The sequence below is a fragment of the Vreelandella sedimenti genome, assembly GCF_013416325.1.
Classification (GTDB): domain Bacteria; phylum Pseudomonadota; class Gammaproteobacteria; order Pseudomonadales; family Halomonadaceae; genus Vreelandella; species Vreelandella sedimenti.
This window is the reverse complement of the sequence record NZ_JACCGK010000026.1, coordinates 1-49,338: the sequence shown is the minus strand read 5'-3', so window position 1 is coordinate 49,338 and position 49,338 is coordinate 1. Positions and strand designations below refer to the sequence as shown.

The following is a 49,338-nucleotide window of genomic DNA, read 5'->3' as shown; positions in this document are numbered from 1 at the left end:
GCCGGCTGCATCTGGAACTCAGCGACGAAGAACTGGCCTCGCGCCTGGCCGAAAGTGACCCCACTGCCGCCTCAACGCTGATCGCCAGCCAGGGCGGCTACCGCCAGCTGTATATTGAGCGGGTGCTTCAAGCCGACGAAGGCTGCGACTTCGACTTCCTGGTCGGCTGCCGCGGGTCTGATGTACCGCGGCACTCGCATTGATCGCTTTCCCGGCGCTAGCGAATCGCAACCCGCCCCAATCTGGTTAAGCTTCGCGGGCGGTTTGGCTATCTAACAGCGTCTGGGCATCGGTAGCGTTTAGCGCCATGGTGATGCCTCCCATGCAGGTCATGTCGCGATCCCAGGCGCAGTGTTCGATGCGGGTAGTGCCCATCAGTTCGGCCACTAGGGCATCGTCAATGGCGGTGTGCATGGCGGCTTGCATGGCGTCAAAGCCACGCACGCCGGAGCCGGTAATCAGCACGAGATCGGGGTTAAAGAGCGCCAGCACATTGGCAATGCCGAAACCCAACGCCCGCCCAGCCTCGGCGTAAATACGCTGGGCTGTCGGGTCGCCTTTTAATGCCAACTGTGTCAGCGCCTGCATCTGCTGCTCTGAGGGGTGTGCGCTGTCGCCGGAGGGTAACGCTAAATGATCGGCGGCGGCGCGATAGAGCGCGTAATCGCTAGTGTAAGCTTCAATACAGCCCCGTCGCCCGCAGGCGCACAGGGCGCCATCGGGTTGGTATTTGCTGTGCCCAAACTCCGCCGCTGAGCCATTGGCACCCAGAAAGGGCACGCCGTTAATCAATACTGACATGCCGATACCGTAGCCCAGCATAATGACCACCAAGTTGGGGCAGTCTGCATAGGCGGGCTGTGCCGCTAGAACGCTGGCGATGCAGTTGGCATCGTTTTCCAGCAGTACGCTGCAGTGAAAACGCTCCGCTAATCGCGTCGATATCGGTGCATTACGAAAGCTTAAAGCGGGGGACCAGATAATCGTACCGCTTTGCGACGAGACTACCCCCTGCACTGCCAAACAGATCCCCGCCAAGCGTTGAAATCCCTTTAGCTGTTGCGCGCAAACAGTGCTGATCTTCTCTTCCAGCAGCGCTTCCAGGTCGTCGGCGCTCAGCGTCAGGGTGGGCACCGCGTGGTGCTCGCTATGGCGTACCTGGCCCGAAAAATCCCCCACTACCAACTGGATCTCATTGATCGATAGCTTGATGCACACCACGCAGGCGGCATTAGGGTCGAGTTCAATCAAGGTTTTTGGTCGGCCACGCCCGGTGGGGCGGGGTGTTTCGGGTGGCCGTTCCGTGATCAACCCCTGCTGGAGTAGTTCGGCGCTGATTGAGGTGACGGTGGCAGAGCTAATGCCATTGAGTGCGCCTAGGTCGATGCGTGCCACCGATCCTTGGTCACGCAGAGTGCGTATCACCGCCAGGGTGTTGTCGAGGCGGCTAGTATCAGTCGACGGAAGGGCCATAGGGTCGCCGTTATAGTTCGTGTTGAAAAAAAGCAGTGCTGCACATTGCTGAGCGCTCTCATCGTGGGGTGTGAGCGCAATTGTCAAAATACGACCTAAGTTGCATATGCAAATATTTATTTTAGCACCTAAAGTAAATCAAGCATCAACCTAAATCAATCGATGTTGATAAGCCCCCAACACAATAACAACAGACTTCATCAGGTGGCCTCATGCTGTTATCAGCGCGCAAACTCTGCCGCTCGTTTGGCGAAAACCAAGTGTTATTCGACGTTGATCTCGACCTGCAGGTGGGTGAAGTGCACGCCCTGCTGGGTGAGAACGGCGCCGGTAAATCGACCCTGGTAAAAATCCTGGCCGGTTACCTTCGACCCACTTCGGGCGAGGTGGTGGTGGACGGCAGCCAACGGCACTACCGCTCCAGCGGTGAGGCGGAGGCCGACGGCGTGGTGATGATTCACCAGGAGTTGGCACTGGCGGAACAGCTCAGCGTGGAGGAGAACATCTTCCTGGGCCGCGAACTGCGCCGCGGCATGTTTCTGGATCGGCGTGCCATGCGGCAACAGAGCCGGGAGGCGCTGGCGGAGCTTGAAACCGACGTTGACCCACGCGCCCGCGTGAAAGACCTGAGTACCTCCGATCAGCAGATGGTGGAGATCGCCAAGGCGATCACCCGCGACGTGCGCGTGCTGGTTATGGACGAGCCCACCGCCACACTGACGGAAAACGAAGTATCGGTGCTGTTCGCACTCATCGACCGTTTGCGCCAGCGTGGCGTGGCGATTCTGTATATCTCCCACAAACTGCGTGAAATTGAGCAGATTGCCGACCGCGTGACGGTATTGCGCGACGGCCATTTGGTCGACAGCGGCCCCATGGCTGGACGCAGCAAGGAGGAGTTGGCCCGGTTGATGGTGGGGCGTGAGATCACTGAAATGTACCCACCGCGTACGCACCTCCCCTCCGATGCGCCGGTGGTACTGGAAGCGCGGGATATGGTGGTGCCCGGCGTCGTTAAACAGGCCAGCTTTACCCTGCGCCAGGGGGAAGTGTTGGGGTTTGGTGGCATCGTGGGCGCTGGCCGAACCGCGCTGATTGAAGCCGTACTGGGTCTGCGCAGTAAAAGCGCCGGTCAGGTGCTACGCAATGGTCAACCGGTGGTATTGCGACACCTGCGCGATGCGGTGCACCAACGAATTGCTTATCTCACCGAGGATCGCAAGGGCAAAGGCTTGGTGCTCAATATGGATCTGCGCTCCAACGTTACGTTGCTCAATTTACGCGCTCACTGCCATCCGCTTATTGACCGCCGCCGTGAAGAGCAGGCCTTTCAACAGGCCATCCAGCGCTTTGATATCCGCCTGCGGACGGCAGCGCGCACCGCTGCCGAACTCTCCGGCGGTAACCAGCAGAAGCTGCTGCTCGCCAAGGTGATGTCCATTGCCCCTGAAGTCGTGATTATCAACGAACCGACCCGGGGCATCGATGTGGGAACCAAGCACCAGATCTATCACTTTATCCATGAATTAACCGAGGCGGGCTGCTCGGTGATATTGATCTCTTCAGAAATGGGCGAGCTGATCGGCCTTTCCCACCGGGTGGCGGTAATGTGCGCCGGGGTACTCACCGGGGTGCTTGAAGGCGAGCAAATAAACGAACATGAAATCATGCAGTACGCATCCGGCATTAAGGGAGCAGAGGTCGATGAGCAGTGTCATGGCTAATAACAAAACGACTAATAAAGCAGCTAACCAAATGATCAAGCAAAAAGGCTTCGCCATAGACCTGAAAACCTGGGGGCCCTTTGTAGCACTGGTGGTTCTGGCGCTACTGGGCGTGCTGATTAATCCGGCTTTTTTGGGGCTGGATAATCTCTCGAACATGCTCACCCGCAGTGCCTTTATCGGCATTATTGCCATCGGCGCCACCTTCGTGATTACCGCCGGCGGGTTGGATCTTTCGGTAGGGGCAATGGCGGCCTTTATTGCCGGGGTTATGATTATTTTGATGAACAGCCTCGTCGAGCAGTTTGGCGCAGGGTTGACGACCGTGCTGTTCGGCGTGGGTGCCTCGCTGCTGCTGGGGCTGTGCGCTGGCTTTATCAACGGCATGGTGACTACCAAAGGCAAAATTGAGGCGTTTATTGTCACTCTCGGCACCATGGGGATTTACCGCTCACTGGTCACGTACCTCGCCGATGGCGGCACCCTCACCCTGGACTGGGCAGTGCGTGATATCTATCGGCCGATGTATTACGGCAGCTTCCTGGGCATCACCATTCCGGTCTGGGTGTTTCTATTTGTCGCCATTGTTGGCTACATCCTGCTCAACTACACCCGCTTCGGGCGCTACTGCTTTGCCATCGGCTCCAATGAAAAAGTGGCCGAATACAGCGCTATTCACGTCGATCGCATCAAAACCATGACCTACATGCTGCAGGGTGTGTGCGTGGCCTTGGCGACAATTATCTATGTGCCCCGGCTGGGCTCTGCATCGGGTGCCACCGGGGTACTCTGGGAGCTGGAGGCGATTGCCGCGGTGATCATCGGCGGCACCATGCTCAAGGGCGGGCATGGGCGTATCTGGGGCACGGTGGTGGGCGCCATCATGCTTACCATGATTGGCAATATTCTCAACTTGACCGATGCCATTTCCAACTATCTCAACGGGACGGTGCAGGGGATCATCATCATTGTGGCGGTCTACCTGCAGCGTGCCTCGTGGAGAAAAGCAGCGCCTTAAGGCACTGAAACGAATGTAAAAACCAGAAAAACGTTCGCAACATCAACCCTTAGCAGCTCGCAACGCAGCAAGTAAAAACAGCAAAACAATTACAAACACGAAAGGAGCATCACTATGCGAACCATCAAGACAGCAGTGAAGGCCTGCGTCACTACTGCAGCACTCACTTCAGCAATAGGGCTCTCCGGCGCCGCGGTTGCCCAGGAGTACACCATCGGTGTCTCCATTCCCGCCGCCACCCATGGTTGGACGGGGGGCGTTAACTACCATGCCGAAGAGGCCAAAAAACGCCTCGAGGAGCTCTATCCTGACATTGAGATCACCATCTCCACAGCGGGCACGGCGGGAGAGCAGGCCAATGATCTAGAAGACTTGGTGTCGCTGCGCAACATCGACGCGCTGGTGGTGCTGCCGTTTGAGTCTGGGCCACTGACCGATCCGGTGCGCCGGGTTAAAGAGTCTGGGGTGTTCGTCACCGTGGTAGATCGAGGCCTGACGGAAGAGGGGATCCAGGATCTCTATGTAGCGGGGAATAACCATGAACTAGGCCGCGTGTCCGGCGAGTACATCCGCGAGCGCCTTGATGATCAGGGCGACATTGTGGTGCTGCGCGGTATTCCCACGGTGATCGACGATGAGCGGGTGCAGGGCTTCCAGGAAGCGATCGAAGGCTCCGAGGTCAACATCCTCGATATGCAGCATGCCAACTGGAACCGTGATGATGGCTTTGAAGTGATGCAGGACTACCTATCGCGCTTCGACAATATCGACGCCGTCTGGGCCCAGGATGACGATATCGCGCTAGGGGTAATTGAAGCAGTGCGCCAGGCGGATCGTGAAGACGAGCTGTTTATCGTCGGCGGGGCGGGCATGAAGGACATTATTAAACGGGTGATGGATGGTGATGAGCTGGTGCCAGTGGACGTGTTGTATCCACCTGCCATGATCGCCACTGCCATGGACCTGACCGTACAACACTTTGTCTCCAATGGCCCGGTGTTGGGTGAGTACATTCTAGGCTCGCCGCTGATTACCCAGGAGAATGCCGAGCAGTACTACTTCCCCGATTCGCCGTTCTGACCGCGTATTGATTGCGTAGTGATTAATAGGCGCGGGTAAAAGCACCACTCCTTCCCGCGCCTACCCAAGCACTTAATCCAAACGATATTGAGAGAGTCCTATGAAAACAATCAAAGGGCCAGCGCTCTTTCTCGCCCAGTTCGCCGGTGACGAAGCCCCCTTTAATAGCCTCGACAGCATTGCTGCCTGGGCGGCGGGGCTTGGGTATCAAGGCGTGCAGATTCCCAGCTGGGATGCACGCATGATCGATCTCAAACGTGCTGCCGAGAGCCGCACCTACTGCGATGAGATCAAAGGCACACTGGCCGAGCACGGCTTAGCGCTTACCGAGCTCTCCACTCATCTTCAGGGCCAGTTGGTCGCCGTACATCCTGTTTACGACGAGATGTTCGATGGTTTTGCGGTACCCGAGGTTCGCGGTAATCCCAAGGCACGCCAGGCCTGGGCCGTTGAGCAGCTCAAGCTGGCCGCCAAGGCATCGCAAAACCTGGGACTCACCGACCACGGCACCTTTTCCGGGTCGTTGGCGTGGCCGTTCATCTATCCCTGGCCCCAGCGTCCGGCGGGTTTGGTCGAAACCGCTTTTGACGAACTGGCGAATCGCTGGCGCCCGATTCTGGATGCGTTTGATGAGGCGGGCGTGAACCTCTGCTACGAGATTCATCCCGGCGAAGACCTGCACGACGGCATCACCTTTGAGATGTTTCTTGAGCGGGTCGGCAACCACCCGCGCTGCCATATCCTTTATGACCCTAGCCACCTAATTCTGCAGCAGCTCGACTACCGCGGCTTTCTGGACGTCTATCGCGACCACATTCAGATGTTTCACGTTAAGGACGCCGAGTTTAATCCCAGCCCCAAGCAGGGCGTTTACTCAGGCTATCAGTCGTGGACGGAGCGCGCGGGGCGCTTTCGCTCCCTGGGCGATGGCCAAATCGACTTCAAGTCGATCTTTTCCTGGATGGCGGCCAACGACTACCACGGTTGGGCGGTACTGGAGTGGGAGTGCTGCCTGAAACACCCGGAAGTCGGCGCCCGGGAAGGTGCGACCTTTATCCGCGATCACATTATTGAGGTCACCGAGCGGGCCTTTGATGACTTCGCTGACGGCGGCTCCGACCAAGCCGCCAATCGCCGCATCCTCGGTCTTTAATAACGAGCCTCAATTAATTCAACCCCATTAATTCAACGACAGCGGAAGGGCAATACGACATGAGCAATCAACACGACACGCCGCGTCGGCTGCGCCTGGGCATGGTCGGCGGTGGCCAGGGAGCGTTTATCGGCGGGGTGCACCGCATCGCCGCGCGGTTGGATGACCATTTCGAACTGGTTGCCGGGGCCTTTGCCTCTGACCCTGATCGCAGCCGGGCCGCCGCCGCGGAGCTGCACGTTGACGCCGAACGCGCTTACCCCGACTACCAGACCCTGGCCGAAGCGGAGCGCAAGCGCTCGGATGGTATCGATGTGGTCGCCATTGTGACCCCCAACCATGTGCACTTCGACGTGGCGCGCACTTTTTTAGAAGCGGGTTTTCACGTCATCTGCGACAAGCCGATGACGATCACCCTGGAAGAGGCGCAAACCCTCGCCGAGCTGGTGGAACGGACGGGACTGTTCTTCGGCTTAACCCATAACTACTCCGGCTACTCGCTGGTTCGCCAGGCGCGCGAGATGGTAGCTAACGGTGAGCTGGGTGATCTTCGCGTCGTCCAAGTGGAGTACCCGCAAGATTGGCTCTCCACCCGCCTGGAAGAGTGCGGCGTCAAGCAAGCCGAGTGGCGCACCGACCCCAAACGCAGCGGTCCGGCGGGCTGTTTGGGCGATATCGGCACTCACGCGTATCACCTGGCGCGCTATGTGACCGGCCTGCAACTGGAATCACTCACCGCCGATATGCACACCTTTGTCGAAGGGCGAGCGTTGGATGACAACGTACATATGCTGCTGCGCTTCAAGGGCGGTGCACGGGGCATGCTGTGGTCTAGCCAAGTTGCGCCGGGCAACGAAAACGGCCTGCAGCTACGCGTGTATGGCAGCAAGGGTGGCCTTGCCTGGCGCCAGGAAACGCCCAATCAGCTAGTGCATTCGCCACTGGGAGAGCCGCCACGGATATTGACCCGCAACGGCCCTGGCCTAGGCGAAGCCGCCATGGCGGCTGCACGCATTCCACCGGGGCATCCGGAAGGCTATCTCGAAGCCTTTGCCCAGCTCTATCGAGATTTCGCCGTGCAAATTCACGCCCATCAGCGGGGTGAACGCGCTGAGGCGCTGGCGATGCAAACACCGGGGGTAGCCGACGGTGTCGATGGCCTGACGTTTATTACCCGCGCGCTGGCCTCGTCCGCTGCCGGTGGGCAGTGGGTGGATATTTAAAACGCGGTTAAAGCACGCCTAAAAGAGAGAGGTGGGAAACAATATGAATCAGCACTCAGCGCGCTATACAAGCCTTGAACAGCGTGTGGTCTTTATTACCGGCGGCGGCAGCGGCATTGGCGCCTCGCTTACCCGAGCCTTTCACCTTCAGGGCGCGCGGGTGGTGTTTGTCGATATTAACGATGAGGCCAGCGAGGCGCTGGTCGAAGAGCTCCGCGCCGAGACCGGCAAAGCGCCGCGCTATCACCACTGTGATATCCGTGATGTGGCAAGCCTTCAGCAAGTGATAGCGGAGACCGGCCAAAACGTCGGGCCTATCCATACTCTGGTGAACAATGCCGCGAGCGATGATCGTCACGCCTGGCAGGATGTGGATGTTGCTTATTGGGATGAACGTATGTCGCTTAACCTGCGGCCGATGTTCTTTGCTGCCCAGGCAGCGGCAGAACAGATGATGCAAGCGGGAGGTGGCTCGATTATTAACTTTGGCTCGGTCAGCGTGCAAATGGCGTTAGGCGGTTTGCCCGCTTATGTGACTGCCAAAGCGGCCGTGCACGGTTTGACCCGCAGCCTGGCCCGGGAGCTGGGCGAGCACAATATTCGCGTTAATACGCTGGTGCCCGGCTCGGTGATGACCGAGCGGCAGCTCGAAAAGTGGATTAGCCCCGGCGACGAAGTCGCCATTCAACAACGCCAGTGCCTAAAAATGCGCCTTGAACCCCAGCATATCGCCCCCGCGGTGCTGTTTTTAGCCAGTGCCGAAAGCCAGGCCATCACCGCCCAGGAATTGGCGGTGGACGCGGGCTGGGCTTGAGGGACGGCTCAACAGCAAGCTTTAAAATAATATTAGGAGAATTTCATGCACGTATCTAACAAATACAACGTGCCCTGTTCACGCCCTCGTCACTTAGCGCTGGTTGTTGCCGCTGTTGCTGCTTTGGGGTCAGTAACCGCAGCCGCCGATACCACGGTGACGGTGCTAAGGATTGAGAGCAGTAGCGCTGAAAAGCGCTACTACGAGGAAGTGGTTGCCGCCTATGAGGCGGAGCACCCCGACGTTAATGTCGAGTTCGAATACCTTGCCAACGAGGCATACAAAACGCGCCTGCCCACCATGCTGCAGTCCAGCCAGCGTCCGGATATCTATTACACCTGGGGCGGTGAGGGGTTGCGCGATCAGGTGGACGCGGGGTTTGTCCGCGACCTGAGCGAGCCGATGCGCGATGGCTGGCAGGATATCTATCCAGAATCTGCAGTGCGCGCTTTTACCCTCGATGATCGCGTCTATGGCGCGCCGCTCTACGCCACGGTGGTGGGTATCTGGGCGAACACTGCCCTGACAGAACAAGCGGGAGTTGATGCGCAAGCGATCAAGACCTGGGAGGATTTTGAAAACGCCGTGGTGGCATTGCGGGAAGAGGGCATAACGCCGCTGGTGGTCGGTGGCCAGGATGGTTGGCCGCTGCACTTCTATTGGGGCTCTTTAGTCACCCGCCTAGCCGGTGGCGAGGGCATTGAAGCGGCCAAAAGTGGTGATAACAGCGGCTTTAACGGCGAACCGTTTGTACGCGCGGGGGAGATGCTGCAGTCGCTTGTTGAGCTTGATCCTTTTCAGTCCGGCTTTATGGCCACTTCCTACGAGCGTGCCAGCGGCATGTTTGGCGATGGCGAGGCCGCCTTCCACGTGATGGGTGACTGGGATTATCTTCCTTCCAAGCAGCGCTCAGTCAGTGGCGAGGGTGTCCCGGATGACGACTTGCTGTTTGTCCCTTTTCCAGAGGTCGAAGGTGGTGAGGGCAACGCACAGAGTTTTGGCGGGATGAATGGTTTTGCTGTCACCCGTGATGCGCCCGATGAAGCGGTCGACTTCCTGCGTTTTCTGCTCAATGCCGACAATCAGCGTAAAGCCGCCGCGACAGGCATCTTTGTGCCGGTTGCCGAGGGCTCAGCTGAAGCCCTTGAAACGCCCTATGCCCGCCGCGTTGCGGAGATTCTTGAGCAATCTGCCTTCCATCAAGTGTTCCTGGATCAAGCGCTGGGAACGTCCGTAGGCGCGACGATTAACGACATTAGCGGCGATTTGGCGCAAGGCGTCGTGACGCCCGAAGAGGCCGTCGCCCGGGTCGAAGAGGCCTGGCAGTTTAGATGATCCGCCCGCTAAAAGAGCACGCGCGTTACCGCCCGTGCTCATCCACGCTCTGGCTCGGAGTTTGCCATGACCACGCTTGACCGAACCGCCGTGCCGCGGAGAGGGAACGCTGACCGGGTGAAGAAAGGCTTGGTGAGCGGTAAATTCACCGCGCTATTAATCCTGCTCCCACCGGCGTTAATCCTTTTTTCGCTGTTCGTCATTCTGCCGCTAGCGGATGCCGTCTATTACAGCGGCTTTTCCTGGAATGGCTACGGTGCGCCCAGTGACTTTGTCGGCTCGCAAAATTATCAGCGCCTGCTCGATCACTCGGTGTTTCATACCGCGCTGTGGAATACCGCCAAGCTGATACTGGTATCGCTACTGATTCAGATGCCCCTGGCACTGGGATTAGCACTGTTGGTGTACCGTAAAACGCCCACCAATACCCTGTTCAGACTGGTGTTTTTTCTGCCCTATATCTTGGCGGAAGTGGCCGCGGGGCTCATCTGGAGCTTTGTTTTTGACGGCGACTATGGCATTACCAGTTCGCTGTTGCATGCTATGGGCCAGGAGTCGGTGTATGTGTTGGCCGACCATCAATGGGCGTTTCCGGCGATTATGACCGTGATCGTTTGGAAGTACTTTGGCTTCCATATGATGATCTACATTGCCGCCCTGCAGAGCGTGCCCAAGGATCTGGTTGAAGCCGCCAAGCTTGAAGGGGCTAAACCCCGCCAAGTGGCGCTTTTTGTACAAATCCCGCTGATTAAGCATGCCATCGTGGTGAGTGGTTTCTTTGCCATTATCGGTTCGCTACAGATCTTCGACATTATTATCCCGATGACCAACGGCGGCCCCTCTAACTCGACCCATACCATCGTTACCTACCTGTACAGCTTCGGTCTCTCACGACTCAATATTGGCTTTGGTAGCGCCGCTGCGGTAGTGCTGTTTGTGCTCGCTATCGGAATCGCCTTCTTCTACCAACGCACCACCGGCAAGGGGAGTAAGGCATGAAAAGTATCACTACCCGTAACACCCTGCGGGTGATCATCCTGATAGTGGTAGCGAGCGTGGTGATCGGCCCTCTGTTAGCGGCATTTTTCGGTGGCTTCAAGGGGAATTCAGAGCTGCGTACCAATCCGCTGTGGCTGCCTGATAGTTGGGCTGCCGACAATTACATCGGCATCCTGCTGGACGGCAATTTCTGGCGCTATTTGGGTAACTCGTTTTTCATCTCGTTAATGACGGTGTTTTTAACCCTGGTGGTGGGGGCCGCAGCGGCTTATGTGTTTTCGCAGATCCGCTTTTTCGGCGCCAAGATGATCCTCTCCTATCTGCTACTCGGTCTGATGTTTCCCTTTGCGGCGGCCATTCTGCCGCTGTTTATCAAGGTGCGGGATTTGGGCCTGCTGGATACCTATTGGGCGGTGATCTTGCCCCAGACAGCGTTTGGTTTGTCGTTAGCCATCCTGCTCTTTAAGGCTTTCTTCGACCAACTGCCCAAAGAGCTGTTTGAAGCGGCCTACGTCGATGGCTGCAGTTACTTGCGCTTCTTCTGGTCGTTCACGCTGCCGCTCTCGACCCCCATTCTGGCCACCGTGGGCGTGTTCGTCTTTGTGCAGAGCTGGAACAACTTTCTACTGCCGTTAGTGGTGCTCAATGACCGCTCTATCTACACCTGGCCGCTGGGCATGATGCAGTTCCAAGGGGAGTACCTGACCCAGTGGAACATGATTCTGGCCTTCGTGACCTTGACCATCATTCCGGCGGTTATTTTCTTTCTCGCCGCCCAGAAGTACATCGTGGCTGGCCTGACCGGCGGCTCGGTTAAGGGATAAAGGAGGATCCATAATGAACGATGTTATCCATAACCCTATTCTGGCCGGGTTCAATCCTGACCCCTCTATTTGTCGGGTAGGCGACGACTATTACTTGGCCACATCGACCTTTGAGTGGTACCCAGGCGTTCAGATTCATCACTCCCGCGATTTGGCTAACTGGACGCTGGTCACACGGCCCTTGAGCCGTGCCAGCCAACTAGATATGCGCGGCAATCCGGACTCATGCGGAATCTGGGCGCCCTGCTTAAGCTACGCCGACGGGCTGTTCTGGCTGGTTTATACCGACATGAAACGTTATGAGGGGAACTTCAAGGATGGACATAATTACGTGGTGACAGCGCCGCGTATCGAGGGGCCCTGGAGCGATCCGGTCTACCTGAATTCAAGTGGCTTTGACCCTTCACTGTTTCACGATTCCGATGGCCGAAAGTGGTTGATCAACCTGCAGTGGGATTATCGCCAGCGCGAAGGACGGGATCGTTTCGGCGGAATAGTGCTGCAACATTACGATCCTGAGCAACGCCGCTTGGTGGGCGATATCACCAATATTTTCGCCGGTACCGAAATGAAGCTTACAGAAGGTTCGCATCTCTACTGGCGCGATGGTTGGTACCACCTCTTGGTGGCCGAGGGCGGCACGGGTTACCAGCATGCGGTGACCATGGCGCGTTCCAAAACGCTGACAGGCCCTTACGAGGTACATCCCAACAATCCACTTCTGACGAGTCGACATGATCCTGAAAACCCGCTACAGCGGGCTGGCCATGCAGACTTGGTCGACTCCCCTGAAGGTGACACTTATCTGGTGCATTTATGCAGTAGACCTCTGACAGGCACCCGGCTATCGCCGATGGGGCGCGAGACCGCTATTCAGCGCGTGGAGTGGGGCGAAGATGGCTGGCTACGGCTCGCTGATGAGGGCAATGTACCAGCGTTAGAGGTGGCGATGAGTGGGGTGACGCAGAAGCTGCCTGCTCATGCAGAGCACTACGATTTCAAATCAGCAACGCTGCCCGATGCGTTTCAGTGGCTGCGTACCCCCTATCCGGAACGGCTGTTTTCGCTCACTGAACGGCCTGGCTACTTACGTCTTTTTGGCCGTGAATCGGTAGGTTCCTGGTTTGAGCAGGCGCTAGTGGCACGTCGTCAGGACAGCATCCACTGCAGTGCCGAAACGACACTCATCTTTGAACCCGAGGACATTCAGCAGTTTGCCGGGCTTATCGCCTACTACAACCGCTTCAAGTTCCATTATTTAGCGGTGACCTTGAACGATGCAGGCGACAAGCTGCTCAGCATTATCAGTTGCCTGGATGATTGGCCGAACGGCAATCTGAGTACCGTCGAAGAAGGTGTCCGCCTTGCCCCTGATGCCACTATTCGGCTTGGGCTGGATATCCATGCCCGGGAGCTGCGCTTTCGCTATGCCCAGGGAGATCAGCCCTGGCAATCGATTGGTCCTGCGTTAGATGCTGGCCTGCTTTCCGACGAAGGCAGCGGTCGTGCCCACGGCTATTTCACCGGCAATTTTCTAGGAATGGCCGCCCACGACATTAGTGGACGCGGCACCCCCGCCGATTTCCAGGCGTTTTGCTATCGCCGCGCCCCTCTTTCAGAGACGAGATAAGCTCATGGCTGAAGTAACACTACGCGACATCGAAAAGACGTTTCATGGCAAAACCACGGTAATCCCTGATTTAAATCTGCATATCGAAGATGGCTCTTTCACTGTGCTGGTTGGGCCTTCTGGCTGCGGAAAATCCACCTTGCTGCGCATGATTGCGGGCCTGGAGACCGTGACCCAGGGCACGATCACTATCGGCGGGGAAGACGTTACCACTGCCGAGCCGAGTGACCGGGACATTGCCATGGTTTTCCAGTCCTACGCGCTTTACCCGCACATGACGGTCGCTCGCAATATCGACTTCGGCATGCGGCTGGCAAAAGTGCCCAGCAAAGAACGGGAAGCCAAAGTGACCGAGGCCGCGCGCTTGCTCAATCTTGAGGATCTGCTCGAGCGTAAACCTGCTGAGCTCTCTGGGGGGCAGCGCCAGCGGGTGGCCATTGGCCGTGCCATTGTGCGCAGCCCCGGCGTATTTCTGTTCGACGAGCCGCTCTCTAATCTGGACGCTTCGTTACGCAACCGCATGCGGGTCGAGTTGGCCGAACTGCATCAACGGCTCGATACCACCATGGTGTATGTCACCCACGATCAGGTCGAGGCGATGACCCTGGCCGACTGCATTGTGGTGATGAACGCCGGGAAGATTGAGCAAATGGGCAAGCCCATGGCGCTTTACCAGCGCCCTGAAACACTGTTTGTCGCTGGTTTTATTGGCTCGCCGAAAATGAACTTAATCGAAGGGCCGCTAGCGGCGGCCTATGGCGCCACCACCCTAGGCATCCGGCCCGAGCATCTAGAGGTAAGCCGTGATCAGGGTGAGTGGAAAGGGCGTGTGCGGTTCATCGAGAAGCTCGGCGCTGACGCCTTTGCCTATGTGGACAGCGAGCAGGCCGGCCCGCTCACCGTGCGTCTCTCCGGCGATGTCGAACTGAGTAATGGCGACACGCTGTTCATTACTCCGCAACAGACCCAGCTTCACGCGTTCGATGCCGGCGGACAGCGGCTGCCTGACGACGCGGTTCACCAACGCTCAACCAGTCGCGAGAGCACGCTACACCATTAGCTACTACCAATTTTCCAACCACCAATATGCAAAACAACGCTCAATAACAAATCCAAGGAGCTAGATAATGACAACACAAAGAACGCTAAGCCGCTCATCGTATATTTTGGTGATCTGTTGTATTGCCGCCATCGGCGGTTTCCTGTTTGGTTTCGACAGTGGCGTGATCAACGGCACGGTGGATGGCCTACAGGCCTCTTTTAACTCCGATAGCGCAGGCACTGGTTTCAATGTGGCGTCGATGTTACTGGGCTGCGCGATCGGTGCTTTCTTTGCTGGTCGTCTGGCGGATCGCTTTGGCCGCCGTACGTTGTTGATCGTGGCCGCTGTGTTCTTCCTGATCAGTGCCTGGGGCTCCGGCGTTGCCGGTAGTTCTATGGAGTTTGTGATATATCGCATTCTCGGTGGGCTTGCCGTAGGCGCCGCCAGTGTCATGACCCCGGCTTATATCAGTGAGGTAGCACCATCGGCCTACCGAGGACGTTTAGCTACTATTCAACAGGTGGCGATTATTTCTGGCCTTTTTATGGCATTTTTGAGTAATTATGTCTTGGCCTATGTAGCGGGCTCGGCCATGTCAGAACTGTGGTTTGGCTTCGCGACCTGGCGTTGGATGTTCTGGATTGAGCTGATACCGGCTGCCGTATTCCTGGTGGCATTGCTGTTTATCCCTGAAAGCCCGCGCTACCTGATCAGCACCGGTAAGCAGGGCGAAGCCCGCCGTGTGCTTGGGTTAGTAATGCCTGAGCGTGATGTCAGCACCAAAATTGATGAAATTAATACCACTCTGGATCAAGATCACAAGCCACGGTTGAAAGATGTGATCAACCGCTCCACGGGCAAGATACATGGCATCGTCTGGGTGGGGATTGGCTTGGCGGTTTTCCAGCAATTGGTGGGCATTAACGTCGTTTTCTACTATGGCGCAGTGCTATGGCAGTCAGTGGGTTTCTCCGAAGGCGATGCGCTACTCATCAATGTGATCTCCGGTGCCGTGAGTATTGGTGCCTGCCTGCTCGCCATTGCGCTGATCGACAAAATTGGTCGCAAGCCGCTGCTTTGGGGTGGTTCGGTTGGCATGGCGGCGACACTAGCGTGCCTCTCTTACGCGTTCTCTACGGCGACGATGGTGGATGGCAGCCTACAGTTATCGAGTGACATGGGCGTATTTGCGCTGCTGTGTGCCAACCTTTATGTGCTGTTTTTTAACGCCTCGTGGGGGCCGGTGATGTGGGTCATGCTGGGAGAGATGTTCCCCAATCAAATGCGTGGTTCGGGGTTGGCGATTGCAGGCCTTTTCCAATGGCTAGCCAACTTCGGTATCACCATGACCTTCCCTATCATGCTGGCATCTATTGGCTTGTTTGGGGCCTACGGGTTTTATGCGATCAGTGCTGTTGCCTCTGTCTTCTTTGTTATCTACTTCGTCAAAGAGACGCGCGGGAAAGAGCTCGAAGAGATGGCTTACGAGTAAGTCACAATGTTGCCCCGATGGCCTGATTAATCGGGGATCATGTGCCTATTTTAAACAGTATAAGGCTAGTTTTTGTTAATAAAATCAATGGTTTGTTGGTCGTTTAAAACATATAAGCAGTTGTTTAACAATGCTTTTTGCTTACTGCTGGCGCAAGGTGGCACGGTGGCTGCAATGGACAGGTTAAGAGCGTAGCAGGTAGGACGACCTGGCGTTCTTACCCTTTAAACCGACGTGCAATGCTCGCACGGATGTTTAATTTAAGCAGTAAAGCCATTTATAGGAGCAGTATCATGATGAAGACGGAATCTCTCAAGAAACTTGGCATCCTAGGTGTATCATTTGGCCTGTTGGCCAGCCCACTTGCGTTTGCTCAAGTGGACAGCAGTGACGAGTACGAAGAACCGACCCCGCAAGAAGAAACGACGCAGGATGATCAAGGTAACTACAACAGCTACGACACTGAGCAAGATAAAGGTTCGGATGTAGGCACTGAGTACGAAGAGGAAGAGGAAGAATTCACTTACGAAGAAGAGGAAGAGGAGCAAGAAGTACCCACCACCGATGAAGAGGAGGATGATTCCGGCTGGTAATTGCAATCTTTAAGGAATAACTTTTCTCGGGCTCAAGGATGAGCCGACGGATGCCCCGCCAATTGCGGGGCATCTTTGTGTGTGGCCGTTAACAGTATCAACCAAGGAGCACGATATAATTTCGCGCTAAGGTGTTAAGCATCGGCGCGCTTAACAATTTGAGAACGCTACCCACAAGGATGTCTCGATGCCCCTGAACTGGTCACCCCTAAAATGGACAGACAAGCCTCAATTGCCCAAGGCCGAGGGCCGCATAGCGGCGATTGACCTGGCCCGTGGTATAGCCATCGGTTTGATGATTATTAGCCACTCAGTCAGTGGGTTAGTCGGCATTCGCAATGTACCTGATTGGGGGATGGTGCCGGTTCATTTTCTGACTAAATTCTCCTCTTCGCTGTTTATTGTGGTGTTTGGCATTGCCCTGGCGGTGGCGTTTCTTTCCCACACTCAAAGCGATGACTGGCCTAAGCGCCGGTTAAAGCTGTGGCTGCGCGCTGTAGAAGTATGGTTCTGGTACAAAGCGCTCCTTGTCATAGAAATGCTGCCGTTCTACTCGCCCAGCGAGATCGTCGATGCGTTGCTCTATGGCCGATTTGCCATTTGGGTAGAAATCTTAGGCTTCTACGCCATCGCGCTGCTTTGGGTGCCGCTGATTCTGCCGCTCTGGGCGCGGGCGCCGCTTTGGAGTCGACTCGCCACCATTGGCGGATTAACCGCCCTGACTATTTGGCTGCAAAGCCTTACGTTTGGCGGCAACGATATTCTGAAGGCGCTGCTGGTAGATCATGAAGACCACTATACCTGGGGGCAAATTAGCCGTGCGCCGATGATTCTAGTCGGGCTGCTTATCGGTGAAGCGTTGCTGCGCTGCTACTTCGACTCCGCCAAACGGCGCCGCTTAGTGCTCGCTCTGTTGGGCCTGGGTGCGCTGATGGTGGCGGGGTTTTATGCGCTGGCATTTATCAGTGGCGATGTACATGCGGCGATGCTGGCGGTGGCCAACAATGTCGGCAAACACCCGCCAGGGCTTGAGTTTATGCTGTTTAGCTTGGGCGGTGCACTGGTGCTGTTAGCCCTAGCTTTAGCCGGGGGCGCCAAAGCCGCCAAGGCACTTTTGCCGCTGACGATGGTCGGTTCAGATGCCCTTAAAGCGTTTATTTTCCATATTGTGATGATCTTTTTAGTGCTGCGCTTTTTGTGGGAAGGCGAGGGAATGTACACCTATCCACAGGCGCTTGGCGTAGGCGGTCTGTTGATACTTGGCGCCGCAGCGTGGATTTGGTTGACCCGTTGGATGGCTAACCACCGCTAAAAGCGATTAATAACTGCTGGAGTTACGATTTGCGACACTGGATACAACGTGGGCTGGTGGCAGTAGCGCTGATGATGGCGCTCCCTGCTCATGCCAATGAGTATGATACAAATTGGTACGATGCGCATTGGTACTATGAGGTAGATAAAAAGAGCACCTGGCAGGGCGATTTAACCGCGCGCTTGAAGGCTATCGAAGACGTCTTTGAGGGGCAACTGGGCGTTTATGTACGAAACCTCGCCAGTGGTGAAGCATTTTCATGGCGCGCCGATGATCCTTGGTATTTAGCCTCGCTGATTAAAATACCGGTGGCAGCGCAGGTGCTTGCAGAGCGCCAGACGGGTACGTTGACGTTGGATGAGCGATTAACGCTTGCGCGTAGTGACTTTGTCGATGGCGCGGGCCCCACCAATTGGCACGACCCCGGCACGCTTATCTCTATCCGTTACTTGATGGAGCAGATGATTACCGTCAGCGATAACACCGCCACCGATATGCTGATTGGCCGCGTGGGGCTGGCGGCAGTTAACGCACGCGCCCATACGATGATCGCCGCAAGCGGTGGTAACTCCGGTGAGATAGGCCCTATCTCTAAACTGGTCGGCGTACGCCAAGGCGTTTACGGTGAACTCCACCCTGACGCGCGGGAGCTTGGCGGGATGGATTTTATCGCCCTGCGTCAGCACTCGGTGAGCCAGCGTGGGCAGGCGTTAGCCCGCGTCCTAGGCGTTAGTACGGCGTCCTTCACCCAACCTGATTACGGCCATGCATTTGATGCTTACGAAGCCACCGGTGAAAACGTGGGCACCCTAAGCGCCTTTGGCGACCTGCTCGCCAGCCTGCACCCTGTTCAACAAGGAAGTGCCATGGATGATTTAGATGACGAACAGCGGCAAACGTTGTTGGCGCTTATGCAGCGAACCCGTTCCGGCAAACAGCGCCTTAAGGCAGGTATGGGAAGCGGCATAAGCTTCGCCCATAAAACCGGCACTCAGCAGCGGCGTAGCTGCGATGCCGGTATAGCCGAGCGCACTAACGCGGATACTGCAACACAAGGGCCCTGGGTAATTGTCACCTGTACCCGCGGGCCAGAGGCGGTAAGCGATCACGAACGCGCCTTGGCCCGTGTGGGCGAAGCGTTGCGCTATAGCGGAGCCCTGGGTAAGCCGTGGTAAACTACCGCCCCGAATGACCCCTCAGAACATCATTAGTTAGGAGTAACCTATGACACGCGCCAGCGCCCGCCACATTTTGGTCAGCAGTGAAGAGCAGTGCCTAGCACTCAAAGAAGAAATTCAAAATGGCCGCGACTTTGCCGAAGTAGCTAAAGAGCACTCCAGCTGCCCCTCTAGTCGTCAAGGTGGCGATCTCGGTAGTTTTGGTCCCGGCCAGATGGTGCCCGAGTTCGATAAGGTTGTCTTCAACGACGAAGTAGGCCAAGTACACGGCCCGGTGAAAACCCAGTTTGGTTACCACCTGCTGGAAATTACCGAACGCACTTAACTTTTCCTAACCAAACGCTCTTAATTGCGCCTAAAAGGCCGTCAAGCGTTGCGGTCATTCGACCGCAACGTGAGGAGTACGCCTTGAACGACCCGATTATTACTATTAACGGCCTGAATAAAACCTACGAGGGTGGCTTTCAGGCGTTAACCCATATCGATTTAACTATCCACCGTGGCGAGATATTTGCCCTGCTTGGCCCCAATGGCGCAGGTAAGACCACGTTGATTAGTGTGGTCTGCGGTTTGGTTAACCCCACCGCTGGTCATGTGTTGGTAGACGGGTTCGATAATATTACCCACTACCGCCAAGCCCGCGAGCGCATTGGGTTAGTGCCCCAAGAGCTGACCAACGAAGCGTTTGAAACCGTCTGGAACACCGTCAGTTTCAGTCGTGGTCTGTTTGGCAAAGCGCCCAATCCTGCGCATATCGAAAAAGTGCTTAAGTCGCTGGCGCTTTGGGATAAGCGCAACAACCGCTTGATGACACTCTCGGGTGGCATGAAGCGCCGTGTGCTAATCGCCAAAGCGCTCTCCCACGAGCCGCGCATACTGTTTTTGGATGAGCCCACCGCAGGGGTCGACGTTGAGCTGCGCCGGGATATGTGGGAAGTAGTGCGCCAGCTACGCGATAACGGCGTGACGATTATTTTAACCACTCATTATATCGAAGAAGCCGAAGAGATGGCCGACCGCATCGGCGTTATCAATCGCGGTGAGCTGGTGCTGGTGGAAGAAAAAGCGGCGTTAATGAGCAAACTGGGCAGCAAACAGCTAACCCTGAACCTGCACAGCCCGCTGACAGAGATACCTGCACACCTGCAGCGCTTTGAGCTAAGCCTAGCCGCTGAAGGGTATGAGCTGATCTATACCTATGACGGTAGCCAGGAAGAGGATGGTCACGCTATTTCAGAGCTGTTGACCGCGCTTGAACGAGAGGGCGTCACCTTTAAAGACCTGAACACTCGGCAAAGCTCGCTTGAAGATATTTTCGTTGATTTGGTTAAGGAGCGAGCATGAACCTGCACCCCGTTCGCGCTATTTATATGGCGGAAATGGCGCGCACGCGCCGCACGCTACTGCAAAGTATTGTTTCGCCGGTCATTTCAACGTCGCTTTACTTTGTCGTCTTTGGTGCCGCGATTGGCTCACGAATCAGTGAGGTCAACGGGGTTAGCTACGGCGCTTTTATTGTGCCGGGGCTGATTATGCTAATGCTGCTCACCCAGAGTGTTTCAAACGCCTCTTTCGGCATCTTCTTTCCGAAATTTTCCGGCAGTATTTACGAGCTGCTGTCGGCGCCTATCTCGCATTTAGAAATTGTGATCGGCTACGTGGGGGCGGCGGCCTCGAAATCGATTCTGCTGGGGCTGATTATTTTGGCTACCTCGGGCTTGTTTGTACCGCTGGAAATCGCCCATCCGTTCTGGATGCTGACGTTCCTGGTGCTAACCGCCGTCACCTTTAGCCTACTCGGCTTTATCATCGGCATTTGGGCTGATGGCTTTGACCGGCTGCAGCTGGTGCCGCTGCTGGTGATTACCCCGCTGACCTTTTTGGGTGGCAGCTTCTACTCCATCGATATGCTGCCGCCGTTCTGGCAAACCATCACGCTGGCTAACCCCGTTGTGTACCTGGTGAGTGGCTTTCGCTGGAGTTTTTACGGTATCAGCGATGTAAGCCTTGCTGCGAGTGTGGGCATGATTGCCCTCTTTCTCGCGGCTTGCCTGGTCGCCATTGGCTGGATTTTCCGAACTGGTTACCGCCTCAAACCCTGACTCTTTTTTTAAACTCTGGAAGCTAGTAGACCTTTATGCCACTACTGCAAAGTATTGTGCACCGCCTCGATCCGACGCTTGACGGTGAGCGCCTAACCCTAACCGCTGCGCCTCAATCAGAGCAGGCAGCGCCCAGTGACGACTCAGTGATGGCGACCCTGGTGGGTACGCTCAATGACACCTACAACACCAAGCCCAAAGGCTGGGGGCGCTTTGCCGAAGAGGGCGAACAGGCTGGGCCGCTTGCCATGTGGCTGCGCAACTATTTGGCGGGTGATAAAAGCTTTGCTGAGCTTTCTGTTGAACTGGCTGAACGGCTCGTCAAGCAGCTTCAAGAGCAGTTGTCAGTAAGTGGTTACTTAGTGTTCAGCCACCAGCGCCAAGGTGATACTGAAACACTGCTGATGGCATTGGTGCACCAGCGCGAAGGGATTGGCATTAATGATGACCACCACGCCATCCCTGCGGCCCAGCTCAATACCAGCCAGCTTACCCTGGCGGCGCGCATCAACCTTACCCAATGGCAGAGCGAGGCACCAAATGCACAGTATGTCTCGTTCCTAAAAGATCGCGGTGGTAAAAAACTCGCTGAGGGCTTGGTGGCATTGCTGGGTATGGAAGAGGGCGTCGATGCCCCGGCCGAAACCCGCACGCTGCTGAAAGCGTTTAGCGACTACGTCGAGAAAGAGGATTATGACGACGAGGTGAGCCGAGAAAAAACCGACACGCTGGTGGACTACGCCAATGAACAGCTTCGCCGTGGCGAACCAATGACCTTGGAAGAGCTTTCAGGACTGGTGGACGAACAGCAGCCGAAAGCCTTTTACGACCATATTCGCAACGCTGATTACGGGCTCTCGCCGGAAATCCCCCCCGATAAGCGCACCTTGAGCCAGTTCCGCCGCTTTACCGGCCGAGCGGGTGGCGTATCGATTAGCTTTGATTCGCACCTGCTGGGCTCAAGCATCGAGTACGACGCCACCCAGGATCGCCTGATTATCAAACAAGTGCCCAAGCAGTTAAGAGAGCAGCTTACCAAGAAGGATTGAGGTAAGGACGACGCTGTAGCTACCTAGGAGCCCCCTATGCTGAACGCCATTAGTGATTTCTTCCAGCGCTCGCTGGCGCAACCCGAGCAGCGCGAAAATCAAACGCTTACGCTGGAACTGGCAACCGCAGCACTGCTGTGTGAAATCGTCCGCGCCGATTACGACACCACCGATGAAGAGCTTGCCGCGCTGCGTCTTATGCTTACCGAGCGCTACCGGCTAAGCGCAAACGATGTGGAAGAGCTGATGACGTTGGCACAAGCAGAAGTGGATGAGGCCGTCGATCATTACCAGTTTGTTAGCCTGATCAAAGAGCACTATAACTACGACCAGCGTTGCGAGCTGGTCGCGCAAATGTGGCAACTGGCCTGGGCCGACGGCAGCGTTGACCCACTTGAAGAGCACCGTATTCGCCGCTTGGCGGACTTACTGTATGTTAGCCATAGCGATTTTATCCGTACCAAGCTGCACGTAGAGGAGCGCAATAAACCCGATGCATAACCGCAACGAAGACTCGAATTTAATGGATCTAATTAGCTCGATTGAGCGTATGGAGCAGGATGCTTCGCGGGTCAGCGTTGACGATGTTGTTCACGCCGTTGGACGACGCTCGTTTGGGCCGCTGCTGCTGGTTGCCGGGCTGATTACGCTCACCCCGATCATTGGCGATATACCCGGCATGCCGACCTTAATGGCCGCATTGGTACTGCTGGTTTCCGTGCAGTTACTAGCGGGAAGTGAGGCGTTTTGGTTGCCCCGCTGGTTGCTAAAACGCTCTCTTTCCCGTCAAAAGTTTGATAAAGGCATTCAGCTGATGAAAAAGCCTGCCCGCTGGATAGATGGACTATTGCGGGTGCGGTTACCTTGGCTGACGGGCTACATCGGTATCCGGGTAACTGCCGTAATGTGTTTATTGATTGCCTTGGCCATGCCGCCGATGGAGTTTATTCCCTTTTCGGCCAACGGAGCGGGGCTTGCGCTAACCCTGCTGGGGTTAGGCTTGGTTGCCCGTGATGGTATAGCGCTGCTGCTGGGTTTCGCGCTGTTCGGCGCCACCTTCGCCTTCATTACGATGAGCCTGGTATAACAAAACCTGAGATAACAAAAGGAGTATCGGCATGTCTGATCCGGTTTCAACGCCGCCGCCTAACCCCCCAGAGAGCCAGAATCACTGGGAGCGGCGCATTGAAACGGCGCTTTGGAATTCGCGCTTTTTGGTTATGCTGGCGGTCGTGCCCAGCTTATTGGGTTCATTGATGCTGTTTATCGTCGGTACCGTGGATATTTTCAAGGTAGTCGCCGACGTGATGGGTTACTACTTATTGGGTGGCACCCAGGATATTCACGACAGCCTAGTGCCCGATATTATCATTGCGGTGGACATTTATCTGATTGCCATCGTATTGCTGATTTTCGGCTTAGGTGTTTACCGACTGTTTGTCTCCCGCATTGATCAAGCCGAAGAGAGTAATCTGCGCCACCCTTTTAACGTCGCCTCATTAGATCAACTGAAAGATAAAATCGCTCGGGTGGTGATACTAGCGGTGATCATTGAGTTTTTCCGCGCCGTGGTGGATATCCGTTTTGCCACGCCCCTGGAAGCCATCTACTTAGCGCTTTCAGTGCTGGCGCTGGCAGCCGCGCTCTACCTGATGAGCCTCGGCCACAAAGGCGAGTAAGCGCACTCGCGACCAGGCTGTGCTACTCATCATTTTCAGCTAACAAACCTTCTACCAGCCTGTTTAACCGCTGCTGGAACTGCCCGCCCGGCGAGGGTGGGTTAGGGTCTGAGGTGATCACTACAGTCATCTCACGTTCTGGAATAACGTAAAGCGCCTGACCGCCATAGCCACGCCCGTAGTAAACGTCTTCGCCTGCCAACTGAGTAACAAACCAACCAAAGCCGTATCCGTCGCCAGTCCAGCGCGATGTACCGCGCGGCTGCCATGATTCTTCCACCCAACCCTCCGGCAGAACGCGCTGCTCGTCTCCTGCCTCATTAACCACGATGCCATCATTCCGATACAGCTCGCCCACCTCTATCAGTGCTCGCGGCGAGAGCTGCATATCATTGCCGCCAAAGTAGATCCCTTGTGGGTCGCGTAGCCAGGGGCGAATGGTGATATTAAGCGGATCACCCAATAGGCGCTGGGCAAGGGCATGGGTCGTCTCCCCGCTGGCGTGGGTGAGCGCGGCGGAAAGTAGATGGCTGGTACCGGTGGAGTAGAGCATCTGCCCACCCGGCTCATCCACAAATGGGCGCGTCATCGCATCGTTCACCCAGTTGGCGCTTGCCACCCAAGCGCCATAGTTGCTGCCAGAAGTGCGCTCAAGCCCAGCCTGCTGGGCGAGCAGGTGCGCCACAGTGATATCCCCAACTTGCGGATCAATACCGCGCGGTAGGTGTTCGCCAAACAGCGCCACCATAGGTTGCTCAGCGGATTCAATGATGCCCGCTTCAATCGCTGCACCCGTAATGGCAGCCAGCACCGTTTTGGACAGCGATTTAATATTGGTAGGCGACGCCACCCCCGGCCCACCCTGGTGAAGCTCGTGGATAATCGCACCGTCATAGGCCACTACCACGCTGTGCACGCGGTTTAGCTGGTTGGTTTGCCGGTCTAGCGTCTGGAGTGTGTTTGCAGAAGGTTCATTAGCGGCTGCATAGGCGGTGGGTAACAACGAAGTAACAGCAAACGAAACAAGCAAAGCAGTAGCGCGCATCGCAACACCTTCGGTATAAGTGGCAAAGGTTCGAGGTTTAGAAGTAGCAGAGGTTCCACAGCAGATAGCACAGCCACTTTCTAAAAGGGGAATGCAGCGACATTACGCAAAAGCAGAAAAAGCCTGCTAGGATGGAGGTGTTGGCTAATGGGTAAGCAAGCCTTTGATTTCTCTAAAACGCAATAAGCAAGGAGTGCCCTATGCGTAATATTATCTACATTATTGGTCTTATCGTGGTTGTGCTGTTCATTCTGTCGATGCTCGGCCTGCGCTAAGCTAACAGAATTAGGTCTTATAGAGCCAAGCTCTAAAAACGAGCCTGAAGAACAAGACCAAGCAAAAAACCGCCCAAAAGCTTTCGCTTATGGGCGGTTTTTTTATGAGCATCTTTTATTAGCTCTTTTGATAAGCAATGCGTGACAGCAGCATATGTTAAGCGCAATCAGCAGCCCCCTGACCGAACATATCAAACATAATTTCACGGCCGAGACGGGTCAAAACAAAGCGGCCATACTCATTGAAAGTGGCTGCTTCACTGGCTTCCATGACCTTCTGGCAGGTTGCCCAGGTGGGTGCTGCAGCACAAAGTGTGAGCAATTCACGCTGAGCTAAACCGCGTTGAGGCAAGGTAATAGTTTCAAGTACATGGCCATTGTCGTAGAGCAGCTCAGCGGCAATCGATAAACACTGGCGAAGGCTACGTTGAACGTTTGCGGCGGTCGATGGCCCATAAGACGCTGGAGCAGAGCGTTCTTGCGTCAGTTCTGGAGGCATAGGTTCTGAAATCATAAGTTTCGGAGTCATAGCATGTTCTCCTGCGGTCAGCACCAAGTCGGGCTTGTTGCAGCGCATTATAAACCAAAGTCGATGTTAGACCAAGGTCTATAGCTTAGAGGGAATCTCCCACTATTGAACTCATCAACGGTAGGTCAATGTGCTACGCTCGCTACCACGTATTTTAGCGAGTTAATAAGTCATGCATATCAGTGTATTCGGAACCGGTTATGTCGGCCTTGTTGCAGGCGCCTGTTTAGCCGATGTCGGCCATCAAGTCACCTGTATGGATGTTAACGCTGAGCGGATTGATCAGCTTAATGGCGGAGAGGTGCCGATCTTTGAGCCAGGGCTAAGCACTATCGTTGCTCACAACGTGGCGGCTGGCCGTTTACGCTTTACTACCGACGCTGCCCAGGCGGTAGCTGATGGCGAACTGCTGTTTATCGCCGTGGGAACGCCACCCGATGAAGATGGCAGTGCCGACTTGCGCTATGTGCTAGAGGTGGCGCGCACGATCGGCCAGCATATGGATAGCTATAAGCTGGTGATTGATAAGTCTACCGTGCCGGTGGGTACCGCGGAAAAAGTCCACACCGTTATCAGCGATGTGCTCGAACAGCGCGGTGCATCACTCGCGTTCGATGTGTGTTCGAACCCTGAGTTTATGAAGGAGGGGGCGGCGATCGAAGACTTTACCCGTGGCGCGCGGATTATCGTTGGTACGGAAAGCGAGCGGGTGAAAGCGCATATGCAAGAGTGCTACGCCCCCTATAACCGCAACCACGAAAAGCTGATGTTTATGAGCGTGCGGGCTGCCGAGCTGACCAAGTATGCCGCCAATGCCATGCTCGCTACCAAAATCAGCTTTATGAACGAGATTGCCAATCTTGCCGAACGGCTCGAAGTGGACGTTGAAGACGTGCGCCGAGGGATTGGCAGCGACCCCCGCATTGGCTACCACTTTATCTACCCAGGCTGCGGCTACGGCGGCTCCTGCTTCCCCAAAGATGTCCAGGCGTTAGAGCGTGCCGCGCGCCAATTAGGCTATACGCCGGAACTGCTCAGCGCCGTCGAGTCAGTGAATTTACGCCAAAAGCATACCCTGTTCACAAAACTGCAAGATAACTTAGGCAATCTAAGCGGTAAGACCATTGCAGTATGGGGCTTGGCCTTTAAACCCAACACGGATGATATGCGTGAAGCCCCAAGCCGTACGTTAATGGAAGCACTCTGGCAAGCGGGCGCCAAGGTGCAGGCGTTTGATCCCGAAGCCATGGCAGAATGCCGCCGCATTTACGGGGAGCGGGATGACCTGATGCTGGCAGGCGACCGGATTCAGGCAGTGAAAGGTGCCGATGCTTTGGTTATCTGCACCGAGTGGAAGGAGTTTCGCAGTGTCGATTTTGATTGGCTAGCCGACCAGTTGGCTGAAAAAGTCGTCATCGATGGGCGTAATTTGTACACGCCAAGTGCCGTTAAAGAAGCGGGACTGCGTTACATTGGGGTCGGGCGGAAGAGCAGCTAAAAGAGGAATCTATTATTGTGATTTTCTCATTAATTGGCGATGACTGTTACGTTTTATTACTTGAAATAACGTCTTGGCACAAAAAAAGAAGAGGAATATTTAAGTTATTCTTCACCTAGCCGAGGTTTTAAGGTAATCGTATTAAAAATAGTGCTGCGTATTGCTTAATGAAGGAACGCGAATCGTAGCTACATGTATTCAGAAAAGGCATTGGTTTTATGGCTGCTATTACATCATTAGGCATTGGTTCTGGCTTGGATCTGAATGGCTTGCTGGATCAATTGAAGGAAGCAGAACAAGCAAAGCTTGAGCCCATCGCGCAGCAGATTCAGTCCGAAGATACGAAAATATCTGCCTACGGTCAGCTTAAAAGTGCGCTTGAACAGTTTCAAAATTCTGCTCAAGCCCTCAATGACGGGTCGTCATTCGAAAGTCTGACGACCAATGTCGAGGGTAGCGCCGTTGGGGCCGTCAGCAGCAATGAGGCCCAGCCAGGTCAGTACGAAGTACAGGTCGGCCAGTTAGCTACAGCCAGTAGCCTAGTAACAGAGCGTTTGGAAACAGCAGACGAAAGCATAGTGACTGGGGAGCAGTCATTAACCTTTACTCTTGCTGACGGAGCTATGGATCCCATTACCATTGCCGATGGCAGTTCCCTTGAAGATATGCGTGATGCTATCAATCAACAGAGTGATGGCCGCTTAAGCGCCTCTATTATCAACGACGGTGAAGGGTATCGTCTTGCAGTAAATTCGACGGAAACGGGTGCGGACGCGAGCATTCAAAGCACAAACTTTTCAGGCATTCTTGCGGGCGATGTACAAACGACTGATGCCCAGGTAGTTCAAGCGGGTCAGGATGCAGAGTTTAACGTCAATGGAATTGACATTGTTAGCCCTACCAATCAAGTGGAAGGCGCTATTCAAGGCATTACCCTGAACTTATCTGAGGCGGGTGCGACAAGCACAGTCAGCGTTGAGCAAGATAGTGAAGCTATCCGCGAGCAGGTCACGGCCTTTGTTGATGACTTCAACACGCTCAAGGACACCATTACCAGTTTGACAGCGTTTGATGAAGAGACTGGGCAGGCGGCGGGATTGAACGCCGATGCCACGACTCGTGCGGTTGAGCGAGAGCTTCGTCAAACAATTAGCAGTGTTGTCGGCGGCGATGGCTTTAGCGTGTTGTCGGATATAGGCATTTCGCTTCAAGTAGACGGCAAGCTGGAGATTGACGAAGATAAGTTAGATAGCATTGTTGCTAATCAGCCAGATCAGCTAGCCAGTTTTTTTGCAGGCGATAGCGAAGAGGGTGGCATGGCAGGGCAAATCGCCACATCGCTTGAAAGCTTGGTAGGAACAGGTGGCCGCCTTGAAAGTGCTGTTGATTCATCTGAACGGCGCTATGCTTCGTTAGAAGAACGTTTTACGACCACTGAAAGCCGTATCGAACAAACTGTAGACCGTTATAGAACGCAGTTCCAAGCGATGGACAGCATGGTAGCGCAAATGAACTCAACCAGTGCTTATCTGACCCAGCAGTTTGCAGTGCTTGATCAGCAAAGTTAAATTAACCTGATAAGCTAGCTAAATTAATAGTTTACAAGATGCCCGGCACTATGTGTTGGGCATTTTTCTTTGCAATGCTTTAAAAACAGCTTAAAAAAGGCATTACCTCTAAAGTTTGTTCCTCCGCAGCCGATAAATTACCTAGACACCTCTCTCTACTTCTTATAAGGAATGAGCCCCATGGCATCGATCACAGCACTCGGTGTAGGTTCTGGGTTGGATCTTTCAGGTTTGGTGGATCAGCTTCAAGCGGCAGAACGCCAAAAGCTTGTACCTATTCTAGAGCAGCAAAGTGCTCAGAAAACTAAAATATCTGCTTATGGGCGCCTCCAATCAGCAATGGATAGGGTGCAAACCTCTATCGCTGCATTGAATGAAGCATCTACGTTTAAGCAGCAAACAAGCACCGTAACTGGCGATGGCGTGTTGGCGACAGCAGGCGAAACCGCGAATGCCGGGCGCTATGAAGTAACCGTTACCCAACTGGCTCGCGCAGGCAGCGCTGCTTCTAATAGCGTGGCGCTAGACCAGGAGCTAACAGCAACTGATACAACCCTTACGCTTGATTTTGGTGCTGGCGGTACCCAAACAAGCTACGACGTGACTATTTCAGCAGGCAGTACGCTGGCGGATGTCCGTGACCAAATTAACGCGGATAAAGAGTCTGGCGTCACCGCTTCTATCGTGAATGACGGCACTGGGTACCGCTTAGCGCTGAGCTCAAAAGAGACGGGCCAAGATGCTTCACTGGAGGGCTTCTCAGGCTTGGCATCGCTGACCATGGATGCAGCCACCCAGCGCTCAGGTCAGGACGCTGAGCTGAATGTTAATGGCATTGCTATCACCAGTAAAACCAACCGCGTTGAAGAGGCTATTCAAGGCGTAACGCTCGACCTCACGGCGGCTTCTGGTGACCCCGTTACGCTGGTAATCGAGCGTGATGAAGCGTCGCTGAGAGAAGCTATTGACGACTTCGTTAGTAACTACAACGAAATGAAATCCACCGTTGGCCGAATGACCGCATACAACGGGGAAGGTGAAACATCCGGCGAGCTAGTGGGCGACCGCACTGTTCGTACCATTGAAGACCGTCTACGTCGGGATATCACTGACAACCTCGGAACAGGCGATATTTCACGACTTTCTCAGTTGGGTATTGCCATTGATGAGCGTGGACGTCTAACAGTTGATGAGGATAAGTTAGACGATGCCATCGCTAACAACCCTGAGGAGTTATCCTCCTTTTTTGCGGGTGACACGGAAGAAGGCGGCTTTGCAGGGCGCTTAAATGCAACGCTTGAAGCAATTACTGAGGAAGATGGCATTATTCAAAGCTCGGTTAATAGCGCCGAGCTAAGGGTAGACAGCCTGGAAGAGCGCAAGCTGCGTATGGAAAGCAGTATTGAGCGGAGCGTCGAGCGCTACCGCAAGCAGTTTGGGCAGTTAGATGGCTTGATCGCCCAAATGAACTCCATGAGCAGCTATCTCTCCCAGCAGTTCAGCATGCTGAGCAATATGCAGAATAGCAATTAAGAAAGTCGTTCAGAACGCAGTTGAGAGGTTAGTTGAAGTAGTTACAGTGAATTACATAAAAAAGCGTAATTTTTTCTAAAGAATTTGGTAGGCCTGCCGTTAATTAATATAACGGCGACGCAAGCGCCGCTAAGCAGGCCAAAAGGCCAGTTAATCTTCGAGGAGCACACACATGTCTGTAATCAACACTAACATTACGGCCCTGATTGGCCAGAACAACCTGTCCAACTCTCAGTCTATGCTGGCCAAAGCGCAAGAGCGTTTGTCTTCTGGCCTGCGCATCAACAGCGCCTCTGACGATGCTGCTGGTCAAGCCATCGCCAACAAAATGTCTGCCCAGATCAAAGGTATGGATCAGGCTAGCCGTAACGCGAGCGATGGTATCTCCCTGGTGCAGACCATGGAAGGCGGCCTCGACCAAGTAAACGACAACCTTCAGCGTATTCGTGAGTTAGCGGTACAGGGTGCCAACGACACCAACACTGAAGAAGACCGTGCAGCCATTACTACCGAAATCAACGAGCGTATCGCAGAAATTGACCGTGTTGCCGGAAGTACAAACTTCAACGGCACTGATCTGTTGGCCAGCGGTGGCGGTGCTGATTTAAGTATCCAGGTCGGCGCCAACACCACAGACAATGATGTTATTTCAGTCAGTGTTTTTGATGCGACTTCCGTCAACCTTGGTGTTAGTGGTGCAGCTGCCGCCGTATCTGGCGCTGGTGGCACTAATGCCAACTTCCAAGCTTTGATCACCGCTGTTGATGATGCTGTTGAGACCCTCGACACTGAGCGTGCCACTCTTGGTGCGACGCTTAACCGCTTTGACTCGGTAATTGATAACCTAGCCACAACTAACACTAACCTTTCTGAAGCACGCTCGCGTATCGAAGATGCCGACTACGCGGTAGAAGTGTCGAATATGACGCGTGCTAATATTCTTCAGCAGGCCGGTACTTCTATGCTGGCACAGGCCAACCAGACGCCGCAGTCTGTACTGTCTCTACTGGGCTAATAGCTTAGCGGCTAAGCTTCAAATGAAAGTAACAACGGGGCCAACTGGCCCCGTTTTTTGTCGTTAAGTGTTGCGTTAAAAATTAGGCTCTTAAGAATGTTCCAGCCTCTTATCGAGCCTGATCGCGAGAACAGCTACTTAAATATCGGCGCATTCACGCCTTTGCTTGCAGCACTAGCGCAGTATTCTAGGTACATTGTCATCCTTTCTTGTGAGCCGCTTCATGGTTAAGAACACCTCCACATCTGCTACCCAAAAGCGCAAATCCCGCATACTTTGGGCCAATCCTTTCTGTCTACTGGATACCTCGAGCGGAGCCAGCATGACCGTGCGTCAAATGCTGCTGCAACTTACGTCTCGGGGTTATGAAGTTCAGGTGCTGGGAGCGACGGTATTCGATAACACCAAGGGCATGGGGGGACTCAAGGAGCAATTCCCAGACCTGAACGCTCACCTGCACCAATTGGTTGAAGCCGAGGATGGCCCGCTAACGCATCAATTGGTGGTTAGCTATAGCCACAATCGTAATCACCTTACGACGCACGAAGAGGGGCTTTGGTATAACCAGTACCTTTACCTGCTGGATTCGTTTAAGCCGGATGTGGTGTGGTTCTACGGCGGTCAAACACTGGATTTGCTAATTGCCAATGAGGCGCGCGACCGCGGTATTCCTGTCGCCTTCTATTTAGCGAACGGCAACTATAAAGCATCAAACTGGTGCCGTGATGTGGATTTGATCCTCACTGACAGCCAGGCCACGGCGGAGATGTACCGTAAGGAGGTGGGCTTTTTCTCAAAGCCTGTAGGCAAATTCATCGCCCCGGAAAGCTTTGTTGCGGAGCAACATAAGCGTAAGCGCTTAATGTTTGTGAACCCTAGCTGGCAAAAAGGTGCTAGCGTTTTTGTCCAGTTAGCAGAAAAGCTTGAGCGAGAAAGACCCGATATTGAGCTTGAAGTGGTGGAAGCACGAGCCGACTGGCCAGCCGTGCTGCGGGAAACCACCCGCAAAATGGGGGAACAGCGCAGCGCTTTAAGCAATGTTGTAGTGACGCCCAATACCAGTGATATGCGCGGCCCTTACAGCCGAGCTCGGGTGGTGGTAGCTCCTAGTCTTTGGTGGGAAAGCTCCGGGCGCATACTGGCCGAGGCCATGCTAAACGGTATTCCGGCTCTGATTACCAATCGCGGTGGCATGCCCGAAATGATCGGGGATGCCGGTATCGCCTTTGATTTCCCTGCAGCCTGCTATAAAGAACCCTACCAGCAGTTACTAAGCGACGATGAGCTTCAGCCACTAGTGGATGCAGTCATCAGCTTGTTTGATGACGAAGCGCTTTACCAAAGCTACGTAGATCGCGCTTGGCAAGTAGGCAAAGAGAAGCACCATCTTGACCGTGCCACTGACCGGCTACTGACTGCGTTAACGCCTTTAGTACGTCAACAAGCAGGCAACAAAGACTTTGCCATTACCCAAAAGAAGCGCCACCGACAGCGTTTAGCCTGCCAGTTAAGCAACAAACCTGAATTCAAGGTCGATAACTCTCTACAGCAGTTGATCAGTGCTAAATCTGGAGCCAAGCAGGCCAACGAGCCACAATCTAACCGTTTGTGGCTTACCGATAACTTTACCTGGCAAGTTAAAGGTAAAATCATGGTGCTCGACAACCGCGCCAGCCTAATTAAAAGTGGCCTTGCCGACCAGATGGTGGCGACCAAAGCTTTTGGCATTGTCGCGTTTGACCCCGCCAGCGAAGTAAAGGATGCCAAACAGTACGAGGGCAGCGACTATATTCAGTTATTCCAGCACGCCCTGCTCGGCGATGGTAAGGCGGCAACGCTGCATGCCTGTGTTGCCCCGGAAATGACTAGCACGCTGACACCCCTTCCGGCTGAAAAGCTACCCAAACGTCACCACCTGGGTGCAAAGCCTTTGGCAGAAATCCCCATTAATACCGTGGCGCTGGACAGTATTGATGGATTGGGAAACCTTGATTGGTTAATTCTAGATGAGCTAAGCGATGCTATGGCCGTGCTGGAACATGGTAAAAAGGCGCTTACAGACACTCTGCTGATTCAGGCGCGAGTTGCCTTTCAGCTTACTCATGAAAAACAGCCCAACTTGGCAGAGCTACAGCATTGGGCCAGTCGCAATGGCTTCCGCTTCTATCGCTTCCATAACATTAGTCACTATAGCCATTTGCCAAAAAAGCTGAGCGCCCATACAGCCTGCGCCACCGAGCAGGAGAGCGGCGATGTGCTCTTCCTCCCTAGTCACGAGCGTATGGCTATTCTGAGCGAGAAAGAAAGGATGAAGCTAGCCTTTATTCTCAGTGCAGGCTTTGCAGCGCACGATGTAGCTTTTGATTTGATAGCAGAAGTTAGCCAGGATAAAGCGCTAGAGTTTCTTGAAGCACAGGAGTTTTTGCCAAAGTCGCCATCACAAAATGGCTCGTCCATTTCAACGATTGAGGATTTAAAAGCGACAGTGGCTAAAGCTCCACTTTCATTGATCAAAGCAAATCATTCTCTACCAGGTCACTTAGTTGTATCGTTAACGTCTTATAAAGCACGCTTCGACAATCTTCATCTCACCCTACGCAGTCTATTATTGCAGGAAATGTGTCCTGATCTTCTGATTCTATGGATTGCTGAAGACGAAAAGGCAGACCTACCTGAGGCCGTATGGCAGTTGGAGCAGTACGGGTTAAATATTCAATTCTGTGAAGACATTCGCTCGTATAAAAAAATTATACCTACACTGCAAAGCTATCCAGAAAGCTTTATAGCGACTGCTGATGACGATATTTACTATGAGCCGAGGTGGCTTACGAAGTTGTTAGAAAACTGGGATGGTAACAATAAAACAGTAGTTGCGCATCGAGCACACAAGATCCTTCTTAAGCAGAACAATAAACCGTTACCATATCGGAAATGGAAATGGGAAATTGATGAAAACGAGGTCATAGATGGTAAGATTGTTCCAACGGGTTGTGGCGGTGTATTATACCCTCCTCATGTATTTCATTCCGAGGTAACCGACACTAGCAAATTTATGGAGTTATGTCCTTCTGCAGACGATATCTGGTTATATTGGATGGCATCTTTGAATGGTGCGAAAGCTAAGCGTTCAAATTATACCTTTCAATTGATTGAATGGCCAAACGAAGAGGGGGCGTCACTATGGAAAGAAAATATTCATGGTGGAGGTAATGACCAGAGTATTAAGGCCATACTAGATGAGTACGGTTGCCCATGGGAAAAGCCAATTAAAATTATTAGTGAGCTTGCAAAAGGTATTAAGGTTTTAGCTTTTACTAATGATGTTTCTTCGCTAGTAGTAATTAGTCATGGTGTCGGTTCACTTATAAGAATTTGGCCTTTTGAAACACCACCGACTAATGAAATAAAAAATATAGATATCATGCCTAAAATTATGCTTGGTGATGGTAGGCCTAGTAACTATTATGTGTGTGAAAATCCAGCATATAATAGTATGCTTCAACCTTTTTCAGAAGAGAAAATAAATCTTTTACAACAAATTCCAGTCAATACAGTTACTTTAAATGAGTTTTCATCATTTTCGAAATTTGACTGGCTATATATTGATAATCTTTGTGATTTAGACAATATTTTAAGCTATGCTGATCAAGCTTTAAGAGAAGTTTCTATCATTCAGGTGAAAGTGTTTTTAGGTAAAACTCATAAACGACAATGTTCTATAATTGATATAGTCAAAAATTTCACTACCCTTGGTTTTAGGTTGATTACCATGCATGGTATGGTCAAGCCTAAGCACGAAAACTATAGGTTACGTTTCTCTGAAAATGCGAGAAATTTAGATTTAATTTTCATACCTACTGCGAAATTTATGAGTGCAGAAAAGCAGGAAAAAATAAAATATATTTTAAATGAGTTGATTGGATTTCAGGGCTCTTGAAGAGAGAATAATTATGTTGTCAGAATTAAATGTAGTCCCTAAACAAGATGAAATTACGAAAGATTGGAAAAGTGAAGAAATTAAGGTAACTTGTTATGTCCAAACCTATAATCATGTGAGCTATATTGAAGAAACTCTTGAAAGTATACTCGCGCAGAAAACTAGTTTTCCATTTAAAATAGTCGTCTATGATGATTGTTCTACAGATGGCACTCAAGGAAAAATTAGAAATTATCAGAAAAAGTATCCTGATATTGTGTTTCCATATTTGGCTGAATTTAATCATGGAAAAGAAAATGTGCCAAGAATTGAACATCAAAATTTAGTCGAAGGTGAATATGTCACTATATGCGATGGAGATGATTATTGGTTAGATAATTATAAGTTGCAACGGCAATATGACTTGATGACTAATAATGAACAGTGTTTATGCGTGCATCCTGCAATTATAGCTTTTGAAGAAACCGATGTAGAAGATGTGTTCTGTTATTATGGCGATAAGATATCAATTGTTAGTCAAGAAGTTATTTTTAACATAAAAAACCAATTTGCTCCAACGTCTTCATACTTTATGACAAAGAAAAAATACTTTGAGTTTTTGAGTTTCTTGCGAAAAAAAGCACCTGGCTATGGCGACTTTTTTATTGAGGCTATTTCTTCCGAGAAAGGGGTGCTTTATATTCCTTTGCCGATGTCTGTCTATCGTAGAGGTGTTGTAAGTTCCAGCACTACTTTGCAATCTCAGAGTGGTTTTAGAGTGCACCAAATAATACTTGATAATAACTTAGAAAACCTTAAAATTTTAGAATCAATGTACCCTTACCTTGCTAAGAAAATAATGAATAGAAAGAAGCTAGTAGAAATAGACTTTTTAATGAATGCCCTAAATGCAACAGATATTAAAGATGGCATGAAAAAAGAACTTAAGCAAAAACTAGTTGATAATATTAAAAAGCTTGGAGGGTTTTCTCCAGAAAAATATATTAGGCCAGTTTAACTGTTATCTATTAGCCAGCTCATCTAATAAGTTGAGCTGGCTATAGATTATAAATATAATTTCTCAAAAAAATTGCTAATCCAAATTGACCCAAAGTCATCATTCATATGCTGGAGATCATCTTTAGGATGTATTTCATTATCATTATTAAAACCAATAGCTAATCGTCTACTGTTCTTTAAATAAGCTATGTCAGTTTCACAAATATTTTTATTTTCTAATGTTATCTCTGATTGTTTTATTGCTTTAGCATTATAGTTTTTCGCTAAATAACTATTTAGTTTTTCCATTCCTACATTGTAGTTTTTGACTGTATACTGTGGGCAGCTACTCTTTTGGGTTAACATAGGATCATGCCCTAAAAATATTTCTTTATTAGTTGCTTTTCTTAATTCTGTTAATAGGTGTTTCGCTTGACTCCCTTCTAAGTGTTCCTGTATGGACCGCTCAATAAATTCGAGCGAATAAAAAGCATCATCATAGAGCCAAAACGGAAGTAGCTGGCTTCCATAAATCAAGAAAATGTCATACTCATTTGTATTGACGTGAGAGACGCCTCCTGAAGTGAATGCTAGTGATTGCTTTACCCTCATGTTATCTGTCACTAGCATTTTATTGTCAGCTGTTAAGCTTTTAAGTAAATCTCCCCTTTCAGCAAAAAACGTAATTTCAAAATCTTTTCCAACAGAGCTTTGCTTAAGTTCGTCCCAAGCTCTTTTTAGTGAGCCCACATGACTGTTGCCAAGAATGCATATTTTTTTCATGACTTTTTAAATGCCTCGATTAGCTCTTCATCACATTTGTTAGTAAGTTCAGACTTAGGGTGTTTTTGGCAATCACTTCTGAAAAAAGAATTAAAAAAATGGTTCATTACAAAATCAACGCCATGAGGGTTTACTGTGCGCTGATTATTGTTAAAGAAAATTCCTCTAAAAATATGGCTATTAATTATCTCGAAAGAGGGGAAGTATTCTACATAAGATAATTTGTTAGCTAGGTCACCAGCTACAGCACGAAGCGTAGATTTTGAGTACGTGTTTGCTGCCAGAATGTGCTTGTCAGTTTTTGTGGCTACCAAAGGTACAGGTGATACAGTTAAAATAATTTTTATATCTTTGTTTATTTTTTTTAGTTCTGATATGCTCTCTTCTAATGAATTATATACTACTTGATAGTTTTGATTGATAAATATATGTTTGTAAGGATCAAATTCTCCAGCCGCTACACCTGGTGATATCGGATATTCAAATCCGTTTTCAATATTCATCCAGCTTTCAGTAAGCCCTAAAGTAAAAATAAATATATTACAATTTGTGATAGATCGCTTGAAACAGTTTTCTGTATGCCTTATTGAAGCTATAAGCTCATTTTCAGATGAGAAGCCATTTGGCTCAATAGTTGGTCTAAACAGATCATGATATCTATTGTTTTTCTTCCATACTTCAACAATACTTTGATTGTTAATTGAGTTTTTAATCCACTGTCTTAATAAAGTCGTCGTATATATATTCCCAGTGCGAGCGGAGAATACTCCATAATTATACTCCTCTCTAAGCTCTTTACTTATAAATTCAGGCGCTTTTTCAGTTATTAGCCAATCAAAGTTTCTTTGCTTAAGATTTTTTCCAATGTGTTGTGCAAAGCATGATCCGTACGTGGCTATTTTATCACTTTTCTCTATTTTGAACTTAGGGTTACAAACTTGTTGAATATCTAGTGGGTTAATATTTCCTACGGATGGATTCCAAAAGCACTTTTTTTCTAATTCTTTATAAGCATTGTTCATCGTAATCTACTTACCTGTTTCTAGATGATGGGTTACTTGATGAGTTTTCATGGTTATTATAATCTTTGCTGATTTTTATATTCAAAAAACTGGCTAGATTTTGCCATTTATCTGGATCTTCGAGTTTACCTACAAAAAGATTGCTAGGAGATTTTTTACCAAAAAAATCTATAACTTCTCTATTATGATTTTCATATACTTCTTTGTATTTTTCAGTTGCTTCGCTTATGCACATGCTTTTTTTATTTAATAACGCAAATTTGTTTTTTTCGTAGAACTCTTTTTCTCTTCTGTAAATTTTACAATGCCTTTCAGGTTCGCCGATTAAATTATCATTGCTATGGTTAATCATGGAATTAAGCCATGAGTTTGTATCCCTTGTTAGCAAAATAAATTTTGAGTCTGGGAATCTATGATATAATATTTTGTAGAATCCTGGAGCCCACCAAGGAGAGTCCTCAAAGGCATTTTTAACTAAAAAATCATTTGATGAAAATATTTTCTCATAATCACCATTATACCAAGATTCTGCCCACCCATTTTTTCTGCAGTCAGCCCAGCCGGACCACCTTAAACCGGCATCACTGAAAAATCTTCCTACAGAAGTGGTTCCGGTTCTTTGCATTGAGATACAAAAAACTTTGTTTTCCATACATGTATTCCTATAGTCAGCTTGATTTCAATTTGATTTTGTCAAAAGGAAAACTTTTAATTTCTTTACCAACGTGGCTATTTTTAAAGTGATTAAGTTAAAAATAAGTAGGGGCATTAAGCTGTGATACTTTTATGCATTGCAATCGCTTCTTCCAAGCTATAATTTACTAAACGCCAGTTGTTTGTATTGAAAAAACCAGTTTCTCCGGTGTATCTAGGCAACAGCTCCATGTTTACATTATTTTGTTCAGCGAGCCTACGAGTGATTTCGTTGTAATAATACTCTGGCCGCTGGCAGAAGTCTTCGTATTGGATTACCAGCTTCTTGTTGTCTGGTAACGCGGCTATGCCCTGCTCTACTGAGAGGTTGATCGCTGAGATTTGGCGGGCTACCGATTCAAGAGGATTCAAATCTTTGAGGCGGGGGTACTCTTTAATCTTGAACGAATACCAAGCGTTAATATCGCCGTACTGGCGCTGTCGGGCTTCCAGCGCCGATTGGATGTTGAAGATCGGGTCGCGGCGAATCCAAATGAATAGAAACTTGTCGAATTGCTCTGCAAGTTCTGGAATATTCTGGTTCATGATCATGGCTTTCATGGCGAACGGTTTTTCGAAGATATTCGCCAGTGCGTTCAGTTCGTCCCGGAAACCTGTCAGGTTAGCTTTTTGATTTAGCTCGTTCGCTGGCATGTAATCCAGCTCGTCGAATGGGAGGAAGCGGCGCCAGAAGTACCAGAATTCGTTCGGAGCAAGCGCCCCCTTGGTTTTGCCATTGTCAGAGCTGAAGTTGACGTCGGAGTTGAAGTCCAGTATTTCGTTACGGAAGTTGTAGCGTGGATCTGTCAACAGTTGCTGGATTTTTGCACCTACCAGAGGTGCACCGAAAAAGCGGGACAGAAGGTTGGTTGGGTAGGCGACTAGACCAGTGTTGGCGAGCCATTGCATAAACAGAGTGCTACCAGAGCGGTGAGGTCCCATCAGAAAGATTTTAGAGAAATGCTCATCTGAGTCTTTCCGGTAGTTTTCATTGGCATCCACCAAACTGCCATTCAGGTCTTTGAGCAATTCCTCAAGTGCTGAAACCCGTGCGTATTTTTCTGTCCGGTTTTCAGAAGCAGCCATATTGACACCTTTTACTTGATTGCGAGCAGACTGATCAGCCTGTCCATATCGTCTTCATTGTAGCGTTGATCACAAGGCAGGAATAAACCATTCGTAACAAGATTCCATTCGAAAGAACCTTCCTCTACCCGGTTCAACACCTCAGGCCAATAGGTTGGAACAAATACCCGCTGGCTTATCAGTTCTGCCTTGCTGGCCGTTTTCACATTCGTAAGGAACGGGTAACACAAGGGAGCTGCGCTTTCGTCAATCTTCAGATTGAGCTGATTGTACTGGCTCAAAAGCTCGTGAAGATATAAGACGTTTTTGGCTCTTGCTGTTCTGGCTCGTTCGTAATCGACTGATTGAAGCAGGCGCTCCGTTAAGCAGGACATTCCCTGAGCAGGCAAGTTCGAGATTGCTTGCTCGGCCTCTAGATATTGCTGATAGGCCTCTTCCGGGCTGTTGGTAAGCCGATTTATCAAGTGAGCCACTCGGGATTCAGAAGTGTTATCCCGTTGCTCTGGCTGCTTGATACGAGTGTCGTTTGAATAGAGTAAGCCGCCATCTGGTAGACCGAAGAATTTTCTTGGGGAATAGATAGTTGCAAGGGAACCTGCCGGCTCTGCAAAGTAGGCTTGCGAGCAATCGACAATCATTTGTCTATGGTCGAATCGGCTTTTACTACCTTGAACCACTTCACCACAGAGCCCAAAGTAGTCAACGATCAATATGAACTCATCTTCTTTGAGTTGCAGAGCGGGGTCTACATCAAAACTGCTATCGACCTTATAAAACTCAACGGTAACGCCTATATCGCTTGCAGCCTCCACTACGGCATCACAGGTGTATGCAGGCAACCAAACTTTCTTTGCCTCTATGGAGCTCAGCACCAGTTTAATAGCAGACCGAGCAGAGTTGGTTTTAATCACACCTTGCGCAAAGTTTGCGTCATAAACGGGCAACTCTAGCCCCTGATAGCCACCAATAGCCGAGTCTTTAATAAAACCCATTATCAATCAGCCAATCTGAAGGACATGTGCCAATTCAGTAATTTAACCAAGTTCATAACGCTCCATGTGTTCTATCACTAAGTTTGGTGAGCAGTTCATCAGCATATCGATAATCGACAAATTGGGAACGAACTCTTCAGCTCCCTGCGAATATTCTACCGGCAGCAAGTCAACAAACTTCAAATCAATCCCTTTCTCGGCAAAGTCTTGCGTCGCATACAGCTTTCGCCCACCGGGAGCGTTGATATAACAATCAGCACTGAACTGACGACACAAGGCAATCAACCGGTCGCGAGCGGAGGCAGAGCGGTTGTATTCAAGGTGACTCGTTTTCTTGAACTGCTTATCTATACCAAGATAAGAAAAGATATCCTCAAAACTTTTTTGGCATACAGTTGCGATTGATCGTTCCTCCAGTTCCAGAGCCCCCCGTATCATCGGAAATACATCTTCAAAATAGGGAGCCTTGGGGTAGCTTTGCTCTATCGTTTTAAGAACTTTTGCCACATCCGAGGTGAACGCCAGCTCTGAAATCAATTTGTTCGAAGAAGCTCCCGGCACCGGAACAGTAAATCGTATAGCACCATTCGCTGACATGATACTGTTTCTATTTATATATCCCTGTTTTATGTACGCAACATCATCGTAAATCAGAAAAAGATCGGCGGCATAGATCAACTGAAAATAGCCGATGTAAGGGAACAGGTATGGCTGCATGACTGCTAGCTTCATGCCTTCAGCTCCGTCTCAATCAAATTGATGATGTTTTTCTGGTCTTTCCGAGAGAGCTGATCAAAGATTGGCAGGCAAAGTATCCGGCTGGCGATATCTTTGGATACGGGTTGGTCTGCCTTAGCGCCTAAACACTCCACTGATTCCAGGGACGGATAAAAATACCGCCTCGCCAGCACTCCGTTCTCCTTGAGTGTTGCCGCTACCCGCAGTGCCTGTTCTTCGTTTTCAAATACCACTGGGAAGTAAGCGTAGTTGTAATCCAGCCCATTCGGTTGGGTCTGCAGTTGCAGGGTCTGGCTCAATGCTTGTTCGTAGCGTTGCCACACGGCGTCACGGGCTTTAAGGTTTTCTTCCATTCCATGCAGCACACAAAGCCCCATGGCTGCCTGCAACTCATTCATCTTGGCGTTGATGCCTAGTTCTTCGATAGTTTCTGGCCCAGTGATGCCGAAGTTGATCATTTTCTTCGCCCGTTCTAGATCTTCCTTGCGTTTAAAAACAATCGCGCCACCTTCGCCAGCATGGAAGAGCTTAGTCGCGTGAAAACTAAGAGTGGCGGCATCGCCATGTTTAAGCACGCTTTCACCTTGGTATTTCACACCGAAGGCGTGAGAGGCGTCGTAGATAACTTTTAGACTGTGCTTGCTCGCAATGGCATTGATAGTGTCTACGTCGCAGGTATTGCCAAATACATGTACGGGAACGATGGCGCGGGTTTTCGGCGTTATAGCTGGTTCGATGTTAGCGGGATCCAAGCACCAGGTGTCTGGGTCAATATCTGCAAATACTGGCTCTACACCTTCCCACTTTAGCGAGCTGGCTGTTGCCACAAACGTAAATGGTGTGGTGATGGCCTCGGTAGCATTATCACGGCCACTAATGCCCAATGCTCGATAGGCAATCTGTAAGGCCAGTGTGCCGTTAGCTACAAGAAGTAGGTTTTCTACCTTGAGATACTCCTCCAAACGCTTTGTCAATTCTTGTACTAATTCACCATTATTGGTGAGCCAGGCGCGCTCATAAATGCCATCTATATATTGGTTGAGTTTTTCACGGCTAGGGAGGTAAGGCTTAGTTACAGGAATCATTGTGGCCCTTTCATTGAGCAAATTAGTGCGGCATCAACTGCCTACAGATCATTTGCAAGTTGTTGTAAATAGGCTCCATTGCCGCTTTTTTCTAACGGCTTGCTCTGGCTAACCAATATTTCTTAGCTTAACCAGCCTTGGTTGAAGACCATTTCTTCAAGGCAGGTGATCTTATAGCCTTGGCGTTTCTCAATGGTTTCTACGAACTGGGCGGCCTCTAGTAAACTCTCGTGAGTGCCTGTATCTAGCCAGGCGAATCCTCGTCCAAGTACCTCAACGTGTAGGTCGCTAATGCTATTAAACTCAAGTTCACCACGCTTAGAAGGCTTAACCTGTCTAGCAATGTCAATGACATCATTATCATAGAAATAGAGGCCCGTAACAGCGTAGTTAGAGCGTGGTTTTATCGGCTTTTCTTCTATACTGATCGCCCTTTTTTTGATATCAAACTCCACAATTCCGAAGCGTTCCGGTTCTTTTACTTGGTAGCCAAACACAGTTGCGCCGCTACCCCGAGCAGCAGCTTGGCGAAGCTTGGGCGTAAAACCTTGGCCGTAGAAAATGTTGTCGCCAAGCTCGAGACAGACGTCATCGCCACCAATAAACGTTTCTCCGATGAGAAATGCCTGTGCTAAACCTTCCGGGTTAGGCTGTACGGCATAATTTAGGTTAATACCAAAGCGACAGCCATCGCCGAGCAGGCTCTGAAAACTAACTTGGTCATTAGGTGTGGTGATAATTAATACATCACGTATGCCCGCCAGCATAAGCGCTGAGAGTGGGTAATAGATCATCGGCTTATCGTATATGGGCAGCAACTGCTTAGAAATACTCAACGTAATGGGGTATAAGCGAGACCCGTTTCCACCTGCCAAAATGATGCCTTTCATACTCTAACCCTGCTCAATGCCGCTCTATTGAGATATCGGCAATTTTTTAGGCTTCTTAACCCAGGATGGGTGTTAGCTGTAGCGAGCAAAGCACCCTGTTACGCGGTAATATTTATTATTATCAATGGGATATCTTCTTGGCCTGTTTGAAGGGTATACGTCATTAACTAAAAGAATCACTCAAATTTCATCCTACGGGGGGCGATTTGATCATTCTGTACGTGCGTTTCTATGAAGCATATATGCGCTGAATGGAGCCGCTACTAATCATTTTGCCATAAGCCCTTTGAATGCAATTAGCTGAAAAGGCCTTGTGTTAAGGTCTATGACAGGCATTAAAGCGATTAATGACGACGCATACGTGTCATTGGATGCTGCTCAGCCAGGATAAGTGTGTAGGGCACTCACTTCAAAGGCGGAGCGAACGGCGCAAGCTGCCCTGTGGGTGTATGCTTAATTTACCCTCATCTGAGATGGTGTGCTTTTCGGTATAAGTGTCTCTTTTGTGTTAAATTTTCATAATCCTAGGTTGATTGATTTCAGCGGTGTTCGGTCACTGCATTTGAGTATCTATGCCAGAGAACTCTAAGGTTTCTATCGCTCCTGCCGGTACCTGTTGTAACTAATTGTGTACAAAAATGTCTTAGATGGCGGTGATTAATAAGAATCTGCTCTCTTTAAATGGTCAGAACCAGCTCAAGCGCTCACACTCTGCCATGGAGGCTGCTATCGAGCGCCTTTCGTCGGGGTTGCGTATCAATGGGGCGAAGGACGATGCAGCCGGGCAGGCTATTGCTAATCGTCTGGAGTCCAGTCTTCAAGCTGGAAAGACGTTAACTCAAGGCATCAACAATGGCATCTCGCTGATGCAAACAGCCGAAGGTAGTCTTGATAGCATTAACGATATTTTGCAACGCGCTCGTGAGCTCGCTATTCACGCTGCGAATGGTACCCTTTCTGATGCTGACCGCTTCTCAGTCAATGCCGAGTATCAGCAACTCGCAGAGGAGGTCGACCGACTCGCATTCAGTAATGAGGCGTTTGGTAAGACGCCACTCGCACCCGCTGAGCTGCGGCCATTGCCAGTTAAACTAGGCGACGCCGCTCATATTACTGAGCTTCTAGAGCTAGGTTTTGAGAGTTTTACCTCCGGTACAGTTTCATTGGCTCACGTACCTTCGGGTGCCACTAACGTCACGCTGGAGATCAACTCTTTAGGTTTAGATGACGACGTTCAGATAATTACTCAAGATGGGAAGCACCTGATAGGGACGCCCATTGATGGGGTTCATACTGACCATGTGTGGCAGTCTCAAGATATTACGAATATTAATACTTCACTACTCACGTCTGAAAATGGGTTTGAGCCTGGGGCCAGCTACGATGCTAACCTGCTTCAAGATGCAGCGGGAAGCTATGATCTAAGCTCGCCGCCTGTTGAGCTTGATTATAACGACATGAAAATTACCTATAGCGGAGACGGTGATCGGCTTGTCTTGGCTTCAGTCGATGATGCCAATACCGAGTTTAACGACGGCAGGCTGCCGGAAAATATGCTGGAGCGAGTAACTTTCGAGAAAGTCACCGAAAACCTAATTGTTTTCGTGGTAGGCCAAGGTTCATTTAATGCCAGAGCTACTTGGGACGACATGCCGATTGAATATGACGACCCTGAACCGGTGTCGACCCCCGTTAGCACCCCTACAAACATAGTGGTCAGTGCTGGTGTTGGTCAGGAAATGGATTCCATCACGATCGCTCCCACGCCTTCTAACACTCAGTCGCTGGGACTTGAAGGGGTGGCGCTGGACCCTATAGAGAAGGCCTTAGAAGCCATGCAGAAGCTTGAGCAGGCAATGGGGCAGTTTGATGGCTATCCGAAGTCAGTATGGAGCGCTCCATAACCGCTTTGAATCTGCCATTGGCACCTTGAGCCAGGAGCAAGTGGACTTGGGAACTGCTAAGTCGAGAATTGAGGATGCTGACTATGCCGTAGACGCATCTACTATGACTTGCGCGCGTATTTTGCAGCAAGCTAGTACTTCGATGCTAGCCTAGGCCAACCAGAACCCACAAAGCGTGCTTTCTCTGCTGGATTAATTAACTAGCCGATGGGTGTATTAATTGTGCAAGTCCTGACACCTATAGGCTTGCTTCTTCTAAAACCTCTGCCACTAATTACTTAGCCTGCAAAATTGATCTTCCTGGCATTTGCTCGATAATGAGTAGTTATCTTCGGCACTCGCCACCTTGCGGGTGCCCAAATTTTACGTTCGTCATTGGGCAGGAAGACACCCCATGGATCCGCAAAAACTGGCGGTAACCTTAGCGATTGCTGCAGGTTGGTTGAGTTTTAACAGCCTTATCGTTTGCATGTATTTCCTATTGAGTGGCAGAGGCGTGCTGGAAGGGGGAATGTGGCGAGGTGGGGAGTGGTTAAGGCTCGGGCAGTCAGTGCCAGCCGATGAGAGCAATGAACTGGTCGCTCAGCCTCCTGCTGTTGTTAAACAGGTGAATACCTCCTCTACGTTACCCGAGAATGAAGATAGCGTAGAGGAGGTGCCACCTGTAGAGGCGGAAGAGAGCACTCATGTGCTGTTTGTTATGTTTGATCAGCCTGATCACGCTCTCGATAAAAAGCTGCACGTGAGCTTGCAAAACTGGGAGGCTCACTACGATGCTGCGATGCAGGTTTATAGCGTGCCGGGCGTGACACCGCAAAACCCGTTGCGGGTCACCAATGCCTACCCGCCTGGAGTATTGCCTTCTCCGGATGCCTTTCAGCAAGGAGGTGACCTGATTAGCGGTCTGAGCATCATTCTCAAAAAAACAAAGCGCAGGCGCGGGTTTGATAAGGTGCAATTGGAAAAATTTGTAGACTTTACCCAAGAGTTGGCAGCGTTAGGTGGAAGCGTGCTGGATGCTGAGCGACAGGTAGCGACTCCTAAAACGTTCCAATCTATCAGGCAAAAGTAGCCAAACAGCTGAGCGCGACAATATATTCTGTAATGGAATAAAAATTATCTTTAATATTCTTTTGTATGCTTTTGTCGTAGAGGTAAACTAGCAGCATCAATGCCTCATGATTATTTGTGTGGCTATTCGGATCGTCGGGATATCGACTAACGAGGAAACAGACTCATGCCACTACCATGCAAGTTGACTACCACCCTCGCTGCGCTTTCGTTGAGCGTTGCCAGTGGGTTTTTCGCCGCTTCAGCCCAAGCTGATACGCTCCGTGTGGGCATGTCCGGCGGTTACTTTCCCTTTACCTTCGTTGAGCAGGACGAGCTAAAGGGCTTTGAAGTTGATGTCATGAATGCCGTGGGTGAGATCACCGGTGATGAGATCGAGTTCGTCACGGCGAGCTTCTCGGGCTTGGCGGGGATGCTTGAATCTGGCCGTATCGACACCATTGCCAATCAGATCACCATTACCCCAGAGCGCGAAGCGAAGTATGTGTTCACTTCGCCTTACGTGTATGACGGCGCCCAGGTCGTGGTGCGGGCAGGCAATGACACCATTGAAAGTGTTGAAGATTTGTCCGGCAAAAGCGTGGCCGTCAACCTGGGCTCGAACTATGAGCAATTGCTACGTGAGCAGCCCAACGCCGATGAAATCGATATTCGCACCTATGAGTCCAATATCGAGCAGGATGTGGCGCTGGGCCGGGTAGAAGCCTTTGTGATGGATCGCGTGAGTGCTACGCAGGTCATTAAAGAGAAAGGCCTACCGTTAGAGCTGGCGGGGCAGCCGTTCTCGACCATTGAGAACGCATTGCCGTTCCGTGATGATGAAGCGGGCCGTGAGCAGCGCGACCGTGTCGATGCAGCGCTGAGTGAGCTGCGTGAGAATGGTGAGCTGCGTGAGATATCGGAAAAGTGGTTCAATACTGATATCACCCAGCCCTAAACGCTGAACTGATCCGTTCAACGCGGCCGTGGCATTGCCACGGCCGTTTGCTTATAAGCGATTTGGCCTATGTTTAATTATCATGCTTAACCTCGAATATATGTGGGGGCTGTTGCCGGTTCTGTTGCGCTACTTGCCGCTCACCCTTCAAATGGCAACGATCGCCATGTTCTTTGCGCTGATTCTGGCGTGTCTGCTGGCGGTGGTTCGCGTATCAAAAGTGCCATTCTTGAACGGCTTCTCGCTCCTGTTTATCTCGTTTTTCCGGGGTACGCCGCTGCTGGTTCAGCTGTTCCTGTTCTATTATGGCCTGCCACAACTGATTAGCGCCTTGATTTCGATTACTGGCGTTACCGCCGCTGTGCTAGGCCTGACGCTGCACTTCTCTGCCTATATGGCCGAATCTATTCGTGCGGCGATTGTCGGGATTGATCGCAGCCAGACTGAAGCCGCGCTTTCCATCGGGATGACCCAGTCGCAATTGATGCGCCGCATCATTCTGCCCCAGGCAACCCGCGTGGCAACGCCGACGCTGATGAACTATTTCATCGACATGATCAAGGCGACCTCGTTGGCCTTTACGTTGGGGGTGACTGAGTTGATGGGCGCTACCCAAAAAGAGGCCGCGGGCAGCTTCCTCTATTTAGAAGCATTCCTGCTGGTGGCGCTGATTTATTGGGCGATTGTGGAAGTGCTCTCTTGGGGGCAGCGTCGGTTAGAAATTTACTTGAATAAGGCCTACCAACGATGATTTCGCTGCAAGGCATCACCAAGCGTTTTGGCGCCCATACGGTATTTCGAGATATTGATTTGAGCCTTTCTCAAGGCGAGATCATCGTGATCATTGGGCCTTCCGGAACGGGTAAATCGACGTTGCTGCGCTGTATCAACTTTCTTGAACGCCCTGATGCAGGCCGTTTGCAGGTGGGTGATTTGAGCGTTGATACCCAGCGTGCCAGCCGGGCAGATATCTTGGCATTGCGCCGGCGTACCGCCTTTGTATTTCAGAACTACGGCCTGTTCGCCAATAAAACTGCGCTGGAGAATATCAGCGAGGGGATGATTGTGGTGGACAAACTGCCGAAGGCTAAGGCCCATGCACGGGCAAGAGAGATCCTTGAACGCATCGGTCTGGCAGACAAGGCAGATGCTTATCCCGCTTCGCTTTCCGGCGGCCAGCAGCAACGAGTGGGTATTGGTCGTGCCATGGCCGCCAACGCTGACGTGATTCTGTTTGACGAACCCACCTCTTCACTTGACCCTCAATGGGTAGAGGAAGTGTTGAGCTTGATGAAGCAGTTGGCGGTAGAGCGCCAGACGATGATCGTAGTCACCCACGAGATGCAGTTCGCCCGGGAAGTCGCAGATCAAGTGGTCTTCATGGATGACGGCGGTATCGTCGAGCAAGCGCCTCCTGAAGAGTTGTTCACTGCTCCCAAAGATGAGCGAACGCGCCATTTCTTGCGCAAAATTTTAGCGCCTACCGGGCAGGCAGTGCCTTAAGGGGGGGGGGGCGGGTAATGTTTTATCAGGAGAAGCGAAACTATGAGGCTAGAGGTTAATCAGCTGCTCTGGTCTGAAATATCCAATAATAGATTGCGGGTTTCGTACAGCGATCTGGATATGGTTTTTTTCTTTCAGGGCCGAGCCAGGATAGAGTTCCGAGCCTTCTTCAAACACTCCATAAACAGTATCAAATGCTTGTTCTTGCTGGTCTTCTCTAAGCTGATGGGCAGATTTTATAACCGCACAATCAAGCTTTCGTACCATTTTGACGCTATTTAGTTCGTAGGTGTTGCTGGGAAGAGAGCTGCCAGCTTTCGCATACGTGTCTTATAAAAACCGGTAGGCAAGCTTCAGCTCTTCAGATACACCGTAGTCGGTTAAGTTAAGGCAGAATCCAGGGGCTATGAAGGCACCGACTACATAAGGGGTCTTAATTTTACTACTCTGTTTTGCCCAATCCATTGCTCGGTCAAAGCTGTCTACCCAGAAGTAAATGCCATCACCTAGCCCGGATTTCTCACAGGGTATAAAAG

At 51.3% G+C, this 49,338-nt stretch carries 46 protein-coding genes and 2 pseudogenes; 35 read left to right on the top strand and 13 right to left on the bottom strand.

Annotation, left to right across the window (positions count from 1 at the left end):
* A pseudogene (locus HZU72_RS21895) lies at nucleotides 1-203 on the top strand (dihydroxy-acid dehydratase); the annotation flags it as partial.
* A gap of 43 nt (nucleotides 204-246) precedes the next feature.
* Here HZU72_RS21895 and HZU72_RS21890 read toward each other — a convergent pair.
* Entirely contained in the window at nucleotides 247-1,473 is a 1,227-nt protein-coding gene (locus HZU72_RS21890) for an ROK family transcriptional regulator (protein WP_180095901.1), read from the bottom strand.
* Nucleotides 1,474-1,685: 212 nt separating this feature from the next.
* On the opposite strand from HZU72_RS21890, the gene HZU72_RS21885 reads away from it, so the two are divergent.
* From HZU72_RS21885 to HZU72_RS21780, 22 genes are all read left to right on the top strand, one after another.
* On the top strand, nucleotides 1,686-3,197 hold the full coding sequence (locus tag HZU72_RS21885) for a sugar ABC transporter ATP-binding protein (protein WP_180095899.1): 1,512 nt from the start codon (nucleotides 1,686-1,688) through the stop codon (nucleotides 3,195-3,197).
* Nucleotides 3,190-4,215, top strand: coding sequence for an ABC transporter permease (locus tag HZU72_RS21880; RefSeq protein WP_223828102.1), 1,026 nt, complete (start codon nucleotides 3,190-3,192; stop codon nucleotides 4,213-4,215). Before HZU72_RS21885 ends, HZU72_RS21880 begins: the two co-directional genes overlap by 8 nt.
* 114 nt (nucleotides 4,216-4,329) lie before the next feature.
* On the top strand, nucleotides 4,330-5,295 hold the full coding sequence (locus tag HZU72_RS21875) for an ABC transporter substrate-binding protein (RefSeq protein ID WP_159177363.1): 966 nt from the start codon (nucleotides 4,330-4,332) through the stop codon (nucleotides 5,293-5,295).
* A 100-nt stretch (nucleotides 5,296-5,395) separates the two neighbouring features.
* Nucleotides 5,396-6,448 (top strand): sugar phosphate isomerase/epimerase family protein, encoded by a 1,053-nt coding sequence (locus HZU72_RS21870; RefSeq protein ID WP_180095897.1) that lies wholly within the window; start codon nucleotides 5,396-5,398, stop codon nucleotides 6,446-6,448.
* Between the two features lie 59 nt (nucleotides 6,449-6,507).
* Entirely contained in the window at nucleotides 6,508-7,671 is a 1,164-nt protein-coding gene (locus HZU72_RS21865) for a Gfo/Idh/MocA family protein (protein WP_180095895.1), read from the top strand.
* Nucleotides 7,672-7,714: 43 nt separating this feature from the next.
* Nucleotides 7,715-8,485 (top strand): SDR family NAD(P)-dependent oxidoreductase, encoded by a 771-nt coding sequence (locus HZU72_RS21860; protein ID WP_180095893.1) that lies wholly within the window; start codon nucleotides 7,715-7,717, stop codon nucleotides 8,483-8,485.
* Between the two features lie 45 nt (nucleotides 8,486-8,530).
* Nucleotides 8,531-9,820, top strand: a complete 1,290-nt coding sequence (locus HZU72_RS21855) for an ABC transporter substrate-binding protein (protein ID WP_180095891.1) — start codon at nucleotides 8,531-8,533, stop codon at nucleotides 9,818-9,820.
* A gap of 66 nt (nucleotides 9,821-9,886) precedes the next feature.
* Nucleotides 9,887-10,819, top strand: coding sequence for a carbohydrate ABC transporter permease (locus HZU72_RS21850; RefSeq protein ID WP_008959440.1), 933 nt, complete (start codon nucleotides 9,887-9,889; stop codon nucleotides 10,817-10,819).
* The gene (locus tag HZU72_RS21845) at nucleotides 10,816-11,643 is read left to right on the top strand and encodes a carbohydrate ABC transporter permease (RefSeq protein ID WP_180095890.1); all 828 of its coding nucleotides are present in this window, start codon (nucleotides 10,816-10,818) and stop codon (nucleotides 11,641-11,643) included. Before HZU72_RS21850 ends, HZU72_RS21845 begins: the two co-directional genes overlap by 4 nt.
* Before the next feature lie 13 nt (nucleotides 11,644-11,656).
* Nucleotides 11,657-13,273, top strand: a complete 1,617-nt coding sequence (locus HZU72_RS21840; RefSeq protein WP_180095889.1) for a glycoside hydrolase family 43 protein — start codon at nucleotides 11,657-11,659, stop codon at nucleotides 13,271-13,273.
* A 4-nt stretch (nucleotides 13,274-13,277) separates the two neighbouring features.
* Complete coding sequence (locus tag HZU72_RS21835; protein ID WP_180095887.1) at nucleotides 13,278-14,333, top strand: ABC transporter ATP-binding protein; 1,056 nt, start codon at nucleotides 13,278-13,280, stop codon at nucleotides 14,331-14,333.
* A 67-nt stretch (nucleotides 14,334-14,400) separates the two neighbouring features.
* Nucleotides 14,401-15,807, top strand: a complete 1,407-nt coding sequence (locus tag HZU72_RS21830) for a sugar porter family MFS transporter (protein ID WP_180095885.1) — start codon at nucleotides 14,401-14,403, stop codon at nucleotides 15,805-15,807.
* 296 nt (nucleotides 15,808-16,103) lie between these two features.
* A complete protein-coding gene (locus tag HZU72_RS21825) occupies nucleotides 16,104-16,400 on the top strand; it encodes a hypothetical protein (protein ID WP_180095906.1) in 297 nt (98 codons plus the stop codon).
* Between the two features lie 187 nt (nucleotides 16,401-16,587).
* On the top strand, nucleotides 16,588-17,712 hold the full coding sequence (locus HZU72_RS21820; RefSeq protein ID WP_180095883.1) for an acyltransferase family protein: 1,125 nt from the start codon (nucleotides 16,588-16,590) through the stop codon (nucleotides 17,710-17,712).
* A 71-nt stretch (nucleotides 17,713-17,783) separates the two neighbouring features.
* Nucleotides 17,784-18,887 (top strand): serine hydrolase, encoded by a 1,104-nt coding sequence (locus HZU72_RS21815; protein WP_180095904.1) that lies wholly within the window; start codon nucleotides 17,784-17,786, stop codon nucleotides 18,885-18,887.
* Nucleotides 18,888-18,936: 49 nt separating this feature from the next.
* On the top strand, nucleotides 18,937-19,215 hold the full coding sequence (locus HZU72_RS21810; protein WP_007112840.1) for a peptidylprolyl isomerase: 279 nt from the start codon (nucleotides 18,937-18,939) through the stop codon (nucleotides 19,213-19,215).
* An 83-nt stretch (nucleotides 19,216-19,298) separates the two neighbouring features.
* Nucleotides 19,299-20,234 carry an ABC transporter ATP-binding protein gene (locus HZU72_RS21805; RefSeq protein WP_180095882.1) on the top strand — a complete coding sequence of 312 codons (936 nt, stop codon included), beginning with the start codon at nucleotides 19,299-19,301 and terminating at the stop codon, nucleotides 20,232-20,234.
* Nucleotides 20,231-20,992 (top strand): ABC transporter permease, encoded by a 762-nt coding sequence (locus HZU72_RS21800; protein ID WP_133733238.1) that lies wholly within the window; start codon nucleotides 20,231-20,233, stop codon nucleotides 20,990-20,992. Before HZU72_RS21805 ends, HZU72_RS21800 begins: the two co-directional genes overlap by 4 nt.
* Before the next feature lie 35 nt (nucleotides 20,993-21,027).
* Nucleotides 21,028-22,041 (top strand): nucleoid-associated protein, encoded by a 1,014-nt coding sequence (locus HZU72_RS21795; protein WP_180095880.1) that lies wholly within the window; start codon nucleotides 21,028-21,030, stop codon nucleotides 22,039-22,041.
* Between the two features lie 36 nt (nucleotides 22,042-22,077).
* Nucleotides 22,078-22,542 (top strand): tellurite resistance TerB family protein, encoded by a 465-nt coding sequence (locus HZU72_RS21790; protein ID WP_180095878.1) that lies wholly within the window; start codon nucleotides 22,078-22,080, stop codon nucleotides 22,540-22,542.
* Nucleotides 22,535-23,128, top strand: a complete 594-nt coding sequence (locus HZU72_RS21785; protein WP_180095876.1) for an exopolysaccharide biosynthesis protein — start codon at nucleotides 22,535-22,537, stop codon at nucleotides 23,126-23,128. Before HZU72_RS21790 ends, HZU72_RS21785 begins: the two co-directional genes overlap by 8 nt.
* 31 nt (nucleotides 23,129-23,159) lie before the next feature.
* Nucleotides 23,160-23,720, top strand: coding sequence for a YqhA family protein (locus HZU72_RS21780; protein ID WP_180095875.1), 561 nt, complete (start codon nucleotides 23,160-23,162; stop codon nucleotides 23,718-23,720).
* 22 nt (nucleotides 23,721-23,742) lie between these two features.
* Here the strand turns inward: HZU72_RS21780 and HZU72_RS21775 are convergent, their stop codons facing one another.
* Entirely contained in the window at nucleotides 23,743-24,765 is a 1,023-nt protein-coding gene (locus HZU72_RS21775; RefSeq protein ID WP_180095873.1) for a serine hydrolase domain-containing protein, read from the bottom strand.
* 432 nt (nucleotides 24,766-25,197) lie between these two features.
* Nucleotides 25,198-25,569: a hypothetical protein gene (locus tag HZU72_RS21770; protein WP_371829554.1), complete on the bottom strand. Its 372-nt coding sequence runs from the start codon at nucleotides 25,567-25,569 to the stop codon at nucleotides 25,198-25,200.
* 172 nt (nucleotides 25,570-25,741) lie between these two features.
* On the opposite strand from HZU72_RS21770, the gene HZU72_RS21765 reads away from it, so the two are divergent.
* The 6 genes from HZU72_RS21765 to HZU72_RS21740 all read left to right on the top strand — a co-directional run bounded on the left by HZU72_RS21765 (nucleotide 25,742) and on the right by HZU72_RS21740 (nucleotide 36,117).
* The gene (locus HZU72_RS21765; RefSeq protein WP_180095871.1) at nucleotides 25,742-27,067 is read left to right on the top strand and encodes a UDP-glucose dehydrogenase family protein; all 1,326 of its coding nucleotides are present in this window, start codon (nucleotides 25,742-25,744) and stop codon (nucleotides 27,065-27,067) included.
* Nucleotides 27,068-27,285: 218 nt separating this feature from the next.
* Complete coding sequence (gene fliD / locus HZU72_RS21760) at nucleotides 27,286-28,635, top strand: flagellar filament capping protein FliD (RefSeq protein WP_180095869.1); 1,350 nt, start codon at nucleotides 27,286-27,288, stop codon at nucleotides 28,633-28,635.
* 180 nt (nucleotides 28,636-28,815) lie between these two features.
* Entirely contained in the window at nucleotides 28,816-30,168 is a 1,353-nt protein-coding gene (gene fliD, locus HZU72_RS21755; RefSeq protein WP_180095867.1) for a flagellar filament capping protein FliD, read from the top strand.
* A 172-nt stretch (nucleotides 30,169-30,340) separates the two neighbouring features.
* Nucleotides 30,341-31,183 (top strand): flagellin N-terminal helical domain-containing protein, encoded by an 843-nt coding sequence (locus HZU72_RS21750; protein WP_180095865.1) that lies wholly within the window; start codon nucleotides 30,341-30,343, stop codon nucleotides 31,181-31,183.
* Between the two features lie 322 nt (nucleotides 31,184-31,505).
* Nucleotides 31,506-35,120 carry a glycosyltransferase family 4 protein gene (locus HZU72_RS21745; protein ID WP_208458187.1) on the top strand — a complete coding sequence of 1,205 codons (3,615 nt, stop codon included), beginning with the start codon at nucleotides 31,506-31,508 and terminating at the stop codon, nucleotides 35,118-35,120.
* A 13-nt stretch (nucleotides 35,121-35,133) separates the two neighbouring features.
* Nucleotides 35,134-36,117, top strand: a complete 984-nt coding sequence (locus tag HZU72_RS21740; RefSeq protein WP_180095860.1) for a glycosyltransferase — start codon at nucleotides 35,134-35,136, stop codon at nucleotides 36,115-36,117.
* Between the two features lie 47 nt (nucleotides 36,118-36,164).
* On the opposite strand, the gene HZU72_RS21735 is transcribed toward HZU72_RS21740, so the two are convergent.
* The 8 genes and pseudogenes from HZU72_RS21735 to rfbA all read right to left on the bottom strand — a co-directional run bounded on the left by HZU72_RS21735 (nucleotide 36,165) and on the right by rfbA (nucleotide 43,387).
* The gene (locus HZU72_RS21735; RefSeq protein WP_180095859.1) at nucleotides 36,165-36,881 is read right to left on the bottom strand and encodes a hypothetical protein; all 717 of its coding nucleotides are present in this window, start codon (nucleotides 36,879-36,881) and stop codon (nucleotides 36,165-36,167) included.
* A complete protein-coding gene (locus tag HZU72_RS21730; RefSeq protein ID WP_180095857.1) occupies nucleotides 36,878-37,903 on the bottom strand; it encodes a GSCFA domain-containing protein in 1,026 nt (341 codons plus the stop codon). The genes HZU72_RS21735 and HZU72_RS21730 overlap by 4 nt, the downstream gene beginning before the upstream one ends.
* A gap of 10 nt (nucleotides 37,904-37,913) precedes the next feature.
* On the bottom strand, nucleotides 37,914-38,555 hold the full coding sequence (locus tag HZU72_RS21725) for a sulfotransferase (RefSeq protein ID WP_180095855.1): 642 nt from the start codon (nucleotides 38,553-38,555) through the stop codon (nucleotides 37,914-37,916).
* Between the two features lie 116 nt (nucleotides 38,556-38,671).
* On the bottom strand, nucleotides 38,672-39,682 hold the full coding sequence (locus tag HZU72_RS21720; RefSeq protein ID WP_180095853.1) for a sulfotransferase: 1,011 nt from the start codon (nucleotides 39,680-39,682) through the stop codon (nucleotides 38,672-38,674).
* A gap of 11 nt (nucleotides 39,683-39,693) precedes the next feature.
* Nucleotides 39,694-40,674, bottom strand: coding sequence for a hypothetical protein (locus HZU72_RS21715; RefSeq protein WP_180095852.1), 981 nt, complete (start codon nucleotides 40,672-40,674; stop codon nucleotides 39,694-39,696).
* A gap of 42 nt (nucleotides 40,675-40,716) precedes the next feature.
* Nucleotides 40,717-41,406 carry a WbqC family protein gene (locus tag HZU72_RS21710; protein ID WP_180095850.1) on the bottom strand — a complete coding sequence of 230 codons (690 nt, stop codon included), beginning with the start codon at nucleotides 41,404-41,406 and terminating at the stop codon, nucleotides 40,717-40,719.
* Entirely contained in the window at nucleotides 41,403-42,497 is a 1,095-nt protein-coding gene (locus tag HZU72_RS21705) for a DegT/DnrJ/EryC1/StrS family aminotransferase (RefSeq protein ID WP_180095847.1), read from the bottom strand. Before HZU72_RS21705 ends, HZU72_RS21710 begins: the two co-directional genes overlap by 4 nt.
* Nucleotides 42,498-42,538: 41 nt before the next feature.
* A pseudogene (gene rfbA / locus HZU72_RS21700) lies at nucleotides 42,539-43,387 on the bottom strand (glucose-1-phosphate thymidylyltransferase RfbA).
* A 647-nt stretch (nucleotides 43,388-44,034) separates the two neighbouring features.
* Between rfbA and HZU72_RS21695 the strand changes: the two are divergent.
* From HZU72_RS21695 to HZU72_RS21670, 6 genes are all read left to right on the top strand, one after another.
* Entirely contained in the window at nucleotides 44,035-45,291 is a 1,257-nt protein-coding gene (locus tag HZU72_RS21695) for a flagellin N-terminal helical domain-containing protein (protein WP_180095843.1), read from the top strand.
* On the top strand, nucleotides 45,257-45,445 hold the full coding sequence (locus tag HZU72_RS21690) for a flagellin (protein WP_180095841.1): 189 nt from the start codon (nucleotides 45,257-45,259) through the stop codon (nucleotides 45,443-45,445). Before HZU72_RS21695 ends, HZU72_RS21690 begins: the two co-directional genes overlap by 35 nt.
* A 240-nt stretch (nucleotides 45,446-45,685) precedes the next feature.
* Nucleotides 45,686-46,363 carry a hypothetical protein gene (locus HZU72_RS21685; protein ID WP_180095839.1) on the top strand — a complete coding sequence of 226 codons (678 nt, stop codon included), beginning with the start codon at nucleotides 45,686-45,688 and terminating at the stop codon, nucleotides 46,361-46,363.
* A gap of 165 nt (nucleotides 46,364-46,528) precedes the next feature.
* Nucleotides 46,529-47,299, top strand: coding sequence for an amino acid ABC transporter substrate-binding protein (locus HZU72_RS21680; RefSeq protein ID WP_180095837.1), 771 nt, complete (start codon nucleotides 46,529-46,531; stop codon nucleotides 47,297-47,299).
* Nucleotides 47,300-47,381: 82 nt separating this feature from the next.
* Nucleotides 47,382-48,050, top strand: coding sequence for an amino acid ABC transporter permease (locus HZU72_RS21675; RefSeq protein WP_035538134.1), 669 nt, complete (start codon nucleotides 47,382-47,384; stop codon nucleotides 48,048-48,050).
* A complete protein-coding gene (locus HZU72_RS21670) occupies nucleotides 48,047-48,802 on the top strand; it encodes an amino acid ABC transporter ATP-binding protein (protein WP_180095835.1) in 756 nt (251 codons plus the stop codon). Before HZU72_RS21675 ends, HZU72_RS21670 begins: the two co-directional genes overlap by 4 nt.
* Nucleotides 48,803-48,850: 48 nt before the next feature.
* On the opposite strand, the gene HZU72_RS21665 is transcribed toward HZU72_RS21670, so the two are convergent.
* A complete protein-coding gene (locus tag HZU72_RS21665; protein ID WP_180095833.1) occupies nucleotides 48,851-49,069 on the bottom strand; it encodes a hypothetical protein in 219 nt (72 codons plus the stop codon).
* 63 nt (nucleotides 49,070-49,132) lie between these two features.
* Nucleotides 49,133-49,338 (bottom strand): hypothetical protein (locus HZU72_RS23690; protein WP_208458186.1); only part of this gene is annotated, 206 nt, incomplete at its 5' end.

Coding starts and splice junctions, on each gene's coding strand:
- HZU72_RS21890 (WP_180095901.1), bottom strand. CDS start 1,473: ATGGCCCTTCCGTCGACTGATACTAGCCGCCTCGACAACACCCTGGCG.
- HZU72_RS21885 (WP_180095899.1), top strand. CDS start 1,686: ATGCTGTTATCAGCGCGCAAACTCTGCCGCTCGTTTGGCGAAAACCAA.
- HZU72_RS21880 (WP_223828102.1), top strand. CDS start 3,190: ATGGCTAATAACAAAACGACTAATAAAGCAGCTAACCAAATGATCAAG.
- HZU72_RS21875 (WP_159177363.1), top strand. CDS start 4,330: ATGCGAACCATCAAGACAGCAGTGAAGGCCTGCGTCACTACTGCAGCA.
- HZU72_RS21870 (WP_180095897.1), top strand. CDS start 5,396: ATGAAAACAATCAAAGGGCCAGCGCTCTTTCTCGCCCAGTTCGCCGGT.
- HZU72_RS21865 (WP_180095895.1), top strand. CDS start 6,508: ATGAGCAATCAACACGACACGCCGCGTCGGCTGCGCCTGGGCATGGTC.
- HZU72_RS21860 (WP_180095893.1), top strand. CDS start 7,715: ATGAATCAGCACTCAGCGCGCTATACAAGCCTTGAACAGCGTGTGGTC.
- HZU72_RS21855 (WP_180095891.1), top strand. CDS start 8,531: ATGCACGTATCTAACAAATACAACGTGCCCTGTTCACGCCCTCGTCAC.
- HZU72_RS21850 (WP_008959440.1), top strand. CDS start 9,887: ATGACCACGCTTGACCGAACCGCCGTGCCGCGGAGAGGGAACGCTGAC.
- HZU72_RS21845 (WP_180095890.1), top strand. CDS start 10,816: ATGAAAAGTATCACTACCCGTAACACCCTGCGGGTGATCATCCTGATA.
- HZU72_RS21840 (WP_180095889.1), top strand. CDS start 11,657: ATGAACGATGTTATCCATAACCCTATTCTGGCCGGGTTCAATCCTGAC.
- HZU72_RS21835 (WP_180095887.1), top strand. CDS start 13,278: ATGGCTGAAGTAACACTACGCGACATCGAAAAGACGTTTCATGGCAAA.
- HZU72_RS21830 (WP_180095885.1), top strand. CDS start 14,401: ATGACAACACAAAGAACGCTAAGCCGCTCATCGTATATTTTGGTGATC.
- HZU72_RS21825 (WP_180095906.1), top strand. CDS start 16,104: ATGAAGACGGAATCTCTCAAGAAACTTGGCATCCTAGGTGTATCATTT.
- HZU72_RS21820 (WP_180095883.1), top strand. CDS start 16,588: ATGCCCCTGAACTGGTCACCCCTAAAATGGACAGACAAGCCTCAATTG.
- HZU72_RS21815 (WP_180095904.1), top strand. CDS start 17,784: ATGATGGCGCTCCCTGCTCATGCCAATGAGTATGATACAAATTGGTAC.
- HZU72_RS21810 (WP_007112840.1), top strand. CDS start 18,937: ATGACACGCGCCAGCGCCCGCCACATTTTGGTCAGCAGTGAAGAGCAG.
- HZU72_RS21800 (WP_133733238.1), top strand. CDS start 20,231: ATGAACCTGCACCCCGTTCGCGCTATTTATATGGCGGAAATGGCGCGC.
- HZU72_RS21795 (WP_180095880.1), top strand. CDS start 21,028: ATGCCACTACTGCAAAGTATTGTGCACCGCCTCGATCCGACGCTTGAC.
- HZU72_RS21790 (WP_180095878.1), top strand. CDS start 22,078: ATGCTGAACGCCATTAGTGATTTCTTCCAGCGCTCGCTGGCGCAACCC.
- HZU72_RS21785 (WP_180095876.1), top strand. CDS start 22,535: ATGCATAACCGCAACGAAGACTCGAATTTAATGGATCTAATTAGCTCG.
- HZU72_RS21780 (WP_180095875.1), top strand. CDS start 23,160: ATGTCTGATCCGGTTTCAACGCCGCCGCCTAACCCCCCAGAGAGCCAG.
- HZU72_RS21775 (WP_180095873.1), bottom strand. CDS start 24,765: ATGCGCGCTACTGCTTTGCTTGTTTCGTTTGCTGTTACTTCGTTGTTA.
- HZU72_RS21770 (WP_371829554.1), bottom strand. CDS start 25,569: ATGACTCCGAAACTTATGATTTCAGAACCTATGCCTCCAGAACTGACG.
- HZU72_RS21765 (WP_180095871.1), top strand. CDS start 25,742: ATGCATATCAGTGTATTCGGAACCGGTTATGTCGGCCTTGTTGCAGGC.
- fliD (WP_180095869.1), top strand. CDS start 27,286: ATGGCTGCTATTACATCATTAGGCATTGGTTCTGGCTTGGATCTGAAT.
- fliD (WP_180095867.1), top strand. CDS start 28,816: ATGGCATCGATCACAGCACTCGGTGTAGGTTCTGGGTTGGATCTTTCA.
- HZU72_RS21750 (WP_180095865.1), top strand. CDS start 30,341: ATGTCTGTAATCAACACTAACATTACGGCCCTGATTGGCCAGAACAAC.
- HZU72_RS21745 (WP_208458187.1), top strand. CDS start 31,506: ATGACCGTGCGTCAAATGCTGCTGCAACTTACGTCTCGGGGTTATGAA.
- HZU72_RS21740 (WP_180095860.1), top strand. CDS start 35,134: ATGTTGTCAGAATTAAATGTAGTCCCTAAACAAGATGAAATTACGAAA.
- HZU72_RS21735 (WP_180095859.1), bottom strand. CDS start 36,881: ATGAAAAAAATATGCATTCTTGGCAACAGTCATGTGGGCTCACTAAAA.
- HZU72_RS21730 (WP_180095857.1), bottom strand. CDS start 37,903: ATGAACAATGCTTATAAAGAATTAGAAAAAAAGTGCTTTTGGAATCCA.
- HZU72_RS21725 (WP_180095855.1), bottom strand. CDS start 38,555: ATGGAAAACAAAGTTTTTTGTATCTCAATGCAAAGAACCGGAACCACT.
- HZU72_RS21720 (WP_180095853.1), bottom strand. CDS start 39,682: ATGGCTGCTTCTGAAAACCGGACAGAAAAATACGCACGGGTTTCAGCA.
- HZU72_RS21715 (WP_180095852.1), bottom strand. CDS start 40,674: ATGGGTTTTATTAAAGACTCGGCTATTGGTGGCTATCAGGGGCTAGAG.
- HZU72_RS21710 (WP_180095850.1), bottom strand. CDS start 41,406: ATGAAGCTAGCAGTCATGCAGCCATACCTGTTCCCTTACATCGGCTAT.
- HZU72_RS21705 (WP_180095847.1), bottom strand. CDS start 42,497: ATGATTCCTGTAACTAAGCCTTACCTCCCTAGCCGTGAAAAACTCAAC.
- HZU72_RS21695 (WP_180095843.1), top strand. CDS start 44,035: ATGGCGGTGATTAATAAGAATCTGCTCTCTTTAAATGGTCAGAACCAG.
- HZU72_RS21690 (WP_180095841.1), top strand. CDS start 45,257: ATGGCTATCCGAAGTCAGTATGGAGCGCTCCATAACCGCTTTGAATCT.
- HZU72_RS21685 (WP_180095839.1), top strand. CDS start 45,686: ATGGATCCGCAAAAACTGGCGGTAACCTTAGCGATTGCTGCAGGTTGG.
- HZU72_RS21680 (WP_180095837.1), top strand. CDS start 46,529: ATGCCACTACCATGCAAGTTGACTACCACCCTCGCTGCGCTTTCGTTG.
- HZU72_RS21675 (WP_035538134.1), top strand. CDS start 47,382: ATGCTTAACCTCGAATATATGTGGGGGCTGTTGCCGGTTCTGTTGCGC.
- HZU72_RS21670 (WP_180095835.1), top strand. CDS start 48,047: ATGATTTCGCTGCAAGGCATCACCAAGCGTTTTGGCGCCCATACGGTA.
- HZU72_RS21665 (WP_180095833.1), bottom strand. CDS start 49,069: ATGGTACGAAAGCTTGATTGTGCGGTTATAAAATCTGCCCATCAGCTT.